Raw genomic sequence first — 57,498 nt, forward strand, 5'->3', positions numbered from 1 at the left:
GCGCCGGTGGCTGCGCGACGGGCGCTTCGACGTCGTCCACGTGCACGACCCCGCGCCGCCGTCGATCGGCCTGCTGGTCTGCATGATCGCCAAGGGGCCGATCGTGGCCACCTTCCACGCCGCCACCGTCCGGTCGAAGTGGCTGGCCGCCTGGGGGCCGGTGGTGCGACCGTGGCTGGAGCGGATCAGCGGCCGGATCGCCGTCTCCGACTTCGCCCGCCGGCTGCAGGTCGAGCACCTCGGCGGCGACGCGGTGATCATCCCCAACGGCGTGCACGTGGCCGCCTTCGCCGAGGGGCCGCCCCTGCCCGGCACCGCCCGCGGCGTCGACGGCCCCACCATCGGCTTCCTCGGCCGCTACGACGAGCCGCGCAAGGGCCTGCCGGTGCTGCTCGAGGCGATGCGCGCCGTCGTCCGCGAGCACCCCGGCGCGCGGCTGCTCATCGCCGGCCGCGGCGACCCCGACGCCCTGCGCGACGCGGTGGGGGAGGACCTGCGCCCGTCGGTGGCGCTGCTCGGCGAGCTGTCGGAGGCCGACAAGGGCGCGTTCCTGCGCTCGGTCGACGTCTACTGCGCGCCCAACCTGCTCGGCGAGAGCTTCGGCGTCGTGCTCATCGAGGCGATGGCCGCCGGCGCACCGATCGTGGCCAGCGACCTCGACGCGTTCGCGCGGGTCCTCGAGGACGGCGCGGCCGGCGTGCTGGTCCGCCGCGGGGACGTCGCCGCGCTGGCCCGGGCGCTGTCGGACCTGCTCGCCGACCCGGCCCGCCGTGCGGCGCTGTCGGCGGCCGGGCGGGAGGCGGCGGCCGGCTACGACTGGCAGGCGGTGGCCCGCCGGGTGCTCGCCGTCTACGAGACCGTGGCGCTGCCCGGCGCCGGCGGGGTGACCGCCGCCGACGACGACGAGCTCGCCGCGGCCGACGGGGTGTTCCCGTCCCTGCGCAGGCGCGTCCGCCGCTAGCGTGGGCCAGCATGACGCCCGACGCCTGGCTGCTCCTCGCCGTCGGCGTCGTCGCGCTCCTGCTGGCCTGGACGGCCTGGACGCTCACCCGGCTGCGGCGCCTGGAGACCCGGGTGGCGCGCGCGTGGACGGTCCTCGACGGTCGGCTGCGGCAGCGCGCGGCGCTCGCCGCCGACCTGGCCTCCGACCACTCCGCCGCGCTGGGTGAGGACCGCGCCACCCGCCTGAAGGCGGCCGCGCACGACGCCCACGACCCGCTGGCGGGCGACCGCGAGCTGGCCGAGAACGCCCTCGGCCGCGAGCTGCGCGCTCTGCCCCGCGAGGTCCCCGGCATCCCGACGGCGTGCCTGGCCGCGGTCGCCGAGGCCGACGCCCGCATGGCCCTGGCCCGCCGGTTCTACAACGACGCCGTCCGCGACACCCACCTGCTGCGGCTGCGCCGGCTGCCCCGGCTGCTGCGGCTGCACGCCGACCGCCCGCTGCCGCGCTTCTTCGACGTCGAGGACGGCCTCGACGCCGTCCCGGCCGCCGCCGGCACGCCGCGCGGCTGAGCGCGCGGCGAGGCGTCGACCCGGTGACGGCACGGCAGGACGAGGTCGGCGGCACCCGCGCGCCCGCCGTCCCCCGGGTGGTGTCCGGGGGGCGGCTGCGCGGCGTCGACCTCGCCCGCGGGATCGCCGTCCTGGGGATGTTCGCCGCGCACCTGGGCGACACCGGGGAGCTCGGCTGGGACCCGGCCACCTGGCGGGCGGTGGTCGACGGCCGCTCGTCGATCCTGTTCGCCACGCTGGCCGGGGTCTCTCTCGCGCTGCTGTCCGGCGGGCGCACCCCGTCGACCGGGGCGGACCTGGCCCGGGCCCGCACGCGCGTCCTCGTCCGCGCCGCGTGGGTGTTCGCCATCGGCGGCGTCCTGGAGCTGCTCGACACGTTCGTCGCGATCATCCTCGGCGTCTACGCGGTACTGTTCGTGCTGGCCCTGCCGTTCCTGCGCTGGTCGCCGGCGCGGCTGCTGTCGGCCGCCGCCGTCGTCGCCGTGGTCGGCCCGCCGCTGGCGCTCGCGGTCGGGCGGTACGCCACCGACCGAGGCGAGGAGGGCAACGCCTTCGCCTTCCTGCTGGTCACCGGCTACTACCCGGCGGCGGTCTGGCTGGCCTTCGTGCTGGTCGGGCTCGCGGTCGGCCGGCTCGACCTGCGCGCCGCCCGGGTGCGGGCCGGCCTGGTCGCCGGCGGGACGGCCGCGGCGGTCCTGGGCTACGCCGGCGGCCTGCTGAGCACCCGGGCGTTCGCGCCCGGACAGCGGCTGGCCGGGATCGAGGACGGCTTCGGCGTCCCGGGGGAGTGGGACCCCGCGTGGCTCAGCGGTGCCCAGCCGCACAGCGCCACGACGTTCGAGGTGGTCGGCTCCGGCGGGGTCGCGGTGGCCGTCGTCGGGCTGTGCCTGGTCCTCGCCGACCTGCTGCCGCGGCTGACCTGGCCGCTGGCGTCGGTGGGCGCGCTGGCGCTGTCGGTCTACACCGCCCAGATCGTGGCCATCGCGGTGCTCGACGTCGGCTACGGCGAGAGCTGGGGGCAGTGGGCGCGCTTCAGCCTGAGCGCCGTGCTGCTGGCATCGGTGTGGCGCTGGCAGCTGGGCCGCGGCCCGCTGGAACGGCTGCTGACCTGGAGCTCGCGGCGGGCGGCCGGACCCTGAGGGCGGACGGGGGCCACGGCCGGCGCCGGTAGGATCGACGGGTGCGCCCGGGTGCCGGTGCCGGGCGCCCGGACGAGGAGGACAGCCGTGAGCGGCCATTCCAAGTGGGCGACCACCAAGCACAAGAAGGCCGCGATCGACGCCAAGCGCGGCAAGCTGTTCGCCAAGCTGATCAAGAACATCGAGGTCGCGGCCCGGACCGGCGGCGGTGACCCCGCGGGCAACCCGACGCTCTACGACGCCATCCAGAAGGCGAAGAAGTCCTCGGTCCCCAACGACAACATCGACCGCGCGGTCAAGCGCGGCTCGGGCGCCGAGGCCGGCGGTGTCGAGTACCAGTCGATCACCTACGAGGGCTATGCGGCCGGCGGCGTCGCGGTCCTCGTCGAGTGCCTCACCGACAACCGCAACCGGTCGGCGTCCGAGGTGCGCACCGCGATGACCCGCAACGGCGGTTCCATGGCCGACCCGGGCTCGGTGTCCTACCTGTTCAGCCGCAAGGGCGTGGTCGTCGTCCCCAAGTCCGACGGCGTCGACGAGGACAGCGTGCTGCTGGCCGTCCTCGACGCCGGCGCCGAGGAGGTCCGCGACCTCGGCGACACCCTCGAGGTGGTCAGCGAGCCCACCGACCTGGTGGCCGTGCGCACCGCCCTGCAGGACGCCGGCATCGACTACGACTCCGCCGAGGCCGGCTTCGTCCCCAGCGTCACCGTCGAGCTCGACGAGGAGGGCGCCGGCAAGGTGTTCCGGCTCATCGACGCCCTCGAGGACTGCGACGACGTGCAGAACGTGTACGCGAACTACGACGTCTCCGACGAGGTGCTCGAGAAGGTGGGCTGAACCGGCCGCGTGTCGCGCCCGCTCGTCGCAGCGGGCGGTTAGCCTCGGTCGAACACCAGTTCGGTGATCGGGAGGCGCAGGTGCGGGTGCTCGGCATCGACCCGGGGCTGACCCGGTGCGGGTGGGGCGTGGTCGACGGCCGCCCCGGCGCCCGCCCGCAGGCCGTCGGGGTGGGCGTGATCCGCAGCTCCGCCGACCTCGACCTGGAGCTGCGGCTGCTGGAGCTGCACACCCAGGTGACCGCGCTGCTGCGCGAGCACCGGCCCGACGTCGTCGCCATCGAGCGGGTCTTCACCCAGAACAACAAGGGCACCGCCACCGGCACCGCCCAGGCGGCCGGGGTCGCGGCGCTGGCCGCGGCGCAGGCCGACCGGCCGGTCGCCTGGCACACGCCCAGCGAGGTCAAGGCGGCCATCTCCGGCAACGGCCGCGCGGACAAGGAGCAGGTCACCCTCATGGTCACCCGGGTGCTGGGCCTCTCGGCCGCCCCCAAGCCGGCCGACGCCGCCGACGCGCTGGCCCTGGCCGTCTGCCACGTGTGGCGCGGCCCGGCGCAGCAGCGGCTGCGCAGCGCCGCCATCGCCGGTGGCATCGGCGCGCCGGTGGTGCAGCGCACGCTGCCGCGCTGGCAGGGGGTGTCGCGGTGATCGCGAGTGTGAACGGCCGGGTGGCCGCGGTGGGGCCCGACGGCGCGGTGGTCGAGGTCGGCGGGGTCGGCCTGGCGGTGCAGTGCACCCCGGGCACCATCGCCCGGCTCGTGGTGGGGGAGCAGGCCCGGCTGGCCACCAGTCTCGTCGTCCGCGAGGACTCCCTCACCCTCTACGGCTTCGCCGACGACGACGAGCGCCAGCTGTTCGAGCTGCTGCAGACCGCCAACGGCGTCGGCCCGCGGCTGGCCCAGGCGGTGCTGGCCATCCACCCGCCGCGGGAGGTGCGCCGCGCGGTGTCGATGGCCGACGTCAAGGCGCTCACCCAGGTGCCGGGCATCGGCAAGAAGGGCGCCGAGCGGCTGATCCTCGAGCTGCGCGACCGGCTGGGCTCCACCACCACCGACACCCAGCTCGACGGCCCGGCGCCGGCCGGCGGGGGCGTCCCGGTCGCCCCGGTGGCGCCGTGGCGCGACCAGCTCACCGCCGCCCTGGTCGGTCTGGGCTGGTCCGGCCGCGAGGCCGACACCGCGGTCACCGCGCTCGCGCCGGTCGCCGACGAGCAGCTCACCGGCACCGGCCGGGTCGACGTCGCGCTGCTGCTGCGCCAGGCGCTGCAGCTGCTGGGCCGATCGTGAGCGGACAGGGGCGTGAGCATCGCAGCGAGCGCCGGCGAGCGAGGAGCGGAGCGTCCCGCGGGAGCGAACAGGAGGCATCGTGAGCGCGCCGTTCGACCGGTCGCTGACCGGCGAGGTGGAGTCGGGCATCGGCCGCGACTTCGGGGTCTCGCCGCAGGCCGGTGACGAGGAGCGGGTGGTCGAGTCGGCGCTGCGGCCGCACTCGCTGCCCGACTTCATCGGCCAGCCCAAGGTCGCCCGCCAGCTCGCGCTCGTCCTCGAGGGCGCCAAGCGCCGCGGCCGGCCGCCGGACCACGTGCTGCTGTCGGGCCCGCCCGGCCTCGGCAAGACCAGCCTCGCGCTGATCATCGGCTCCGAGCTCGGCACCTCGGTGAAGATCACCAGCGGCCCGGCGATCGAGCGCTCCGGCGACCTCGCCGCGATGCTGTCCAACCTCGGCCCCGGCGACGTGCTGTTCATCGACGAGATCCACCGCATCGCCCGGCCGGCCGAGGAACTGCTGTACATGGCGATGGAGGACTTCCGGGTCGACGTCGTCGTCGGCAAGGGGCCCGGCGCCACGGCCATCCCGCTGGAGATCAGCCCGTTCACCCTGGTGGGGGCGACCACGCGGGCCGGCCTGCTCACCGGCCCGCTGCGCGACCGGTTCGGCTTCGTCGGGCAGATGGAGTTCTACGAGCCCGCCGAGCTGCAGCAGGTGCTGGCCCGCAGCGCCGACCTGCTCGGCGTCGAGCTCACCGCCGACGGCTCGGCCGAGATCGCCCGCCGGTCCCGCGGCACGCCGCGCATCGCCAACCGGCTGCTGCGCCGGGTGCGCGACTACGCCGAGGTCGAGGCCGACGGGCGGGTGACCCGCGCGGTCGCCCGGGCCGCGCTCGCGCTCTACGACGTCGACGAGCTCGGCCTCGACCGGCTCGACCGCGAGGTGCTCGACGCGCTGGTCTCCCGGTTCTCCGGCGGGCCCGTGGGCGTGAGCACCCTCGCCGTCGCGGTGGGGGAGGAGCCGCACACCGTCGAGGAGGTGTGCGAGCCGTTCCTGGTGCGCGCCGGGCTGCTGGCCCGCACGCCCCGCGGGCGGGTCGCCACCGAGGCGGCCTGGCGGCACCTCGGCCGCCCGCTGCCGCGTGGCGGGATCCCCCTCGGAGGGAGCACGGGCGCCGCGCGTGACCCGGGTTCGTCGTCGGAACCGCTCTTCGACGCCTAGACTGATCGGCGCTGGCGCGCAAGTCGGCCCCTCGCCGGGCCGTTCGGGTCCCGGCTCCGCGACCCGGTGTCGGCGGGGGCCGGCCCCGTGCGCCTCGACCGACGTACCCGAGCGGTCCCGACCCGGGCCGCACCGACCGCGTGCACCCGACGCGGTAGAGAGGCACCACCGTCGTGGAACTGTTCCCCCTGCTCCTGCTCGTGCTGGCCTTCGTCGCCCTGGTGGTGCTGCCGGCGCGCGCCCGCAAGCGCCAGCAGACCCAGACGCAGTCGGCGCTGGCGATCGGCGTCCCGGTGGTCATGGCCGGGGGTGTCCACGGCACCGTGGCCGGCCTCGGCGACCCGGAGACCGTCCAGGTCGAGATCGCCCCGGGCGTCGTCGTCACCTACGCGCGCCAGGCGGTCCTGCAGGTGCGCCCGCCGGCCGGCGGGATCGCCGGCCCGGTCGCCACCGGGGAGACGGTCGTGGACCCGGCGGTCGACCCGGTGGCCGACCCCACGGTGGACGAGACCGCGCGGGACGACCGGCGCGGTGACGGCTCCACCGGCAAGACCCTCTGACGGGGCGTCCGGTGGCCAACCGCGCCCTGCCCGCGAGCCGGTACTTCGGCGCGTTCATCCTGATCGTCGCCGTCATGTACGGCCTGATCTTCCTCACCGGCACCGACCGCACGCCGCAGCTCGGGCTCGACCTGCGCGGCGGCACGACGGTGACGCTGACCGCCCGCACCCCCGACGGTCAGGCCCCCGCGCCCGAGGACCTCGAGCTCGCCCGCCAGATCATCGAGCAGCGGGTCAACGGCCTCGGCGTGGCCGAGGCCGAGGTGGTCACCGAGGGCGAGTCCAACATCGTCATCTCGGTCCCCGGTGACGACGGCGAGCAGGCGCGCGAGCTGGGCCAGACCGCGCAGCTGCGGTTCCGGCCGGTGATCACCGGCCCGGAGCCGGCGGTCCTCGCCGAGACCACCGACCCCGCGGCGCCCACCGACGGCGCCACCCCGAGCGACGCCGCCACCCCGAGCGACGCCGCCGCGCCGAGCGACGCCGCCGCGCCGACCGACTCCGCCGCGCCCACCGACTCCGCGGCCGCGGAGTCCAGCTCGTCCGACGGCGCCGTCAGCGACCCGGCGCTCGACCCCGACCGGCCGGCCGTGACGCAGGAGGAGGCGGCGGCGGAGTACGCCACGCTGACCTGCTCGCCCGACGACGTGACCAGCGAGGTCGCCCGTCCCGACGACCACGTCGCCGCCTGCAGCGAGGACGGCACGCAGAAGTACCTCCTCGGCCCGACGATCATCGAGGGCACCGAGATCGCCGACGCCTCGGCCGGCACGCAGCCGACCACCGGCGAGTGGGTCGTGCTGCTGGACTTCAACAGCGAGGGCCGGGCCACCTGGGCGGAGTACACCGCCGCCAACGTCGGCACGAACGTCGCGTTCACCCTCGACGGCCGCGTGGTCTCGGCGCCCACCATCCAGGGCGCCATCAACGGGCAGACCACGATCACCGGCTCCTTCGACCAGGAGAGCGCCGAGGAGCTGGCCAACCAGCTGCGCTACGGCGCGCTGCCGCTGACCTTCACCCAGGCCACCGCGCAGTCGATCTCCACCGAGCTGGGTGCCGAGCAGCTGCGGGCCGGCCTGATCGCCGGGGCGATCGGCATCGCCCTGGTGTTCGTCTACGCGCTGCTCTACTACCGGCTGCTGGGCCTGGTGATGATCGCGAGCCTGGTGCTGTCGGCGGTCGTCGTCTACGCCAGCCTGGTGCTGCTGGGCCGCGAGATCGGCTTCACCCTCAGCCTCGCCGGCATCGCCGGGTTCATCGTGGCGATCGGCATCACCGCCGACTCCTTCGTCGTCTACTTCGAACGGCTCAAGGACGAGATCCGGGAGGGCCGCAGCCTGCGCTCGGCGGTGCCGCGGGCCTGGGTGCGCGCCCGCCGCACCATCCTCTCGGCCGACGCCGTCAGCTTCCTCGCCGCGGCGATCCTCTACTGGCTGGCCATCGGCGACGTGAAGGGCTTCGCGTTCACCCTGGGCCTGTCCACGGTGCTCGACCTGGTCGTCGTCTTCCTCTTCACCCACCCGCTGATGGCGGTGCTGGCCCGCTTCCCGGGCTTCGGCCGGAGCCGCTTCTCCGGCCTCGGCCGGGTCGACCGCTCGCGCCGCTCGGCCGCGCCCGTCGTCGCCGCCGACCGCGAGCTGGTCGGCGCCGGCAGCGGTGCCCGCGCGCCCCAGGACAGGAGCCAGGCATGAGCCGCCCGCAGGACCGCGACCCCCGCGGGGACACCACCCGCGACGACGAGGTGCCGGTCGGCACCGAGGCCGACGAGGCCCGCGGTGCCGGTGCCGACGCCGTCGAGGACGCCGCCGCGGCCGCCGACGACGAGGCGCTCGCCGAGGCCGGGCTGCCCGCCGAGGGCGACGGGCGTACCGTCCGCCCGCCGCACCGCGCGTCGCTGGCGCACCGGCTCTACAACGGCGAGGCCGGCCTCGACGTCGTCGGCCACAGCCGGCTGATCTACAAGGTCACCGCCGTCGTCGTGCTGGTCTGCATCGCCTCGATGCTGTTCCGCGGCTTCAACTTCGGCATCGACTTCGCCGGCGGCAACAGCTTCCGGCTGCCCGGCGGCACCGAGCAGCTCGCCGACGTCCGCGAGGCGGCCACCGACGCCGGCGCCGACGTCGCCTCGGCGCAGGTGGTCGGCGGCAACACGGTTCTGCTGCGCACCGGTGGCCTCGACAACGACGGCGAGCGCGCGGTCGTCGACGCGGTCGCCGACGCCGCGGGGATCGCGCCGGACGAGGTCAGCCCCGAGTCGGTGAGCGCCGAGTGGGGCCAGGACATCACCGACCAGGCGCTGCTGGCGCTGGCGGTCTTCCTGGTCGCGGTCATCGCGTTCCTCGCCATCCGGTTCCAGCCGAAGATGGCGGTGGGCGCGATCGTCGCCCTGCTGCACGACCTCGTCGTCACCGCCGGCGTCTACTCGCTGATCGGGTTCGAGGTCACGCCGTCGACGGTCATCGGCCTGCTGACCATCCTCGGGTTCTCCCTCTACGACACCGTCGTCGTCTTCGACAAGGTCGACGAGAACACCCGCGACCTCGAGCGCTCCGCCCGCATGACCTGGGGCGAGGCGGCGAACCTGGCGGTCAACCAGACGCTCATGCGCTCGATCAACACCTCGGTGATCGCGCTGCTGCCGGTCGCCGGCCTGCTGTTCGTCGGCGCGGGGCTGCTCGGCGTCGGGACCCTCAAGGACCTCGCGCTGGTGCTGTTCGTCGGCCTCGCCGCCGGCGCCTACTCGTCGATCTTCCTCGCCACCCCGATCGTCGCCGACCTCAAGGACCGCGAGCCCGGGGTGCAGGCGCTGCGCCGCCGGGTGCTCGCCCGCCGGTCGGCCGCCGCCCGGTCCGGCGGCCGCGCCGCCGCCGGCCCGGTGGCCAGCGCCCGGCGCAACCGCCGGGCCGCGCCGCGGGGCGGGGTGGCGCTCGCCGAGCGTGACGTCGACACGCTCGGTCCCGCGCGGGCCGACGTGGTGGTGGAGTCCCCGGCGTCGGTGGGTCCGGAGGCCCCCCGCCGGCCGCACGGGGCGACGGCGGCCCCGCGCCCGGGTCAGCGCCCGCAGCGCCCGGGCACCAAGAAGCGGCGGTGACCGGTACCGAGCCGCTCGACGAGCTCATCGCCGGGCTGTCCGTCGACGTCCCGGACTTCCCGGCGCCGGGGGTCCTGTTCCGGGACCTGACGCCGGTCTTCGCCGACGGCCCGGCCTTCCGCCGGGTGGTGGAGGGTCTGGCCGCGCCGGCGCTGGAGGACCCGCGGGCGGCCGCGGTGGCGCACGCCGACGACGGTGTCCCGGGCGACCCCGGCTTCGACGTCGTGGTCGGCGTCGAGGCCCGCGGCTTCCTGCTCGCCGCGGCGGTGGCGCTGCGCGCCGGCGTCGGCGTGGTGCCCGTGCGCAAGGCCGGCAAGCTGCCGCGCGAGTGCGTCCGGGCCGACTACGCGCTGGAGTACGGCACCGCCACCGTCGAGATGCACACCGACTCCCTGCGGCGCGGGCAGCGGGTGCTGCTGGTCGACGACGTGCTGGCCACCGGCGGCACGCTCGCGGCGTCGGTCGCGCTGGTCGAGGAGCTCGGCGGCGTCGTCACCGCGGTGTCGGTGGTCGTCGAGCTGACCGCCCTCGGGGGCCGCGAGCGGCTGGTGCCGCACGCCGTGCACGCGCTGTGGACCGCCTAGGGGGGAGGTCCGGCCCTGCGGAGGCCGTTCCGTGACCTCTCCCGGTTAGCATGGGAGAGGTCCTCCCTCGTCTGCCGGCAGGAGTCCCGTGGCCCCCGACGCGCCCGCCACCCGCGTGGCTGGCGCGCGGCCCGACCAGCCCGGCGGCCCGGTACCGCCCGGGCAGGTGGCCCCCGCCGCGCAGGACACCCCGGCCCCGACGGTCCAGGACCCGGAGCAGACCGCCCCCCTGCCGGGCCGGCCGCTGGTCCGCCGCCCCGACGACGTCGGCAGCGAGCCGCCGGAGGAGGGCGGGACCGGGGCCCCGCGACCACGGCGCGTCCGCGACCGGCTGGCCCGCCGGATCGTCGCCGGGCAGCGCAGCGGCGTCGTCCGCCCGGTCCTCGAGCCGCTGGCCGCCCTGCACCGGCAGAGCCACCCCAAGGCCGACCTCGCGCTGCTGCAGCGCGCCTACGACGTCGCCGAGGCCGCGCACGCCAGCCAGAAGCGCAAGAGCGGCGACCCCTACATCACCCACCCGCTGGCCGTGGCCACCGTCCTGGCCGGCCTGGGCATGGACACCACCACGCTGGTGGCCGCGCTGCTGCACGACACGGTCGAGGACACCGGCAAGACGCTCGAGGCGATCAGCGCCGACTTCGGCCCGGAGGTCGCCCACCTCGTCGACGGCGTCACCAAGATCGACAAGGTGAAGCTCGGCGACGCCGCCCAGGCCGAGACGATCCGCAAGATGATCGTCGCGATGGCCCGCGACCCGCGGGTGCTGGTCATCAAGCTCGCCGACCGGCTGCACAACATGCGCACGCTGCGCTTCCTCCCGCCGGAGAAGCAGGAGAAGAAGGCGCGCGAGACGCTGGAGATCCTCGCCCCGCTGGCCCACCGGCTGGGCATGAACACCATCAAGTGGGAGCTCGAGGACCTCGCGTTCGCCACGCTCTACCCCAAGCGCTACGACGAGATCGTCCGGCTGGTGGCCGAGCGGGCCCCCTCGCGCGACACCTACCTCGCCGAGGTCACCACCGCGGTCACCGAGCAGCTCAAGGCGGCCCGGATCGAGGCGGTCGTCACCGGCCGGCCCAAGCACTACTACTCGATCTACCAGAAGATGATCGTCCGCGGCCGGGACTTCACCGACATCTGGGACCTGGTCGGCATCCGGATCCTGGTCGACACCGTCCGCGACTGCTACGCGGCGCTGGGGATCATGCACGCGCACTGGCAGCCGGTGCCCGGGCGGTTCAAGGACTTCGTCGCGATGCCGAAGTTCAACATGTACCAGTCGCTGCACACGACGGTGATCGGCCCGCACGGCAAGCCCGTCGAGCTGCAGATCCGCACGCACGACATGCACCGCACCGCCGAGTACGGCATCGCCGCGCACTGGAAGTACAAGGAGAAGGCCCGCACCGGCGGGCGGCCGGGCCCGGGCGAGTTCGGCGCCAGCAAGGTCGGCACCCCCGACGACATGCTGTGGCTGCGCCAGCTGCTCGACTGGCAGCGCGAGGCCCAGGAGCCCGGCGAGTTCCTCGAGACCCTGCGCTACGACCTCGGGCCGCAGGAGGTCTTCGTCTTCACGCCCAAGGGCGACGTCGTCAGCCTGCCCGGCGGGGCCACGCCGGTCGACTTCGCCTACGCGGTGCACACCGAGGTCGGCCACCGCTGCATCGGCGCCCGGGTCAACGGGGCGCTGGTCAGCCTGGACAGCAAGCTGTCCAACGGCGACGTCGTGGAGATCTTCACCTCCCGCTCGCCCACGGCCGGCCCGTCGAAGGACTGGCTGGGGTTCGTCGGCTCCTCCCGGGCGCGCACCAAGATCCGGCAGTGGTTCACCAAGGAGCGGCGCGACGACGCCGTCGAGGCCGGCAAGGAGGCGCTGACCCGGGCCATGCGCAAGGCCGGGCTGCCGCTGCAGCGGCTGCTCGGCGGGGACGCGCTGGCCACGCTGGCCAAGGACCTGCGCTACGCCGACGTCACATCGCTCTACGCCGCGGTGGGGGAGAGCCAGATCTCGGCGGCGTCGGTCGTCGACAAGCTGATGACCGCCCTGGGCGGCGCCGAGGGCGCGGTCGAGGACATCGCCGAGACCGCGATCCCCACCCGCCGGGCGGTGCACCGGCGCACCGGCAGCGGCGACCCGGGCGTCGTCGTGCACGGGATGAGCGACGTCTGGGCCAAGCTCGCCCGGTGCTGCACCCCGGTGCCCGGCGACGACATCCTGGGCTTCGTCACCCGCGGCGGCGGGGTCAGCGTGCACCGCACCGACTGCACCAACGCCGCCGACCTGCGCCGCAAGAGCGAGCGGCTGGTCGAGGTCGAGTGGGCCAGCCACCCCGGGTCGGTGTTCCTCGTGGCGATCCAGGTCGAGGCGCTCGACCGGCACCGGCTGCTCTCCGACGTCACCAAGGCGCTGGCCGACGAGCGGGTGAACATCCTGTCGGCGTCGGTGCAGACCAGCCGCGACCGGGTGGCGGTCAGCCGGTTCACCTTCGAGCTGGCCGACCCCGCGCACCTCGGAGCGGTGCTGCAGGCGGTGCGCAACGTCGACGGCGTCTTCGACGTCGAGCGCGTCACCGCCTGACGCGGGCAACCCCTCCGCCACGATCAGGTGACCTGATCCCCGGGCGTCCTCCCGCACGGTGGGACGTGCGGGAGGACGCCCGGGGACCAGGTCACCTGATCATCGCGGGACCCGCCTAGAGGATCGGGTTGCCGCCGGTCACCGCGACCCGCGCGCCCGACACGTAGGACGCCTCGTCGCTGGCCAGCAGCACGTACACCGGCGCGAGCTCGGCCGGCTGCGCGGCGCGACCCAGCGGCACCTGCTGGCCGAAGCTGGCCACCTTCTCCTCGGGCATGGTCGCCGGGATCAGCGGCGTCCACACCGGGCCCGGCGCGACGCTGTTGGCCCGGATGCCCTTCTCGGCGTACATCTGCGCGAGGCTGGCGGTGAAGTTGGCGATGGCGGCCTTGGTCATCGCGTAGGGCGCCAGGCTCGGGCTGGGCATGTCGGAGTTCACCGACGACGAGTTGATGATCGACCCGCCCGAGGGCATGTGCGGGACCGCGTCCTTGCAGAGCACGAACATCGCCGTGAGGTTGGTGGCGAGGGTGTGGTCCCACTCCTCGTCGGGGACCTCCTCCAGCGTCTCGTGGGTCATCTGGAAGGCGGCGTTGTTCACCAGGACGTCGACCTTGCCGAACTCCTCGACGGCCTTCGGGACGATCGTCTTCGCGTGCGCCCGGTCGGAGATGTCGCCGGGCACCAGCACGCACCTGCGGCCGGCCTCCTCGACGTACTTCTTCGTGTCCTCGGCGTCCTCGTGCTCGTCCAGGTAGGAGATGAGGACGTCGGCGCCCTCGCGGGCGAAGGCGATGGCGACCGCGCGGCCGATGCCGCTGTCGCCACCGGTGATGACGGCGGCCTTGCCGGTCAGCTTCCCCGACCCGCGGTAGCTCTCCTCGCCGTGGTCGGGCTTGGGGTCCATCTCGCCCAGCGTGCCGGGCGTGCTCTGGGACTGCTCGGGCTGGGACTCGGGGCGGGGTGACGACACGGGTTCTCCTCGGTGCACGGACAGGCGGACGGCGACACGGCGGGTGGTCTCCCCGCGCGGCGTCGCCGTCCGCCTACCCGTGCACCCGGCTGCGGAACCCGACCGGACGTCAGGCGCTGCGGCCCGGCCGCATGGTCTCGGCCGGCGCGCCCAGCGCGGCGGCGTCCCAGCGCATCTCCAGGTGCCGGTGGCCGTGCCGGTCCACCACGGGCACCCACCGGATCAGCGGTCGTTCCTCTACACGCATCGTCGCATCCACCTCCCGTTAACCCATTGTTCACCTTGTCTCCCGAGTTCGGCCACCGCACACGCCGGCTGGACCGGTCGTTGCCGTTCCGTGACCTGCCGGTGCCCCGCCGGGAAGGTCGCGGCCGTCGGGAACGCTGTCCCCCACGATGACGACCTCCACGACGGCGGGGACGGCTCCCCTCCCTCTCCTCGACGACCCCGGCGACCTCGCCGCCCTGCAGGCGCGCGGTGACGACGCCGACGAGCTGTTCACCGCCTTCGCCGCCTGGGCGGAGGCGGGCGGCACGCCGCTGTACCCGCACCAGGAGGAGGCGCTGATCGAGCTGGTCAGCGGTGCCAACGTCGTCCTGGCGACGCCGACCGGATCGGGCAAGTCGCTGGTGGCCACCGGCGCGCAGTACGCGGCGCTCGCCGCCGGCCGGCGCAGCTGGTACACCGCGCCGATCAAAGCCCTGGTCAGCGAGAAGTTCTTCGCGCTGTGCGGCGTCTTCGGCGCGGCCAACGTCGGCATGCTCACCGGTGACGCGAGCGTCAACCGGGACGCGCCGATCATCGCCTGCACCGCCGAGGTGCTGGCCAACACCGCGCTGCGCGAGGGCACAGACGCCGACATCGGCCTCGTCGTCATGGACGAGTTCCACTTCTACGGCGACCCCGACCGCGGCTGGGCCTGGCAGGTGCCGCTGCTGGAGCTGCCCCGCGCGCAGTTCCTGCTGATGAGCGCGACGCTGGGCGACACCACCCGGCTGCGCGAGGACCTCACCCGCCGCACGGGCCGGCCGACGGCGCTGGTCGCCTCCGCCGAGCGGCCGGTGCCGCTGCACCACTGGTACGCCACGACGCCGGCGCACGAGACGATCCAGGAGCTGCTCGACACCCGGCAGGCGCCGGTCTACGTCGTCCACTTCACCCAGGCGCAGGCCCTGGAGCGGGCGCAGGCGCTGATGAGCGTCAACGTCTGCTCCAAGGAGGAGAAGGCGGCCATCGCCGAGGCCATCGGCGGCTTCCGGTTCACCTCCGCGTTCGGGCAGACGCTGTCGCGGCTGGTGCGTCACGGCATCGGCGTCCACCACGCCGGGATGCTGCCCCGCTACCGGCGGCTGGTGGAGACCCTCGCCCAGGCCGGCCTGCTCAAGGTCATCTGCGGCACCGACACCCTCGGCGTGGGCATCAACGTGCCCATCCGCACCGTCGTGTTCTCCGCGCTGAGCAAGTACGACGGCACCCGCACCCGGCTGCTCAACGCCCGCGAGTTCCACCAGATCGCCGGGCGCGCCGGCCGCGCCGGGTACGACACCGCGGGCACCGTCGTCGTCCAGGCGCCCGAGCACGAGGTGGAGAACCTGCGCCAGTTCGCCAAGGTCGCCGACGACGCGAAGAAGCGCCGCAAGCTGGTGCGGAAGAAGGCGCCCGAGGGGATGGTGCCGTGGTCGAAGGCGACCATGGAGCGCCTGGTCGCCGCCGAGCCCGAGCCCCTGTCGAGCTCCTTCCGCGTGACCACCGCGATGCTGCTCGACGTCGTCGACCGGCCCGGCGACCCGTTCCGGGCCATGCGACGGCTGCTCACCGACAACCACGAGCCGCGCAAGCGGCAGCTGCGGCACGTCCGCGAGGCGATCGGCATCGCCCGCTCGCTGCTGCAGGCCGGCGTGCTCGAGCGGCTGCCCGAGCCGGAGCCCGACGGCCGCCGCTACCGGCTGACGGTCGACCTGCCGCCGGACTTCGCGCTCAACCAGCCGCTGTCGACGTTCGCGCTGGCCGCCGTCGACCTGCTCGACCCCGACTCGGACACCTTCGCCCTCGACGTCGTCAGCGTCCTGGAGGCCACCCTCGACGACCCGCGGCAGGTGCTCGCCGCCCAGGCCAACAAGGCGCGCGGCGAGGCGGTCGCGCAGATGAAGGCCGAGGGCATCGAGTACGAGGAGCGCATCGAGCTGCTCGAGGACGTCACCTACCCGAAGCCGCTGGAGGAGCTGCTCGAGCACGCCTTCGACGTCTACGTCCGCAGCAACCCGTGGGCCCGCGACGCGCACCCCTCGCCGAAGGCGGTGGTCCGCGAGATGTGGGAGCGGGCGATGACGTTCCGCGAGTTCGTCTCCGCCTACGGCCTGACCCGTTCCGAGGGCGCGGTGCTGCGCTACCTGTCCGACGCGGTGAAGGCGCTGCGCTCCGGCGTCCCGGCCGCGGCGCGCACCGAGGAGGTCACCGACGTCGTCGAGTGGCTCGGCGAGCTCGTCCGGCAGGTCGACTCGAGCCTGCTCGACGAGTGGGAGCAGCTGACCAGCCCGGACCAGCCGCTCGACGAGCCGGTCGCCGTCCCGGCCCGGGCGCGCCCGCTGACCGGTAACGAGCGGGCGTTCACCGCGATGGTCCGGAACGCCCTGTTCTCCCGCGTGCAGCTGTGGGCGCGGCGGCGCTGGTACGACCTCGGCGAGCTCGACGCCGGCTCCGGCTGGGACGCCGAGCGCTGGGGCGAGGTGGTGCGGGCCTACTTCGCCGAGCACGACGAGGTGGGAACCGGCGCCGACGCGCGCGGCCCCGGCCTGCTGGTGTGGGACCGCTCGGCCCCCGGCGTGTGGCGGGTCCGGCAGATCGTCGACGACCCGGCCGGCGACCACGACTGGGGCATCGACGCCGAGGTCGACCTCGCCGCCTCCGACGAGGCCGGCGAGCTCGTGCTGCGGGTGGTCGGTGCCGGCCGCCGGGACGACGCGTGGTCGTGAGGAGCGGGGACCTGACCTCGGTGACGACGGCGCGGCTGCGGCTGGACGCCGTCGCCTCGGCCGACGCCGACGAGCACCTCGCCCTGCTGAGCGACCCCGGTACGTGGGCGCACCTGCCCTCGGGCCGGGTGACCTCGCCCGAGGAGGTGGCCACCCGGATCGGGCACTCGCTCGAGGACTGGGGGCACGCGGGGCTGGGCTACTGGACCGCCCGCCTGCGGGAGGACGCCGACGTCCCGGGACTGCGGCCGGGGCAGGTGGTGGGCACCGGCGGCTGCGCCTGCCCGCCCGGGCGGTCGTGGTGGAACCTCTACTACCGCTTCACCCCGCCGGCGTGGGGCCACGGCCTGGCCGCCGAGCTGGTGACCGCCGCCCTGGACGCCGCGCACGCCGTCGCGCCGGACCGCCCGGTCGTCGCCTCCCTGCTCGAGCACAACGAGCGCTCCCGCGGCCGGGCCGAGCGGGCCGGGTTGTCGCTGGTCTGGCGCGGCCCGGACGCCGGCAACCCCGACCCGGACGCCGTCCGGCTGGTCTACGCCGACCGGCCGCTCGACGACGCCCTGCTCGCCGCGGTCACCGGCCCGGCGTGAGGGCCCGGCGGTGACCGGGTGACGCCGCTCGAGGCGGTCGCGGTCGCCGCGGCGGGACTGGCCGCGGGCGCGGTCAACGCCGTCGTCGGGTCCGGGACGCTGGTCACCTTCCCGGTGCTGCTGGCCACCGGGCTGCCGCCGGTGACGGCGAGCGTGTCCAACAGCCTCGGCCTGGTCCCCGGCAGCGTCGGCGGCGCGGTGGGCTACCGGCGGGAGCTGGCCGGCCAGCGCGGGCTGCTGCTGCGGCTGGTGCCCGCCTCGGCGCTGGGCGCGCTCACCGGCGCCGTGCTGCTGCTGACCCTGCCGGCCTCGGCGTTCGAGGCGGTGGTGCCCGCACTCGTCGGGCTGGCCGTCGTGCTGGTCGCGGTCCAGCCGCTGCTGACCCGCCGGCTCGCCGCCCGGCGCACCGACCCGGGCACCGTCCCGCGCGGGCCGCGGCTGGCCGGGCTGGTCGCCGCCGCCTACGCCACCGGCAGCTACGGCGGGTACTTCGCCGCCAGCCAGGGCGTGCTGCAGGTCGGCCTGTTCGGCCTGCTGCTCGCCGAGCCGCTGCAGCGCCTCAACGCGCTGAAGAACGTGCTCAGCTCGACGGTCAACGCGGTCGCGGCGCTGACCTACGTCCTGGTCGCCACCGACCGGGTGGACTGGGCCGCCGCGGCGCTGGTCGCCGCCGGGTCGGCGGCCGGCGGCCCGCTGGGCGCCCGGTACGGCCGGCGGCTGCCGCAGGCGGCGCTGCGGACGGCGATCGTCGTCCTCGGCGCGGTCGCGGTCGTCGTGCTGCTCGCCCGGTGAGCCGCGCGGGCCGGGGGCCGTGACAGGCTCGTCCCGATGCGCGCCCTCCGGCCCCGGTGCCCGTGACCGTCCTCGAGTGGGCCCTGCTGGTGCTGGCCGGGCTGGGCGCGGGCCTGTCGGGCAGCATCGCGGGCCTGGCCTCGCTGGTGAGCTACCCGGCGCTGCTGGCCACCGGGTTGCCACCGGTGACGGCCAACGTCACCAACACCGTCGCCCTGGTGCTCACCAGCGTCGGGTCGGTGAGCGCCTCGCGGCCGGAGCTGGCCGGGCAGGGCCGCCGGCTGCTGCCGCTGGTGGCCGCCGGGGTGCTCGGCGGCGCGGCCGGTGCCGGGCTGCTGCTGCTCACCCCGGCCGAGGCGTTCGAGCGGCTGGTGCCGCTGCTCATCGGCGGGGCGGCGCTGGCCATCGTGCTGCAGCGCCCGCCCGGGGAGCTGGCCGCCGAGGGGATGCGCCGGCACGGGCGGCGCGACCCGTGGTGGCTGGCCGCCGGGACGGCGCTGGTCGCGGTGTACGGCGGGTACTTCGGTGCCGCGGCCGGGGTGCTGCTGCTCGCGCTGTTCCTGCTGGGCACCGGCGAGGGGCTGCCGCGCAGCAACGCGTTCAAGAACGTGGTCCTGGGCGTGGCCAACGCGGTGGCCGCCGTCGGCTTCGTGGTGCTCGCCCCCGTGGCGTGGAGCGCGGTGCTGCCGCTGGCCCTCGGCTGCCTGGCCGGCGGCCGGCTGGGGCCGCGGGTGGTGCGCCGGGCGCCGCAGGCCCTGCTGCGCCGGCTGATCGGCCTCGCCGGGCTGGGTCTGGCGGTGGTGCTGGCGCTGGACGCCTACGGCTGAGGCCACCCGGTGTGGTGCCCGGAGGGGCGGGGCACCATGGTGGGCGGTGGACAGGGAGGACGACAGACGGTGACGACCAACGACGCGGCAGGACGGTTCCTCGAGGCGCTGCAGGAGCCGGCGACGGGGAGCGAGGACGGGCCGGAGATGGTGCCCTCGCGGCTGGCCCGGGCGTTCGCGCAGGCGGTGGGCGTGGACGGCGCGGCGCTGAGCATCCACGAGGGCGCGGGGCTGCGGACGCCGATCGGCGCCAGTGACCGGACCACCTCGCACGCCGAGCAGCTGCAGTTCACCGCCGGTGACGGGCCGTGCCTGCGCGCCCACGACACCGGCCGGGCGATCGTCTTCGACATCGAGGACATCAACCGCAACTGGCCCGAGCTGCACAGCGCGCTGCTGGGCGAGACGCCCTACCGGGCGGTGTTCTCCCTGCCGCTGGCCCCGCCGCTGGGGCCGACGGTGATCGTCGACCTCTACGCCCGCGAGCTGGACACGCTCACGTCCGTGCCGCGCGACGACGTCGAGGCCGCGTTGCTGGTGCTCACCGAGGAGCTGGTGCGCTCCTCGGGCGCCGCCCCGGTCGACGAGGGCGCCCGCTGGTGGGACTCCCCCGACGCCCGCCGCCGCAGCCGCGTCTGGCAGGCCACCGGCGTGGCCACCGTGGCGCTGGGCCTCGACGTCGTCGACACGCTGACCGTGCTGCGCGCGCACGCCTTCGCCACCGGCCGGGTGGTCGACGACGTCGCCGACGACATCGTCGAGGGCCGGCTGGACCCGGCCACCCTGCGCGACCCCGACACCGTCTCCTGAGCGGCCCGCCTCAGCGGCCGGTGTAGGCGGCCAGGAACAGCACGAACGCCGCGGCGGCCAGCAGCAGCCGCGCCGGTGTCAGCCCGTTGACCAGCCCCGCGGTGGCCTCCACCCAGGACGGGCGGACGCCGGCGTCGCGCGTGCCCCGGCGGACCAGCCGCACCTCGTCGGCCAGCAGCACGCCGGAGGCGCCGAGCAGCGTCAGCCCGACGACCAGCAGCACCAGCGACAGCTCCTCGGCGAACGCCTCGGCGCGGCCGGCCAGCAGCAGCGCCGCGACCAGCCCGGCGACCAGCCCCAGCGCGGCGCCCGCGACCGGCGCCCACGGGCCCATCCGCGTCATCGGCCCGGTGCGCCGGCGGTGCGCGGGCGCCGGCGGTGCCGGTGGGCGTCCGGAGACCGGGCCGGTGGCCAGCTGACCGGCCGGCAGCGGCTCACCGGCAGCGGCGGGGGGCACGGCCGGGCCGGCGGTCTGCACGGCGGGGCCGGCGGGTTGCCCGGTCGGCTGGACGGCCGGGTGGACGGTGGGCTGGACGGCGGTGGCGCCGGCGGGCGGGACGGGCGGCTGCGGGGGGACGGTCGGCTCGGTCATCGCACGTCAGGCTAGGGGGCCCGTCCGACCGGACCCGGGCTGGCCTGCGCTGCCCCGGGCCGTCACGGCAGGCGGCGGCTGTCCGCGGCGACCACCCGCAGCCAGCGGTACCCGTAGCCGTCGAGGGCCAGCTCCACCGCGCCGCCCTCGCCCAGCGGCGTCGTCCCCTCCTGCAGCAGGTCCTCCAGCACGGCGGAGGGGTCGCACCCGTCGAGGGTCAGCGGCACGGTGACCGGCTCCGCGCCGAGGTTGTGCACCGCGAGCATCACGCCGTCGTCCCACTCGCAGACGTGCGCCAGCACCGCCGCGTGCGGCTGCTCCAGCACCCGGAACGACCCCCAGCCCAGCTCCGGCGACTCGCGGTAGCGGCGGATCAGCAGCTTCACGAACGACAGCAGGGAGCCGGGGTCGCGGCGCTGGTCGGCGACGTTGACGAACTCCGGCGCGAACCCGCCGCTGACCACCGGGCCGGGCAGCCGGTCGGGGTCGGCGGTGGAGAAGCCGCCGTTGGGACCCGACGTCCACTGCATCGGCGTGCGGACGGCGAGGCGGCCCTCGGCGTCGAGGTCCTCCCCCATCCCGATCTCCTCGCCGTAGAACAGCACCGGCGTGCCGGGCAGGCTGAACAGCAGGCTGTAGACCATCCGCACCCGGCGCGGGTCGCCGTCGAGCATGGGCGGCAGCCGGCGGCGCAGCCCGCGGCCGTAGACCTGCATCCGCTCCTCGGGGCCGAACGCGGCGAACACCTCGGCCCGCTCGTCGTCGGAGAGCTTGTCGAGGGTCAGCTCGTCGTGGTTGCGGACGAAGGTCGCCCACTGGCTGTCGGGGTCGACGAACGGGCGCGCAGTCAGCGCCTGCACCAGCGGGCCGGCGTCGGCGCGGGCCAGCGACAGGTACGTCGCCTGCATGCCGACGAAGTCGAACAGCATGGTCAGCTCGTCGCCGTCGTCCCCGCCGAAGAAGTCCCGCTGCTGCTCGTGCGGCAGGTTCACCTCGCCGAGCAGCACGCCGCTGCCGGTGCGGCGGCCGAGGAAGGACCGCAGGTCGCGCAGGTACTCGTGCGGGTCGGGGAAGTCTGGGTCCTCGCCCTGCGTCTCGAGGAAGAACGGGACGGCGTCGACGCGGAAGCCCGACAGCCCCAGCTGCAGCCAGAAGCCCATGATCTTGGCGACCTCGTCGCGCACGCGCGGGTTGGTGACGTCGAGGTCGGGCTGCTCCTTGTAGAAGCGGTGCAGGTACCACTCCCCCGTCGGCTCGTTGAACGTCCAGGTGGACTCCTCCTGGTCGGGGAAGACGACCTGGTCGGAGGTGTCCGGCGGCTCGTCGTCGCGCCAGACGTAGAAGTCGTGGAACGGCGCGTCGCGGGCCTGCCGGCCCTGCTCGAACCACGGGTGGCGGATGGAGGTGTGGTTGACGACGAGGTCGGCGATCACGCGCATGCCGCGGTCGTTGGCGGTGCGGATGACCTCGACCAGGTCACCGTGGCTGCCCAGCCGCGGGTCGACGCCGTAGAAGTCGGTGATGTCGTAGCCGTCGTCGCGCTCGGCGGTCGGGTAGAAGGGCATCAGCCACAGGCAGGTGACGCCGAGGTCGGCCAGGTGGTCGATGCGCTGCGCCAGCCCCTCGAAGTCGCCGACGCCGTCGCCGTTCCAGTCCATGTAGGTCTCGACGTCGAGGCAGTACACGACCGCCGTCTTCCACCACAGGTCGGCGGTGTCGGTGATCCTCATGCGGGCTCCCTCGGCTCGGGCGGGCAGGACGTCGAGTGGTCAGTTGCTGCCGGTGACACGCGCGGACACGCCGACGCGAGCGGCCGCAGGTGCGCGTTCGGCGGGGTCAGCCGCCGGGGCGGCCCTCGGGCAGCACGAACGACGGGCCGGGCTCGGGCTCCTGCCGCGGCCGGCGCGGGCCCCCCGGCCCGTCCAGCGCCACGGCGGGCTGCGGCCGGGTGACCCCGAGCTGCGGCAGCACGTGCTCGCCGAACGCGTCGAGGAAGGGCCGCTGCTCCTTGCCGACGTGGTGCAGGTAGATCTCGTCGAAGCCGAGGTCGACGTACTCGGCCAGCCACGCCGCGTGCTGGCCGAGGTCGGAGCTGACCCGCACCGCGCCCTCGACCGCCTCCTGCGGGGTGTAGGCGCTGGCCTGCTCGAACGCCTCGGGGCCGTCGAGGTCCCAGCACAGCGGCGGCGGGAACGTGTTCGTGTACCACTGCTCGTAGGCGATCGCCTTCGCCCGCTCCGGGTCGGGGTCCCAGCACAGGTGCACCTGCAGCACGAGCCGCCCCCGGCCGCCGGCGTCGCGGTAGGCGCCGGTGAGCTCGCGCAGCGTGTCGTGCGGCTGGTTGATCGTGATCATCCCGTCGGCCCAGTCGGCGTGCCGCCGCGCCGTGGGCACGCTCATCACCGGCCCGACGAGTGCCGGCTGCTGCTCCGGCAGCGACCAGATCCGGGCCCGCTCGACGTCGACCAGCCCGCGGTGGGTGACCTCCTCGCCGGCCAGCAGGGCGCGGATGACGTCGACGCACTCGCGCAGGCGCGCGTCGCGGACCCGCTTGGGCGGCCACGGCGTACCGGTGATCCGCTCGTTCATCACCTGCCCGCTGCCCAGCGCCATCCAGAAGCGGCCCGGGAACATGGCCGCCAGCGTCGCCGCGCCCTGGGCGATGATCGCGGGGTGGTAGCGCTGCCCGGGGGCGTTGACCACGCCGCAGGGCAGGCCGGTGGTGGCCAGCGCCGCCCCGAGCCAGGACCAGGCGAAGCCCGAGTGCCCCTGGGCGGAGTTCCAGGGGGCGAAGTGGTCGGAGCACATGGCCGCGGTGAAGCCGACCTCCTCGGCGTGGCGGACGGCGGTCAGCAGGTCGGCCGGGTGCACCTGCTCGTGGGAGTTGTGGAAGCCGATCACGGTCACCGGTCGTGCCTACCGCAGCCCGGCGGGCCGCGCCCGCCGGACGGCGGCGTTCCGCCTGCTCGGGGCTGCGGGGGCCCGGGGAGCCGACGAGACCGGCACCACGTCGCCGCTGCGCTGCGCGCGGAGCGGCCCACCGTGAGGATCGGGGGGTGACACGCACCCCCAGCACCGACCGGTGGGGCATCGACGCCACCTGGCTCGACGCCCTCGACGAGGAACACGAGGTCGCCCAGGCCACGATCGACCGCCTCCGGGAGGTGATCGGCGAGCCGCCGGAGGACCTCGAGGACCGGGCGCCGATCGTGGCCCGCCCCGGCGACGTCCTCGAGGTCGACGAGGCCGAGGTGACCCTCGAGGACGGCTCGACCCGGCACGTCGACGGCGAGCTGCCCGAGGACTTCCCGCTGGGCTACCACCGGCTGCGCCCCGCGGGCGGCCCCGAGCGGCGGCTGATCGTCTCGCCGGGCCGCTGCTGGCTGCCCACCGACCGCGCGTGGGGCTGGGCGGTGCAGCTCTACGCCACCCGGGGCCGGGGAAGCTGGGGCATCGGGGACCTCGCCGACCTGCGCACCGTGCGCGAGACGGCCGCCGGTCAGGGCGCCGGGTTCGTGCTGATCAACCCGCTGCACGCCGTCGCCCCCACCCCGCAGCAGGAGGCCAGCCCCTACCTGCCGGCCACCCGCCGCTTCCGCAACCCGGTGTACCTGCGCGTCGAGGAGGTTCCCGGTGCCGACCGGGTCGACGTCGACGGCGACGCCGGCCGGGCGCTGTCCGACGGCGACCTGATCGACCGCGACGCGATCTGGGCGCGCAAGCGGGAGGTGCTGCGCCGGGTCTTCGACGCCACCGGCCGCGACGACCCCGCCTTCCCCGACTGGTGGTGGCACCAGGGGCAGAAGCTGCAGGACTGGGCCACCTGGTGCGCGCTGGCCGACGCCCACGGCCCGGACTGGCACACCTGGCCCGAGGAGCTGCGCGACCCGCGCAGCGAGGCGGTCGGCCGGTTCGTCGCCGAGCACGAGCGCGACGTCGCCTTCCACGCCTGGCTGCAGTGGTGCCTGTCGCTGCAGCTGGAGCGGGCCACCGAGGGCATGACCGTCATCCAGGACCTGCCGATCGGCGTGGCCGGCGGCGGCGCCGACGCGTGGACCTGGCAGGGCGTGCTGGCGCAGGGCGCGTCGGTGGGCGCACCCCCCGACGCGTTCAACTCCCAGGGCCAGGACTGGGGCTCCCCGCCGCTGGTCCCCTGGCGGCTGCGCGCGGCGGACTACGAGCCGTTCGTCGAGTCGATCCGCGCCACGATGGCCGGTGCCGGCGGGCTGCGCATCGACCACGTCATGGGCCTGTTCCGGCTGTGGTGGGTGCCCGCCGAGGGCGGCGCCGCGGACGGCGCCTACGTCCGCTACCCGGCCGAGGACCTGCTGGACATCGTCGCGCTGGAGAGCCACCGGGCGCAGGCGGTCGTCGTCGGCGAGGACCTCGGCACGGTCGAGGACGGCGTGCGCGAGGCCCTCGCCGACCACGGGGTCCTCAGCTACCGGCTGCTGTGGTTCGAGGAGGACGACCCCGCCGGGTGGCCGGAGGCGGCGATGGCCGCCGTCACCACCCACGACCTGCCCACCGTGGCGGGCCTGTGGAGCGGCGAGGACGTCGAGGAGCAGCGCGAGTACGGCACCGGCACCGACGAGGAGCTCGAGCGCGGCCGGGCGTCGCTGCTGGAGAAGCTGCCCGGGCTGCGGCGGAACGCCAGGGCGGAGACGGCGGTGAAGCGGGCCCACGAGCTGCTGGCGCGGGCGCCGTCGCTGCTGCTGTCGGCCACCCTCGACGACGCCCTCGGCGTGCGGCGCCGCCCCAACGTGCCCGGCACCACCGACCGGCCCAACTGGTCGCTGCCGCTGCCGGTGCCGGTGGAGGAGCTGGCCGGCCAGCCGCTGCTGCGCGACGTCGCCCGCGTGCTGGCCGACGGCGTGCGGCGCACGGCCGACTGAACTCCTCCGGACACGCGACCGGCGCGGCCCCCGAGGGGACCGCGCCGGTCGCGTGTCCAGCGGACGCCTAGGACTCCGCGCCCTCCGGCTCGCTGCTCCCGGTGCCGCGGCCCTGGGTCAGGACGTCGCCCTCCCCCGGACCGCCGACCAGCGTGTCGTCGCCGTTGCCGCCCTCGAGGGTGTCGGCGCCGAAGCCGCCGAGCAGCCGGTCGTCGCCGTTCTCCCCGGACAGCCGGTCGTCCCCGGCGCCGCCGCAGATCACGTCGTCGGCGTTGCCGCCGGTGATCGTGTCGTTGCCGCCGAGACCCATGATCACGTCGACGCCGGTGGTGCCGCGCAGCGTGTCGTCCCCGTCGGTGCCGCGGATGGTCGGGGCCAGCCCGTTGCAGCGCTCGTCCAGGTCGATCCCGAGGACCAGCGGGTCGTGGTCGCTGGACCGGTAGGGGTCGGCCTCGTAGAGCGCCGGGTCGCCGTCGTACTGGTAGGCCGACGACTCGACGGCGTTGATGTTCCAGTGCGCCAGCCCGGTGACCTTCTCCTCCAGCGCCGCGGTGGCCAGCGCGTGGTCGAGCGAGCCGGACAGCCCGTCGAACACGTAGCTGTAGCGGCCCGGGTCGAACTCCTCGCCCAGGTCGGCGTAGCCGGCGTCGCGGAGGGCGACGATCGGGTCCTCCTGGCTGTAGGCGTTGAAGTCACCGAGCAGGACGACGTCCTCGTCCCCGGTCTCGGCGCGCAACCGGTCGGCGAACGCGGCGAGCGAGGCGGCCTGCCGCGTGCGGTCGCCGTTGTAGGCACCCTGGCCGTCGCCGGCGTCGACGTTGTCGCCGGTCGCCCCGCCCGCGCCCTTGGACTTGAAGTGGTTGGCGACGACGGTGAACGCGTCGCCGTCCTTGACGAAGGTCTGCGCCTGCGGCTCGCGGGCGTTGTCCCAGACCTCCTCGTCGACCAGGCCCACCGGGTCGCCGACCGGCTGCACGACGTCGTCCTGGTAGATGATCGCGCTGCGGATCACGTCGCGGTCGACGGCGTAAAGCTCCTCGGGCAGCGGCACGTAGGCCCACTTGTCGTACCCGGCGGCGGTGTTCAGCCGGCCGACCAGGTCGGCGAGGGCGCCGTCGGCGTCGCCCGGGCTGGCACCGGTGGAGTCGGTGTCCTCGATCTCCATGAGGGTGACGACGTCGGCCCCGAGCGCCTCGATGGCGCTGACGATCTTGGCCGCCTGCTCCTCGAACTCCGCCGGGCTGCTCGCGCCGCGGGCGTCGGGCCCGGTGAGGGTGGTGAAGTAGTTGAGCACGTTGAACGCGCCCACCTGCACGTCACCGCCCACCGGGTCCGGCGCCTCCGGGCGCTCGCCGAGCGTGCCGATCGTGCCCTCGGGGGTGCCGTCGGCCGGCTGCAGCCGCCAGTTGTTGAACCCGTAGCCCAGCACCGTCGGGGCGGTGAACACGACGGTCTCGCCGACCCGGATCGGGTCGGCCGCCGTCAGGTAGGGGTGGTTGGTGACGCCGGTGCGTGCGGTGGAGGCGTCGTCGAGGACGATCCGGCGGCGGGCGTTGTCGGAGGCGACGGCGGTGGCCTCCGGGGTGCCCGGCCGGGCCACCTCGGTGGGCTGCAGGAGCACGCCGTCGGCCGCGAGCAGCAGCTCGCCGAAGCCGCCCTGGGCGCCGCCCACGAGCTGGAAGACGTCGCTGACGACGAGGTCCTCGTCGGGGGCCACGAGCATGCCCTCGAGCCGCTCCCGCTCGGCGTCGGTGGCCGGGAGCGCCAGCGCCACGGCGGCCGGCAGGTCGCCCTCGTCGCCGTCGGCGCACACCGCGACGTCGGTCTGGGAGGTGATCTGCGTCTGGCCGCCGAACTCGTTGGCCCGCCCGGTCACCGCCACGGTGTCGCCGAGGTCCACCGCCACGGGGCTGAACACGAACACGCCGTCGGAGGTGGCGGGGTCGCCGTCGCCGTCGGGGTCCTGCAGGTAGAAGCCGGACAGTCCGGGCACGTCGCCGACGACGACGCCGCGGACGGTGACCGTCGTCCCGTTCACCGGCGTGGTGGCCCCGGTCCCCTGCACGGCGCCGATCTCGGAGGTCGGGGTGGTGTCGCAGACGCCGGCCGGCGGGGGCGGGGGCTCGGGGGTGAACGTGGGGTTCACCGAACCCCTGGTGCTCGCCGCCGGGCCGAACCACCGCAGCGCCTGCGTGTCGGTGTCGTACCGACGGGACAGCGACTGCCCCTCGGGAACACCCTCCTCGGACACCCCGATGTCGGTGCTGACCATCCCGTCCGCCGGTCCACCGACGGCCGTGAAGACGCCCTCGTAGGAGAGGAACTCCGCGACCGTGCCGTCGGGACCCACGAGCGCGAGGCCGTCGGGCGAGCCGTTCTGGACACCGGCGGAGGCCGGGTAGTCGACCACGGCCACGGCGGGACCGGTCACCGACGGGAGCGTCTGCCGGGAGACGGCGTCGTAGACCACGCCACCGTTGCCGTTGTAGAGGAAGAGCTTCCAGCCAGCCGACGAGGTCCCGGCAGGGAACTCGACCTCGACGAACTCGCCGGTGTCCGTACCGGCGTCGTCGTAGTGGATCTCGGAGATGAACGGCGTGCTGGGCGCGGCCGAGGCGATCGCGGGGAGGCCCACGACGGCCAGGGAGGCGGCGGCGGTGCCGAGGGCGGCGCGGCGCGCGAGCACGCGCCGGGATCCAGGGGATGAGCGCACGGAGAACCCTTCGAGAGGCGCCGGGGACGTCCACATGGTGGGCACACGAGGTGCCCGGGCCGACAACGGGGTGTGACGGTCGGATGACTGCGGCGTGCAGTGTGACCCCGATCCCACCGGTACCGGCGTGTCGCGGTTCCGACACGCGGTCGTCCGGCGCCGTCGTCGACCGAACGCGTGTTCGACCGGCGTGCCAGACTGCGCAGGTGGCAGGCGGGATGCACCGGGGGTCGTCACGGCCGTCGCTCGGCGAGCGCGCCGCCGACTCCGGCGTCCGCCCGGCCGGCCCGCCCCCGGCGGCCGGCGCCCTCCCGCCCCCGCGCCGGGACGACACCGGCCGGCACTGCTGGGTGCACGACCCGCCGGGCGCCTCCGGCCGGCTCCCCGGCCTGCTCGTCGAGTGGCGGCAGCGGCCCGGGGGCTGGCAGGGCCGGGTGGCCTACGCCGTCCCCGGTCCGCACGGGCCGGTGCTGGTCGAGGCGTGGCTGCCCGCCGCCGCCCTGCAGCAGCGGTGAGGCGTTTCCCCGGCGACGGGACGGCTATGGCCTCCCGGAGAGAACCGACCACGGAGGTACCGCGATGACCACGCCACCCGACCGCCCGACCCTCGACGACGTCATGGACACCGAGGAGTCCGCGCCCCGGGACCGCCAGCAGCACGGCAAGGCCGACCCCCGGCCCGACGACGACGAACTCCAGCACCGCACCGAGCAGGAGCGGCAGGCCGTGGGCTCCGACGACGCCGACCCGGCCGGGGCGGACTTCCACGCCGCGACCGACTGAACGGCGACCCCGGGGTGCGTCCCGCGCGGACGCCGGTGACCCGGCTCGGGCCCGACGGCGTCGGCTGCTGGGTGGTCAAGACCGCCCGGCCGCCGGACGCCGTCGTCCCCGGCTGGCGCCCCGGGCAGACGCACGAGGTGACCCGCTGCCTGCGGCCGTCCTACCGGCTGGGCCTCGTGCGGCCCGGGCAGCCGGTGCTGCTGTGGCTCAGCGGCCGCGACCGCCCCGGGGTGCACGCCACCGGCGTGCTGGCCGCCGAGGTGGCGACCGGTGACGACGGCCCGGTCGTGGTCGTCCGGCTCACCCTGCTGCCCGACCCGATCCCCCGCGCCGACCTGCTGGCCGACCCGGCCGCGCGGGACGCCGAGGTGCTGCGCGCGCCGGCCGGCAGCAACCCCTCCTACCTGACCCCGGCGCAGTACGCCGCCGTCCTCGCCCACCTCCCGTGACACCGCAGCCGGCCGCGACGCGGCTGGGACCATGGGACGCGTGTCGAGGAAGCGGATCACCTGGGGCGCGCTCGCCTGGCTGCTGACCCTGCAGTTCTTCGTCGTCGAGACGATCGCGCAGCTGAGCTCGGAGGTGCCCTACTCGCGCTCGGCGGAGGTCATCAGCGCGCTGGGCGACCCCACCCGGCCCGGCTCCACCCTGATGAACGCCTCGTTCGTCGTGCAGGCCGCGCTCATCGGCGCCGGCGCGGTGGCGCTGCTGCCGGCGCTGCGCGGGCGCGCCGCCCGCCCGGCGGTGGCGCTGCTCGGCGCCGCCGCGCTCGGCGTGCTGCTGGTCGGGGTCTTCCCCCGCCTGACCGACCCGTCGCTGCACACCACCGGCGCGGTGCTGTACCTGGTCGGCGGCGGGCTGGGCCTCATGGCGCTGGCCTACGCCGTGCGGCCGTGGTCGGAGGCGCTGGGGACCACGGTGGTCCTGCTCGGCCTGTTCGGCACCGCGATGACGGTCTTCTACGCCGCCGGGGTGGTCGGGCTGCTCGGCGAGGGCGGCACCGAGCGGGCCGCGGCCTACGTGCTGCCGATCGGCCTGGCGCTGGCCGGCCCGGCCCTGTGGTGGCTCACCCGCACCCGCGACGAGCCGGGGCCCGGCGGCCGCCGGTCGCGCGCCGAGGCGCGGGAGCAGGAGCGGCTGGCCCGCGCCCGCAGCGCCGCCGAGCGCGACGACGCCCTCGAGGCCGCCGCCCGCCGGGCCGCGGCGGCGCAGCGGCGCGGCACCACCGGCACCGGTCCGCAGGCCGGCTCCCCCGACGACGGCCCCTCCGACGACCACGACGACGACCTCGACCCCGACGACCCCTGGGCCGGCCCGCGGCGCCGCTGAACCGGTCGCGGCCGCCCCCGCCCGCCGCCACGATGGGCAGGTGAGCTCCGAGACCACGCTGCAGGAGATCCCCGTCGACGAGTGCTACCGGCTGCTCGCCTCGCACGAGATCGGCCGGCTGGCCGTCAACGCCGAGCACCACCCGTTGGTCTTCCCGGTCAACTACGCCATGGACGGCACCACCGTGGTCATCCGCACGGCCCCCGGCACCAAGCTGACCGCCGCCGACCACGCCAACGTGACCTTCGAGGTCGACGAGATCGACCGGCGCACCCGCAGCGGATGGAGCGTCCTCGTGCGCGGCCTCGCCGAGGAGGTCGGGCCCGGGCACCGCGCCGACCTCGTGGCCCGCACCTCCGCCACCGGCCTGCAGCCCTGGGCGCCCGGGGAGCACGGGCACTGGCTCCGGCTGATCCCGACCGCGGTCACCGGCCGGCGGATCGTGCCCGGCGAGCTGCCGCCGGCGGTCGACCCGCGCGCCTACCTCTAGGCCGGACCTCCGGTCAGGCCGGCTGCCGGGCCGGCGCCGGGGCGCGCACCGGCCCGCGCCGGCGCGAGAGCGCCACGCCGGCCAGGCACACCACGCCACCGACCACCGCCAGCGGAGCCGGGACCTCGTCGAGCAGCAGCCAGGACAGCAGCACCACCAGCGGCGGCACCAGGTAGGTGGTCACGCCCAGCCGGCCGGCCTCGGTGCGCGCCAGGGCGTAGGCCCAGGTGCTGAACGCCAGCGCCGTGGGCACCACCCCGAGGTAGACCGTGCCCAGCACCGACGACGCCGGCGCGGTGGCCAGCTCGGTCACCAGCGCGCCGGCCCACGGCAGGCAGCACACCGCCCCGATGGCGCAGGCGGTGGCGGTGACCTGCAGCGGCGGCAGCCGGCGCAGCACCGGCTTCTGCGCCACCACGCCGACGGCGTAGGTCACCGCGGCCACCAGGCACAGCAGCACGCCGAGCAGGTCACCGCCGCCCTGCCGGCCGGCGACGCCGATGAGCAGCACCCCGGCGAAGGCGACGGCGAGACCGGCCACCAGCCAGCGCGGGAAGCCCTCCTGCAGCCAGACGCCGGCCAGGACCGCGATGAGGATCGGCCCGACGTTGACCAGCATCGCCGTCGTCCCGGCGTCGAGGTGCCGCTCGGCGGCGTTGAGCGCCACGTTGTAGACGGCGAACCAGCCGACCCCGCAGACGGCCAGCAGCCGCCACTCGCGCGGCGTCGGTGCCACCCACCCGCGGCCCACCGACAGCAGCGCCAGCACCGCCGCGCCGACCAGCAGCCGCCCCAGCGCCAGGGCCCCGGGCGAGAGGTCGGCGCCCACCGCGCGGATGCCGACGAAGGCCGACGCCCACGCCAGCACGGTGACGGTGACGGCGGTGAGGACGGGCAGGGAGACCGGGCGGGCTGGGGGCACGTCCCCGAACCTAGGGACCGGCACCGACGCCGCGCTGGCGACTTCCGGACACCGCACCGGGACGGCAGGCCCGGCGCGGAGTCCGGCAGGATCGCCGCGGTTCAGGCGCCCCGCAGGTGCTCGGCGTAGGTGCGGCGCCCCCGCGCGGCCCCCGGGCCGGGCAGCACGCCGCCCTCGCGGAAGGCCGCCGAGAGCCGTCCCGGCAGCGGCGTGGCCACCACCCGGACCCCGGGCTCGCGGGCGGCCGCCCAGGCGCGGGCGAGCTCGGCGGCCGACAGCGCCTCCGGCCCGCCGAACTCGACGACGTCGCCGGTCGCCGCACCGGAGGCGACCTCGGCCACGAAGGCGGCCGCCTCCCCGACGTCGACCGGTGCGGCCTGCCAGCCCATCGGCACCGGCAGCACCGGGCCGCGGCGGGCGGTGGCCAGCATCTCGTCGACGAAGTGGTGGAACTGGGTGATCCGCAACAGCGTCACCGGCAGGCCGGAGGCCAGCAGCACCTGCTCGGCGGCGAACTTGGCCCGGTAGTAGTTCCAGGGCACCCGGTCGACGCCGACGATCGAGACGTAGACCAGGTGCTGCACGCGCGCGCGGTCGAGGGCCTGCACCAGGCGGCGGGTGCCGGCGACGTCGACCTGCCACGGGTCCCCCCGCGGGTCGCTGGCCGCGTGCACGACGACGTCGACGCCGCGGACGGCCGCCGGCAGGTCGCGGCCGGTGGCCAGGTCGGCGCGCACCCCGCCGGGCCCCGCGCCGCGCCGCGACATCTGCCGGACCGCGTGGCCGGCCTGCTGCAGGACGGGCACCACCCTCCGGCCGAGCTGACCGCTTCCCCCGGTGACCAGGACGTCCATGGGCACAGTCTGCCGCTCCGGGCGGACCGGTCCTCCCCGGCGCGCCTCGCCGGTGCATCTCACGTACGAGATACCGTGGCCTCCCGTGACCGCGACCGAGTTCCCGGCCGAGACGACGGCCCCCTCGTCCGCCCTGCCCCCCGCCAGCGGCGCCGCCGTGCGGATCGGCGCGCTGGTGCGCGACGCCCGCCGGCACCGCGGCCTGACCCAGCAGCAGCTCGCCGAGCGCCTCGGCACCAGCCAGAGCGCCGTCGCCCGCATCGAGCAGGGCGGCCAGAACCTCACCCTGGACCTGCTCGGCCGGCTGTCCGAGGCGCTGGAGAGCGCGCTGATCAGCGTGGGCCCGGCCGGCCCCACGCACCTGCGGGTCACCGGCGGCACCCCGCTGCGCGGCAGCGTGACGGTGAAGTCGTCGAAGAACGCCGCGGTGGCGCTGCTGTGCGCCGCGCTGCTCAACCGCGGCCGGACGACGCTGCGCAACGTCGCCCGCATCGTCGAGGTGGACCGCATCCTCGACGTGCTGCGCTCCATCGGGGTCTCGGCCACCTGGGACGCCGCCGGCCGCGACCTGACCCTGCAGGTCCCCGACGAGCTGGACCTGGCCGGCATCGACGCCGACGCCGCCCGCCGCACTCGCAGCATCATCATGTTCCTCGGCCCGCTGCTGCACCGGGCCCGCGAGTTCCGGCTGCCCTACGCCGGTGGCTGCGACCTGGGCACCCGCACCGTGGAGCCGCACATGATCGCGCTGCGGCCCTTCGGGCTGGCGATCGAGGCGCACGCCGGCGAGTACCAGGCCACCGTCGCCCCGACGGCGACCGAGCGGCGCACCATCGTGCTGACCGAGCGCGGCGACACCGTCACCGAGAACGCGCTGCTGGCCGCCGCCCGCACCGAGGGCACCACGGTCATCCGCAACGCCAGCTCCAACTACATGGTCCAGGACCTCTGCCTGTACCTGCAGCTGCTCGGCGTCGGCGTCGAGGGCCTCGGGACGACGACGCTCACCGTGACCGGCCGAGCGGTGCTCGACGCCGACGTCGACTACACGATCAGCGAGGACCCGGTCGAGGCGATGAGCCTGCTGACCGCCGGCATCGTGACCGGCTCGGAGCTCACCGTGCGCCGCGCGCCGGTGGAGTTCCTCGAGATCGAGCTGGCGGTGCTGGCCGAGATGGGCCTGCGCCACTCCCTCTCCGAGGAGTACCTGGCCGACAACGGCCACACCCGGCTGGCCGACATCACCATCCGCCCCTCGCAGCTCAAGGCCCCGATCGACAAGATCCACCCGATGCCGTTCCCGGGCCTCAACATCGACAACCTGCCGTTCTTCGCCGTCATCGCCGCCTCGGCCACCGGCTCGACGCTCATCCACGACTGGGTCTACGACAACCGCGCCATCCACCTGTCGGACCTGACCCGCCTGGGCGCCGACGTGCGGCTCATGGACCCCCACCGGGTGCTGGTGACCGGCCCGACCCGCTGGCGCAGCGCCGAGGTGGTCTGCCCGCCGGCGCTGCGCCCGGCGGTGTGCATCCTGCTGGCGATGCTGGCCGCGCGCGGCACGTCGGTACTGCGCAACGTGGACATCATCGCCCGCGGCTACGAGCACCTCTACGAGCGGCTGGTCGAGATGGGCGCCTCGATCGAGGTCTTCTCCGACTAGTGCGGCAAAGGAAGCTATCCGCACGTCTCGGCCGTTCGGACGTGCGGATAGCTTCCAATGCCTGGGCAGGTCACCGGGGGTTGACCCTGACGCCACGTCAGGCGCTTCGCTCGCGCGCATGACCGACACCGCAGCCCCCGGCGTGGACCGGGACGTCTACCCCATGCCCGCGTTCGTCACCTTCCCGGTGAGCGACCTGGCGGCGACCACGCGCTGGTATGAGGCCCTCGGGTTCGTCGTGCTGGCCACGCTGCCCGGCCCCGGCGGGACGGACTCCCTGGTCCACCTGCGCCGGCAGCGCTACCAGGACCTGCTGCTGGTCCCCGGGCGGCCCACGCCGGGCCCGCGGGTCGGCTTCGCCGCCGGCGAGGAGGACCTCGACGAGCGGGCCGCGCGGCTGCGGCGGCACGCGGCCGGCGGCTCCGTCGAGGGACCGGTGGACACGCCCTGGTTCACCCGCGACCTGGTGGCGACCGACCCGGACGGCTACGTCGTCGTCCTCACCGCGCCGCGGCTCGCCGACGTCGCCGCGGCCCCGGAGTGGACCGACGCGGTCACCGGCTCCCTGGGCCGCCGGCCCGGCGGGGCCGGGTAGCGCGGCGGACGGGGAGCTCAGCGCTCCTGGTCGGTGGGCCGGACGAGGACCTCGTTGACCGCCACGTGCCGCGGCTGGCTGACGACGTAGACGATCGCGCGGGCGACGTCCTCGGCCTGCAGCGGCGTCATCCCGCCGACCATCTGCTGCGTGGCCGCCTTCGCCTCTGGCTGGGTGATGTGGTCGGTGAGCTCGGTGGCCACCGCCCCCGGCTCGACCAGCGAGACGCGCACCCCGCGGGTGGTCACCTCCTGGCGCAGCGACTCGCTGAACGCGTTCACCGCCCACTTGCTGGCGTTGTAGACGCCGGCGCCCCTCCGCGCGGTGCGCCCGGCCACGCTGGAGACGTTCACGACGTCGCCGGAGCCCTGCTCCAGCATGCCGTCGATCGCCGCGTGCGTCGTGTACATCAGGCCCAGCACGTTGGTCGAGACCATCCGCCGCCAGTCCTCGACGTCGGCGCCGACGATGGTGCCCAGCAGCATCACGCCGGCGTTGTTCACCAGGACGTCCAGGCCGCCGAGGTCCGCCCGGGTGCGCGTGACGGCGTCGCGGCAGGACGCCTCGTCGGTGACGTCGAGGTCGAGGGCCAGCACGCGCGCGCCCTCGCCGCGCAGCCGCTCGGCCAGCGCGGCGAGGCGGTCGGCGCGGCGGGCGCCGACCGCGACGGCGGCACCGGCCCGGGCGAGCGCGACCGCCGTCGCCTCGCCGATCCCCGACGACGCCCCGGTGACCAGGGCGACCCTCCCGGACAGTGGTCGGCCGGCGTCGGTCATGCGGTCCTCCTCCCGCGCCGCGGGTGCGGCACCGTGGACAGCCTGCGGCCGCCGGCGTGATCCGGCAGCGCGAGGACGTGCGGCTTCCCAGGGCCCCGCCACCGGGTCTAGACCGTTCCCATGACGACGAGGCGAGGGTTCCTGCTGGGGGCCGGGGCGGGCGCGGCCGGCCTGGCGGTGGGCGCGACGGGCGCCGCGCTGGTCACCACCGGCGACGACGACGCGCGGCGCCGGGCGACCGCGAGTGCCGAGAAGCGCTTCTTCGAGGCCGCCGGCGCCGCCGACGAGGGTGAGGGGGTGGCCCGGCTCGGCACCCGCCGGGTCGTCTGGAACACCACGGTGACCGAGCCGGTCGCCGCGATCACCTTCGACGACGGCCCGACGCCGGAGTACACCCCGCGCATCCTCGACGCGCTGGACGAGGCGGGGCTGACCGCGACGTTCAACGTCATGGGCTGGAACGGCGTCCACCACCCCGAGGTGCTGCGCGACGTGGTGGCCGCGGGGCACGAGATCGGCAACCACACCTGGACCCACCGCGACCTCACCACGCTCACCCAGGAGCAGACCAAGGAGGAGATGGTCCGCTGCAAGGACGAGATCGAGGCCCTGCTCGGGCAGCCGTTCACCAGCTTCCGGCCCCCGCGCGGGGAGCTCACCGGCTACGCGCTGCGCATCGCCGCCGAGCTCGGCTACGACACCTACATCTGGTCGGTCACCCGCGGCCCCGGCGACAAGAAGGAGGTCACCGAGATCGAGGACTACATGGGCCAGACGGTCCAGGCCGGCGACGTCCTGGGCCTGCACGACGGCATCGGCCGCGGCACCTTCGACCCCGAGGCGGCCTTCGCGGTGGCGCTGGCGCAGCGGCGGGAGCTGGAGGTGGCGGCGCTGCCGACGGCGCTGCGGCAGATCGCCGACCGCGGGATCACCCTGGTGAGCGCGAACCGGCTGCTCGAGCGCAGCGTGCCCGAGCCGATCGGCGGCAGCCCGCCACCCGCGCCGGACGGCGACTGAGCGGGGTCAGACCCGGACGACGATCCCGCGGCGCAGCAGCGCGGCGCACAGCGCCCACACGACCGTGATCGAGAGCACCGGGTAGAGCCAGGCGGACACGACCGCGCCGGCGACCGAGGTCACCCAGTCGTCGACCGCGGGCTGGACCGCGTGCGACAGGACCGCCCGGAACACGATCTCGGAGAACACGAACGCCACGACGGCGTTGACCCCGAGCACCTCCAGCGGCCGGAAGGGGCGGACGACGCCGCGCACGTCGACCAGCCAGTGCAGCGCGGCCAGCGCGAACAGCGCGATCCCGCCGGTGACGAGGACGAACGACGGCGACCACAGCCGCTTGTTGAGCGCGACGGGGGGCGCGAGGGCCAGGCCGGCGACGACGAGCGCGGTGCCGCCCGCGGCCAGCCGGGTGAGGGCCGCCCGCCCCGGGTCGGAGGCCAGCACCCGCCCGGCCAGCACGCCGAGGAAGACGGTGACGGCGCTGCCGAGGTAGGAGTGCGGCGCCTCGGCGGAGAAGGACACCCCGATCGCGGCGTCCACGGTCCGCCCCCACGACCGGTCCGGCCCCCCGCCGAGGGTGACCGTCAGGACGCTCAACGTGGCCAGCAGCCCCGCGGCGACGGGTACCTGCGCCGGGCGGGGCAGCCGCAGCAGCAGCCAGCACAGCAGGTAGGCGCCGGCGATGTGCCCGAGCACGCCCACCCCGGCGGTGAGCGACCAGTACTTCGCGGCGACCACCAGCCAGCCGAGGGCGGCCAGCCGCAGCACCCGGCGCAGCGCCTGCCGCGGCTGCTGGGCCCGCCGCGAGAAGGGCACCGACACGCCCACGACCAGCAGGAAGACGGGGAAGACGACGTCGGCCACGCGCAGCCCGTCCCAGGCGGCGTGCTCGAGCTGGTCGGGGATCGCCGCGTTGCCGCGGTTGTCGACGAGCAGCATCCCGACGACGGCGAGCCCGCGCAGCACGTCGACCCCGCGCAGCCGGAGCCGCGGGCGCTGCGGCGGCGCGCCGACCTCCGGAGGGGAGGCCCCCGGGCCGGTCGTCACGCTTCCACGATAGGGGGATCAGTCCTCCGGCAGGAGGACGCCGAAGCCGCGGACGGCCAGCCGCAGCAGCACCGGCCCGGACCGACGCAGGTCGGCCACCCGGGCGGCGCTGACCGCCTCGAGCTGGGCCTCCCGGCGGGCGTAGGCGTCGGCGCCCTGCAGCCGCGCTGCGTGCAGCGCCAGGGTGTTGGACCACACCTTACGCCGCGACTCCCGCAGCACCACGCGGACGGCGGTGCGGTTGGCCCCGCCCATGACGCGGTCGAGCAGGGTGCGCCGGCTGCCCTCCGCCGCCAGCGCCCGGTCCTCCTCGCCCACCCGGCCGACGAGGACCTCGTCGATGCACTCGTGGTCGCGGCGGCGGCTGTCCAGCAGCGGCGGGTCGGCGAAGTCGGCCGGGCCGATCACCCGCATCAGCGACCGGGGCAGGTCGTAGTTGATGTGCGCGTTCATGCCCAGCAGCACGTGGCCCTCGGGCCGGGTCCCCTCGCCGGTCCCGAACGCCGCCCGCCACGGCGCCGGCGCGGTCGCCGGGTCGCGGCGGTACGCCTCGAGGGCGTCGAGGTAGAGACCGGCGAAGTCGACGTCCCAGTCGGTGACCCAGTCCGGGTCCTCGAACCGCCCGGCGTCGATCGCCGCGCCGACGGCCTGCGTGGTGCGCAGGTACGTGCCGAGGAAGTGCCGCGCGGGATCGCCCTCCGCGGCCAGCCCGTCGAGCAGCCGCTGCATGCGGTCGATGAGCTCGTCCACCGGCGCCGTCACGCCCGCGATGGTGCCGCGCGACGGCCGGCTCCGCAGGCCGGCTCGCAGGCCGGCTCCCCGGTCGGCGCCCCGGTCAGAGCTCGAGCAGGCCGGGGAGCCGGTCGAGCGCGGCGGTGAGCAGCGCGGGCAGGTCGCCAGCGGCGCCGGTGAGCCAGTCGGCCTGCGCCACCTCGAAGCACCCGAGCGCCAGCTTGGCCAGCAGCAGCGCGTCGCCGGCCGGGACGCCCCGGGCGGTCAGCCCGTCGGCCAGCGCCGACTCCCACCGCCGGTGCTTGGCTGCGGCCCGGGCGGCCAGCGCCGGCACCGTGGCGACCACCTGCTCGCGGGTCAGCAGCACGTCCCGCAGCGGGGCCACCTGCTCGGCGATCCGCACCGCGGCCGTCCGCAGCGCCGCCCACGGCGGCAGCTCCGGCGGCACGTCGGCGACGGCGGCCGAGGCGGCGGCGAGCAGGTCGTCCTCGAGCCCGAAGAGCAGGTCCTCCTTGTCGGCGAAGAGCCGGAACAGGGTGCTGCGCGAGAGGTCGGCCGCCGCGGCGACCTGCTCGGTGCTGGTGGCGCCGTAGCCCTGGGCGGCGAACAGCGCGACGGCGCGGCGGGTCACCTCGGCCCGCGTGCGGCGGCGCCGGCGCTGCGCGGCGGTCTCGGTCACGCCGCCATCTTGACACGTCGTCCCGATCTGGCACAGAGTCCCACATCGGGACGCCGTCCCGGATCCTCCTCTCCCACCGCAGGAGCCGTCGTGGACAGGACCCGCACCGCACTGGTCACCGGCGCCACCTCCGGGCTGGGCCGGGTCACCGCCGGCCTGCTCGCCGCCACGCCGGGCTGGCGGGTGCTGCTCGGCGTCCGCGACGTCGCCCGGGGACGGCAGGTGGCCGCCACCCTCGGCCCGGGGACGGGCGTGGTGGAGCTGGACCTGGCCTCGCTGGCCTCCGTTCGCGCGGCCGCCGGCGAGATCACCGACCGGGGGCCGCTCGACGTCCTCGTGCTCAACGCCGGCGTCCAGGTGCGCAGCACCGGGACCGCCTCCGCCGACGGGTACGAGCTCACCTTCGCGGTCAACCACCTCGGCAACCACCTGCTCACCCGGCTGCTGCTGCCGCACCTGGCGCCGGGCGGCCGGGTCGTGGTGCTCAGCAGCGGCACCCACTTCGGCACGCTGCGGAAGTCCGGGCCCTACCCCCGGCCGCGCTGGGAGTCGCCGCGGGTGCTGGCCACCCCCCGCCCGGGGTCGGGTCAGGTGGCCTACGCGACGTCGAAGCTGGCCACCGTCTACTTCACCCGGGAGCTGGCCCGCCGCTGCCCCGACGTCGACGCCGTCGCCGTCGACCCCGGCCTGGTGCCGGCCACCGGCCTGGCCCGCGACTACCCGCTCTGGGCCCGGGCGGTGTACCGCACGCTGACCCCGCTGCTCGAGCGGCTCCCGGGGGCGCAGACGCCCGGGCAGGCCGCCGCCCAGCTCGCGGCGGTGGTCACCGGTCCGGACGGGACCAGCGGCCGTTACGTCGAGCGCGGCGTCGAGGCGCCCTCCTCTCCGGAGAGCCGCGACCCCGCCCGGGCGCGCGAGCTGTGGGACGTCAGCGACGAGTTGGTCGGGCTGGCGGCCCGCTGACCGCGACGCCCAGGGCCCGTCCTGCGGACCGGCTGAGCGTGGCGTCCTCCTACGGGTCGATGCGCTCGTAGGACAGCTGCAGGTCGTCCTCCCAGGGGCCGCCGTCGTGCGACATGGTCCCCCTCCCGTCGAGTCGGCTGCCGTCGCCGGAGACGGTGAGCACCATGCGCTGGGCGAAGCCCGCCTCGTCGCGGTGCCACGACACCTCGCCGTCGCCCACCTCGACGGTGTACCGGCGGGAGACGCCCCGCTCGTCGGCGTACATCATCGTGAGGGTGCCGGCGGCGTCGTCCGAGCCGATCACCGCCACGGCGCTGGGGACCTCCGGCTCGTCCATCTCCGAGCGCACCACCACGAAGGCGCCGCCCTCGTGCCAGGCGAAGGACGTGCGGCCGTGGAAGGTCGTCCCCGGCACGAGGGGGTGCGTCCCGGTCGTGCGCCAGTCGCCCAGGAGCGGCGCCAGCGGCTCGAGTGCCGGGTTGCGGCGCTGCGCCTCGGAGCCGATCGGGGTCGTCATCTGCAGGAGTGTCGCAGCGCAGGGTCCACTCGGGGAGCCGGGTGCACCGAGGGACGGAGGCGTTCCCGCGGGGACGCCCCACCTCCGGATCGGGCGCGTCGACGGAACTCCGTGCACCCGGGGCCGGACGGTGTGCGCCGAGGGGCGGGTCACGAGGCCGGGACGTGCGCGTCTCCGCACGTCGTCCGTCAGCAGCCCGTCCCTGGATCCGCCGCCACGGGCGGGTGCCCGGGGCGGGCGAGATCCGCAGGACAGCGCCTAGACGAGGGCGTCGAAGCCGTCGTCGGGCGGGAGCAGGCCGGCGTCGACCGGCGGCCGGTGCGGCTGGTCGAGGCCGCGCATCCGGGCCGCGTGCAGCGCCAGCAGCAGGTTCAGCCGCAGCGTCGGGTCGGTGGTGAAGGGCCCCAGCAGCCGCTCGAGCTTGCCGATGCGGTAGCGCATCGTGTTGTAGTGGAAGTGCAGCCGGCGGGCGGACTCGGCGACGTTGAGGTTGGTCTCCAGCAGCACCCGCAGCGTCTCGCGCAGGTCGGCGGAGTCGGGGTCGGCGGCGTCGGCGAGCGAGCCGAGCACCTCGTCGACGTAGCTGCGCAGCTCGGTGCTGTCGGGGATGAGCGACAGCAGCCGGAACACGCCGAGCTGGTCGAAGTGGGTGACGGTGGCCGGGCCGTGGATCTCCTGGCCGACGCCGAGCGCCCGCTGCGCCTGCTGGTAGGCCTCGCCCAGCGCCGACAGCGACCCCGCCGGGCGGCCGATGCCGGTGGCCAGCACCCGGCCCACCCGCCGGACCCGGGCGTTGACCCGGCTGGTGACCGCGGTGACCAGCGCGGTGATCTCCTCGGGCGTGCGGCCGTCGAGCGGCAGCACGGTGACGATCTCGGTGGACAGCCCCGCCACCGCGGCCCCGGAGACCTCCGACTCCAGCGCGGCCCGCCAGCCGTCGGCCAGCCGGTCGAGGACGTCGAGGGCGCGGGTGGGGTCGGCGGCGGGGTCGGCGGCGGTCTCGGTGGCCGTCACCAGCACCACGACCGGGCCGTCGAGGCGCCAGCCGAAGGACCGGGTCTGGGCCAGCGCGCGCTCGGTGTGCCGCAGCGACCCGGCGACCAGCCGGCGGACCAGGTCGCCCTGGAACCGCAGCTCCACCGAGTGCACGGCCTGCTGCCGGATGACCGACAGCGCCGAGACGACGGCGGCCCGCTCGAGGACACCCCCGGCGCCGACCACCATCTGCCCGGTGCGGTGCACCGCGACCAGCCAGCCGTGCCGCTGCTCGCCGGCCATGATCGGCGCGACGGCGTACTCCCCCACCCCGCCGGGCAGCTCGTGGTGGCCCGGGACGAGCAGGATGCCGTCGGCCGGGGACAGGTCGGCGTCGGCGAGCACGTCGGCGGGGGTGACGACGGTCTGGTCGGCGCGCACGCCCGACAGGCGGTTGGCCGGCGCCATCATCGCCAGCTCGTCCTCGGCCTCGGCGTCGAGCAGCCACAGCCAGTCGCTGATCTCGATGACGTCCTCCGGCGGCCCGGCGCTGGTGACGATCTCGCGGTCGGGGCCCAGCCCCAGCACCGCGGCGCCCTCCAGGTAGGTGGCCAGCCGGTCGGTGACCTCGGCCAGGCCGCCGCCGCTGAGCGCGACGTCGATGAACTGGTCGTGCATGCGGGCGGAGAGGGTGAGCGCCTCGCCCTGCTTGCGCACGACCGCGCCGAGCACCTCCGACACCGCCTCGTCCATGCGCACGGTCGGCGGCAGCGCGAGCACCGGCAGCCCGCGGCGCTCGGCCTCGGTGAGCACCTCGGCGGGCACGGCCGGCGGCCCCTCGGTCCGGCGGTAGGCCAGCGCCGCGGTGCCGGCCTGGTCGAGCCGGTCGACCAGCGCCCGGGCGTCGGCGGCGTCGGCCGGGGGCAGCCGGGCGCCGAGGACGACGACGACGTCGGGACCGGCGGTGGCCAGCGGGACCGCGGGGTCGTCGACCACCATGTGCCGCACCACCCGGTCCAGGCCCGAGCGGCCGGTGACGACCTCGGTCCCGGTGAGGCGGGGCAGCCGCAGGGCCTCGTCGAGCCGCAGGCCGACGCGGTCGCGCCACTCGTGCCGCGGGGTCGCCGCCCGCGCCGCCCCGGCGGACTGCCATCCGCGCGGGAACGACATCGGTGCGGTCGGGTAGGACCCGGAGGCCATCGAGACCTCACCCTGCGTCACGACTCGCCCTCCTAGTGGCCCGATGGTGTTCTCGAGTTGCTGGAACCTGGCAGGTGTGCCTGGACGGCACCCCCCATTCTTGGCCACATTCGCCATACGAGGACGTGCGACTCGCCGCTTAGCTTCGAAGCCGGCCAGTACCCGTCCGCTGGATGGTAGGCGGTCACCGATCCCGGTGCCCTCCCGCCTCCAGCGGTGGGACCGGCTCCGTGGGAGGACTCGAGCGGAGGGTCGCTCCCATTGTCCCGACGGGGAAGGACGAAGCGGATGCGCACCATCGACCACACCACCGGCGGCGCCGGCACGGAACGGGGACGCGCGGCCCGCGCCGGTGTCCCCCTGATCCCGCTCCCGCGCGCATCGGTCCAGGAGACGCTGCGGACGGCGTCGCCGGCCCGCCCCGCCTCCGCCGTCCCGTCCTCGGCCAGCACCGGGGTGGCCGACCTGCTGCGCGGTCCGGTGCGCCCGGCCCGCGTGCTGATGAGCGCCCCGGCGGCGGTCTACCTGCAGGTCCCCACCGACCGCGGCAGCGACGTCGTCGGCGTGCTGACCAGCGACGCCGCCCGGCTGCCGCTGGGCTGCGTGCTGTTCCGGCCGAGCAACGGCCGCCCGCTGGTCTCGCTGCCCAGCGGCGCCCCCGCCGAGGTGGGCGGCGGCCGCATCGTCGTCGGCGACCTGGTGGTGCGCGCCGCGGCGTGGTGGGACCCGCGGCCCCGGCTGCCCAGCCCGCGGCCGGCCCTGCTGCCCGAGGGCGTGCGCCAGCTGCGCACCACCCTCTACGGCGAGGGCGTGCCGCACAGCGCCTTCACCCTGCCCGGCCTGCCCGCCGGTCCCGGCGGGCCGCTGGCCGCGCTGCGCGGCGCGGTCCGCCGCGCCGACCTCGACGCGGCGCTGCGCACCGCGGCCCGGCTGGTGGGTCTCGGCCCCGGCCTGACCCCGGCCGGCGACGACGTCATGGCCGGCACCATGGCCGGCCTGGTGCTGCTCGGGCACCCGGCCGCCGAGCGGTTCGCCGCCGGCGTCTACTCCCTGGCCGCCGGCCGCACGACCGAGCTGTCGCGGGCGCTGCTGCGCCACGCGGCGGCCGGGCGGGTCAGCGGCGAGTACGCCGCGGTCCTGCAGGGCCTGGTCGGCGAGCGGCCGCTGGGCCCGGCGATCGAGGGCCTGCTGGCCACCGGCTCGACCAGTGGCCGGGCCATGGCGCTGGGCCTGTGCACCGCGATCGACCTGGTCGACCGCACCACGCGGGTGCGCTGACCCCACCGGCACCGACGACGGCGGCCCCCTCCCCACCCGGGGAGGGGGCCGCCGTCGCGTGCGGGCACCGGCCGCCTCAGCCGTGCCCGCCGTGGCGGCCGAGGGTCTGCTCGGGAGTCGCGCCGGGTCGGGTCCACTGCGGCACGGGGCGGCTGGTGGGACCCCAGGTGGCGTTCCCGTCGGCGTCGGAGCGCCAGTACCAGCAGATCGGCGCGCCGTGCCCGCCGACCGGTGAGCCGACCCGGGGCGGCTCGGGCCAGCCCTCGGGGACGTCCTCCCACCCCTCGCGGCGGCCGTAGGGCGTCATGTCGAGCAGGCCGAGGGTCCCGTCGGCCGGCTCGTTGCCCCGGCCGGTGGTGGAGTAGGTGAGGAAGGCCCGGTCGCCGTCGCGCAGGTAGCAGACGAGGTGCCCCTCCTCCGTGGCGATCCGCTCCTCCACGCCCCGCACCGAGTACCAGGGCTGGGTGTAGCCCATGAACTCGACGTACGGGGCCACCTCGTCCCACGCCCCCGAGGTCAGGACGGCGGAGGAGACGCCGCGGGCGTTGAGGTAGACGGCGTCCCGGAGGTGCCAGAGGTTGAAGGTGCAGCCCTCGCACTGCCCCTGGTGCGGCGTGCCGTCGTACCACATCGAGTGGTAGACGACGAGCTCGTCGCGGCCCTGGAACAGGTCGAGGAACGGGACCGGGCCGCCGGGTCCGGTGACCTCGACGGTCGCCTCGACCTCGACCATCGGCAGCCGGCGGCGGGCCGCGGCGATCGCGTCGCCCTCGCGGGTGTGGGCCTTCTCGCGGACCAGCAGCTCGTCGCGGGCGGCCTGCCAGGTGGCCCGGTCGACGACGGGCGGGCGGCCGGGCAGGTCGGTGGTCGGGTGGTCCGGGGTGGTCGTCACGGTGCCCTCCGGGGGTCTCGTGCCGGACGGCGTCCGGCGAGGGTCACCAGGAGGGACCCACCGCCCGGCCGGAACTCATCGCGGCCGGGGCGCGCTCAGTCCGGCAGCGGGTCGCCGGCGCCGACCGGACCGGGCAGCAGCGGGCCCAGGGCGTCCCACTGCGCGATCCGGCAGCCGTCGGTCCGCGACAGGTCGAGGTCGACCGGGGCGCCGCCCCAGGTGCCGGTGACGCGGGCGGTCTGCGGCCCGCCGTGGACCTCGGTGCAGGCGACGTCGTCGGGCAGCGGCGCGAACGGGTCCTCGAGGCCGGCCAGGTGCGCGCAGGCCGCCGCCGGGTCGGGGTGGTCCCCGCCGGGGGCGTCCCCGCAGGTGAGCGTGTACCGCGCGGCGGACGCCCCGTCGCCCGGGTCGACCTCGACGAGCAGCTCGTCGGCCGGCGGCCGGGTCGCCGCGCCCGGTCCGGTGGGCCCGCTCCCCCGGTCGGCGCAGCCGGCCGCGAGCAGCGCGGCCGCCAGGACCAGGGGTGCGCGGCGGCACCTCACAAGCGGCAGGCGTGGATGCTGGTGACCAGGATGGCGCGCGCGCCCAGCTCCCAGAGCTCGTCCATGACCCGGTTGGTGTCGCTCTGCCGCACCATCGCCCGCACCGCCGACCAGTCCGGGGTCTGCAGCGGGCTGACCGTCGGCCCCTCGAGGCCCGGGGTGAGCGCGGTGGCGCGCTCGAGCAGCTCGTTGGGGCAGTCGTAGTCGAGCATCACGTACTGCCGGGCGACCAGCACCCCGCGCAGCCGGCGGCGCAGCTGGGCGACGGCGGGGACCTCCTCGGCGCCCTCGCGGCCGACGAGCACCGCCTCGCTGGTCAGCAGCGGCTCGCCGATGATCCGCAGGCCCGCGGCGCGCAGCGTCGTCCCGGTCTCGACGACGTCGCAGACCGCGTCGGCCACCCCGAGCCGGCAGGCGGTCTCCACCGCGCCGTCGAGCCGGACCACGCCGGCCTTGATGCCCTGCTCCTGCAGGTGGTGCTGCAGCAGCACCGGGTAGGCGGTGGCGATGCGCCGGCCGGCGAGCTGCTCGACGGAGTCGATGCCGGACTCGACGGGGCTGGCGAACCGGAAGGAGGACCGGCCGAACCCCAGCGGCATCACCTCGACGGCGGCCGGGCCCTCGCCGTCGGCCGGGGTGGTCTCCAGCAGCATGTCGCGGCCGGTGATGCCGACGTCGAGGGTGCCGGATGCGACGTAGACGGCGATGTCGCGCGGGCGCAGGTAGAAGAACTCGGTGTCGCTGTCGGGGTCGTAGACGGCGAGGTCCTTGGTGCTGCGCCGCTGGCGGTAGCCGCTCTCGGCGAGCATCGCGGCCGCGGGCTCGCTGAGGACGCCCTTGTTGGGCACGGCGACACGCAGCACGACGGGACTCCTGGGAGGTTCGGGGGTGCGGTTACAGGTGGGTGTAGACGTCGTCGAGGGTCAGCCCGCAGGCGAGCATGAGGACCTGCACCCGGTAGAGCAGCTGGCTGATCTCCTCCGCCGTCCGCTCGGGGCCCTCGTGCTCGGCGGCCATCCAGGACTCCGCGGCCTCCTCGACCACCTTCTTCCCGGCGGCGTGCACGCCGTCGCGGACGGCGGTGACGGTGCCCGAGGCGGGGTCGCCAGCGGCGACCTTCGCCGACAGCTCGTCGAACAGCGCGTCGAACGTCTTCACGCCCGCCCCTGCCCGGCGGCCGGGGTGACCTGGAAGCCGGTGGTGTGCCGCGGCCCGCGCAGGTCGCGGAGGGTGAGCGCGGTGGCCAGCGCGGCGACCGCGGCCTCCCAGCCCTTGTCCTCGGCCGAGCCGGGCAGCCCGGCACGGTCGCGGGCCTGCTGCTCGGTGTCGCAGGTCAGCACGCCGTTGCCGACCGGCCGGCCGGCGTCGAGCGCCACCCGGGTCAGGCCCGCGGTGACCGCGTCGCAGACGTACTCGAAGTGCGGCGTGCCGCCGCGGATGACGACCCCGAGGGCGACGACGGCGTCATGCCGCTCGGCGAGTGCCTGGGCGACGACGGGCAGCTCCACGGCACCGGGCGCGCGGACGACGGTCGGCTCGGGGACCCCGCTGGCGCGGGCGGCCGCGACGGCGCGGGCGAGCAGGCTGTCGGTGATCTCGGCGTGCCAGGTGGTGGCGACGATGCCGAGGGAGAGCCCGGCGGCGTCGACCGCTCCCGCCTCGGGCCGGCCCTGACCGCTCACAGCCGCTGCTCCTGCTGCCCCAGCGGCACGTCGGTGCCCGGGACGGTGGCCGGGCTCGCGACCGGGCCCGGGGCCGGGCTGGCGACCGGGACGTCGGCCGGGCCGGACTCGGTCTCGGGCTCGATGATGTCGAGCAGGTGCCCCATCCGGTCGCGCTTGGTGCGCAGGTAGGACAGGTTCTCCGCGGTCACGTGGCTGGGCAGCGGCACCCGGCCGGTGATCTTCAGGCCGTAGCCCTCGAGGCCGGCGCGCTTGGCCGGGTTGTTGGTCAGCAGCCGCATGGTGTGCACGCCGAGGTCGACGAGGATCTGCGCGCCGGTGCCGTAGTCGCGGGCGTCGGCGGGCAGCCCCAGGTCGAGGTTGGCGTCGACGGTGTCCACGCCGGCGTCCTGCAGCTGGTAGGCCTGCAGCTTGTGCAGCAGGCCGATGCCCCGGCCCTCGTGCCCGCGGATGTAGAGCACGACCCCGCGGCCCTCCTGGGCGACGGCGGCCAGCGCCGCCTGCAACTGGGGGCCGCAGTCGCAGCGCAGCGAGCCGAAGACGTCGCCGGTGAGGCACTCGGAGTGCACCCGCACCAGCACGTCCTCGCCGTCGCCGACGTCGCCGTAGACGAAGGCGACGTGCTCGCGGTCGTCGTAGGAGCTGCGGTAGCCGACGGCGGTGAAGGTGCCCGGCGCCAGCGGCACGGTGGCCTCGGCGACCCGCTCGACGAGCTTGTCGAAGCGCTTGCGGTAGGCGATGAGGTCGGCGATGGAGATCAGGCACAGGTCGTGCTCGTCGGCGAAGACCCGCAGCTCCTCGGCGCGGGCCATGCCGGTCGGGTCCTTCTCGCTGACCAGCTCGCACAGCGTGCCCGAGGGCCGCAGCCCGGCGAGCACGGCGAGGTCGACGGCGGCCTCGGTGTGCCCGGGCCGGCGCAGCACGCCGCCGTCCTTCGCGCGCAGCGGCACGATGTGCCCGGGCCGGGCGAGGTCGGCCGAGGAGGTCTGGGCGTCGGCGAGCAGCCGGATGGTGTGCGCGCGGTCGGCGGCGGAGATGCCGGTGGTCACGCCCTCGCGGGCGTCGACGGTGACGGTGTAGGCGGTGCCGCGGCGGTCCTGGTTGACCCGGAACATCGGCGGGAGGTCGAGCCGGTCGGCGTCGGCCTCGGTCACCGAGACGCAGATGTAGCCCGAGGTGTAGCGGACCATGAACGCCACGAGCTCGGGGGTGGCGAGCTCGGAGGCGAAGATGAGGTCGCCCTCGTTCTCGCGGTCCTCGTCGTCGATGACGACGACGGGGCGGCCGTCCTTGACCGCGGCGATCGCGCTCTCGACGGTGTCCAGGCGGACCGTTCCGGTCATCGGCGTGCTCCCAGCAGGCGTTCCACGTACTTGGCGATCACGTCGACCTCCAGGTTGACCGGGTCCCCCGGGGCGCGGCCGCCCAGCGTGGTCTCGCGCAGGGTGGCGGGGATGAGGCTCACCTCGAACCACGGCTCGGGGTCGTCGGCGGCGCTGAGCGCGCTGACCGTGAGCGAGACGCCGTCGACGGTGATCGAGCCCTTCTCCACGACGTAGCGGGCCAGCTGCCGCGGCACGGCCACGCGCACGACGTCCCAGTGCTCCCCGGGCGTGCGCGAGAGCACCGTGCCGACGCCGTCGACGTGGCCCTGGACGATGTGCCCGCCCAGGCGGGTGGTGGCGCTGACCGCCCGCTCGAGGTTGACCGGGTCGCCGCCGGCCAGCCCGCCGAGGCTGCTGCGCCGCAGCGTCTCGGCCATGACGTCGGTGGACCACACGGCGGCGCCGTCGCCGTCGGGCTCGACGCCGGTGACGGTGAGGCAGACGCCGTTGACCGCGATGGAGTCGCCGAGGGAGACGTCCTCGAGCACGCGGCGGGCGCGGATGCGCAGCACCGCGGCGTCGCCCCGGGGTCCGCCGAGGTCCTCGCGCACGACGAGGGTGCCGACCTCCTCGACGATGCCTGTGAACACCTCAGTCCTCTCCGTCCGCCTGACGCCCGACACCAGTGTGCCGGGTGGGCCGCAGGCGCACCTGCACGTCCTCGCCCAGGACGGTGACGTCCCGCACGCGCAGGTCCAGCGCCGCGCCGACCGTCGTGATTCCCAGGTCCCCCACCAGCGAGGGACCGGCGCCGAGCAGCTTGGGCGCGAGGTGGACGACGGCCTCGTCGACCAGCCCGGCGCGCAGGAACGCGGCGGCCAGCGTGGGGCCGCCCTCGAGCAGCACCCGCCGGACGTCGCGGTCGAACAGCTCGGCGAGCAGCTCGGCCGGCCCGGCGGCGCGGCTGACCAGGGTCGGCGCGGCGCCGTCGAGGACCCGGGCGGTCGCCGGCAGCCGGCCGCGCCGGTCGTGCACCACGCGCAGCGGCTGCCGGGGCAGGTCGCGGCCCTCGGCGTCGCGGACGGTGAGCTGCGGGTCGTCGGCCAGGGCGGTGCCCGACCCGACGACGACGGCGTCGCAGGTGGCGCGCAGCGCGTGCACCGCGGCGCGGGCGACCGGCCCGGTGATCCAGCGGCTGGTGCCGTCGGCGGCGGCGACCCGGCCGTCGAGGGTGGCGCCGGCCTTCCAGACGACGAACGGCCGGCCCTCGCGGACGCCGGTCAGCCACGCGGCCAGCGCGCCCTCCTCCGCGGCCTGCCGCTCGACGCCGAGCTCGACGTCGACCCCGCCGGCGAGCAGCCGCTGCGCGCCGCCGACCGCGAGCTGCGTGGGCTCGGGCACCGCGACGACGACGCGGGCCACACCGGCGGCCAGCAGCGCGTCGGCGCAGGGGCCGGTGCGGCCGGTGTGCGCGCACGGCTCGAGGGTGACGACGGCGGTGCCGCCGCGGGCCCGCTCGCCGGCCTGCGCCAGCGCGCGCACCTCGGCGTGCGGCCCGCCGGGCGGGGAGGTGGCGCCCTCCCCCACCACCGCGCCGGCCGCGTCGAGGACGACGGCGCCGACGGCGGGGTTGGGGCTGGTGGTGCCGAGGACGGACGCGCCGAGCTCGCGCGCCCGGCTCATGGCGGCCGACTCGGCCGGGGTCACGCTCACCCGGCGACGGCCGCGGCCGCCTGCGCCCGGAGCCCGGCGATGGCGCGGGCGGGGTCGTCGGCGCCGTAGACGGCCGAGCCCGCGACGAAGACGTCGGCGCCCGCCTCGGCGGCCTGCTCGATGGTGTCGGCGTTGACGCCGCCGTCGACCTCGACCAGCAGCGTGAGGTGGCCGGTGTCGACCAGCTCGCGGGCGCGGCGGACCTTGGGCAGCACCTCGGCGATGAACGCCTGCCCGCCGAAGCCGGGCTCGACGGTCATGACCAGCAGCGTGTCGAACTCGCGCAGGACGTCCTCGTAGCGCTCCAGCGGGGTGCCGGGCTTGATCGCCAGGCCGGCCAGGGCGCCGGCGGCACGCAGGTCGCGGGCGACGTCGCGCGGGTCCCCGGTGCAGGCCTCGGCGTGCACGGTGACGTTGCGGGCGCCGAGCTCGGCGTAGCCGGGGGCCCAGCGCTCGGGCGCCTCGATCATCAGGTGGCAGTCCAGCGGGACGGGGCTGACCCGCGCGATGGCCTCGACCACCGGGCCGCCCAGGGTCAGGTTGGGCACGAAGTGGGCGTCCATGACGTCGACGTGCAGCCAGTCGGCGTCGGCCACGCGGGCCACCTCGTCGGCCAGCCGGGCGAAGTCCGCGGACAGCAGGCTGGGGGCGATCATCGGGGTCCGGGCCACGCCGTCCGAGTCTAGGTGCGGGCCGATCACCGGCCCGCCGGGCCCGGTCGGACCCCGTCAACGGACCGCGCCGTCTCGTTTGTCACGGCTTGGTCACGGTCTGTCGACATGTCTCCCTCCGCTACCTAGCGTCAGCCCGGGCTGCCCGAGCGTGACCCTCGGTGGTTCCCCACCGGCGGTCGGCGGCCCTCGTCCGACAAGGGAGACGGTTTGACGAAGAGAGCTCTGCCCCTGGTCGTGGGTGCCGCGCTGGTCGTGGCCCTGCCCGCGACCGCGAGCGCGGCACCACCCCCGGAGGACCCCGGCGCGGCCCCCGCCCGGGCGCACGACCTGCCCCACCCGCTCGGCGACAAGCAGCGCGAGCTGCGCGAGCAGGCCCTCGAGGAGGTCCTCTCCGGCGAGGCCACGCCGTCCGGGGACAACAGGGTGGTCGAGGTCGCGCGCGGCCAGTACGTCGAGCTGGCCCAGGAGGACAGCGACGCGATCTGGACCGTGCTCGGCGAGTTCGGCGACCTGTCGCACAACGCGATCCCGCAGCCGGACCGCAGCGTGGACAACACCACCATCTGGGCGCAGGACTTCTCGCAGGCCCACTACGACGAGATGCTCTACTCGTCGGCCGCCGGCGTGAACTCCGTCGCGAACTACTACGAGGAGCTGTCCTCGGGCCGCTACACCGTGACCGGCGAGGTCGAGGACTGGGTCACCGTCGACGACCACCCGGCGTCCTACTACGGCGAGGGCGGCGACGGCCGGCGTCCGTGGGAGTTCGTCAACGAGTCGGTGAACACCTGGTACGCCGACCAGCTGGCGGCGGGCCGGACGGCCGAGGAGATCGACGGGTACCTCGCGCAGTTCGACGTCTGGGACCGCTACGACCACGACGCCGACGGCGACTTCGACGAGCCCGACGGCTACATCGACCACTTCCAGGCCGTGCACGCGGGCATGGGCGAGGAGGTCGGCGGCGGCGCCCTCGGTGCCGACGCCATCTGGAGCCACCGCTGGTACAACCAGACCACCCGCGTCGGGGCCGGCGGCCCGACCGTCGACGGCGAGGTGAACCCGCTCGGCGGCACCCGGGTCGGCGGGTCGCGGTTCTGGATCGGGGACTACACGATCGAGCCGGAGAACGGCGGCGTCGGCGTCTTCGCCCACGAGTTCGGCCACGACCTCGGCCTGCCCGACCTCTACGACACCTCCGGCAACAGCGGCGGCGCGGAGAACAGCACCGCGTTCTGGACGCTGATGTCCTCGGGCTCCTACGGCAACAGCGGCGAGCCCGCCGACGGCATCGGCACCCGGCCCACCCACATGGGCGCGTGGGAGAAGATCCAGCTGGGCTGGCTGGACCCCCAGGTGGTGCGGTCGGGGACCACGGCCAACGTGAAGCTCGGCCCGGCCACGGCGACCACCAAGCAGGCGCAGGCGCTGGTCGTCGTGCTGCCCGACCGCGAGGTCACCACGACCATCGGCACGCCGTTCGAGGGCCCGGACTTCTGGTACTCGGGCGCCGGTGACGACCTCGACAACACGATGCTGACCGCGCTGCCCGCCGGTGCCGCGACGCTCACCGCGAAGGTGGAGTACCAGATCGAGCAGGACTGGGACTACGCCTACGCCGTCTACACCACCGACGGCGGGAAGACGTTCACCTCGCTGCCGACGAACCGGTCGACGACCACCGACCCCAACGGCCAGAACGCCGGTCAGGGCATCACCGGCAGCACCGGCGGCCAGTGGGTCGACCTGTCCGCCTCGCTGGCCGGCGTCCCGGCCGGTGCCCAGGTGGGCTTCCGCTACTGGACCGACGGCGCGGCCACCGAGCCGGGCCTGCAGGTGGACGCGGTCGCGGTCGACGGCACCGCGGTGACCGACTGGGCCCTCGACGGGTTCACCGTCTCCACCGGCACGGCGACGCAGTCGTTCTTCAACGCCTACATCGCCGAGAACCGGGCCTACACCGGCTACGACGCCGGCCTGCGCACCGGGCCGTACAACTTCGGCGACCCGGAGCACCCGGACTGGGCCGAGCGGCTGCCGTACCAGGACGGCCTGCTGATCAGCTACTGGAACACCCAGTACGCGGACAACAACGTCGGCGCCCACCCGGGTGCCGGGCTGATCCTGCCGGTGGACGCCCACCCGGGGCTGCTGTACGAGCCGACCGACGACGAGGCCGACGCCGCCGCCGGTGAGAGCTGGCGGCCGCGGATCCAGTCGCACGACGCCACCTTCGGGCGGCAGGCGACCGACCGGATCACGCTGCACGACCCGGACTCCGGGGTGGCCGGCAGCTACGGCGGGCTGCCCGCCGTGCCGACCTTCGACGACACGCAGGACTGGTACGTGGCCCCGGGTGAGCAGCCCGACGCCAACGGCTGGAGCGGCGTGGACGTGCCGAGGACCGGCACCCGGATCACCGTGGTGAGCACCAGCGCGCACGACGGGTTCATGCAGGTGCGGGTGAACTGACCCGCAGCAGGACGGACGGCCCCCCGGCGCACGCCGGGGGGCCGTTCCGCACTCAGGCGGGGGCCCGGTCCCGGTCGGGCAGCGCCACCCACTCCGCCCAGGTGAGGTCCCGGCCGACGTACCGGGGTGCCCGCAGCGGCCAGTCGGCGGCCAGCCAGCGCGGCACGAACGCGTCCAGCGCCGCCTCGACCTCGCTGCCGACCAGCCGGTCGACGACCCACCAGGAGACCTCGGCGTCGGCGTCGCCGGCCTTGGTCGGCGGGTCGATGTACAGGCAGCCGAGCAGCTCGGCCTCGTCCTCCTCGAACAGGCCGTAGAGGAAGCTCTCGTGCGCCTCGATCTCGCGCTCGTGGTGGGCCAGGTCCTCGCGGTCCTGCTCGGGGGTCATGTGCGCCGGCGGCCAGCCCCACGCCTCGCCGTAGATCCCCCACAGCCGCTCGCGCGAGCCCATGACGGCCGGGAAGTCGATCTCGGTGTCGGCCGGGCCCATCGGCCGCAGGTGCTGGCCGGTGGGCAGGTCGGCCCGGAGGGGGTGGGCGAAGTCGTCGGGGAGCCAGGTGCTGGAGGGTGCGGACACGGCGGGGCACGCTAGGCGACGACGGCGGCGCGCGACACCCCCGCCGGCGCGGTCAGCGGGTGCGGCGGAGCAGGGCCAGGAACATCGCGTCGGTGCCGTGCCGGTGCGGCCACAGCTGCCCGTACCGGCCGCGCTCGACCCCGGGCACCCCGGGGAACAGCGGCGCCACCGGGAGCACCTCGACGTCGTCGCGCGCGGCCGCGGCGTCGGCGACCGCGACGGTCTCGGCGGCGTGCGGCGAGCAGGTCACGTAGGCGACCACCCCGCCGGGCCGCACGGAGGCCAGCGCCGCGTCCAGCAGCGCCGTCTGCAGGTCGACCAGCGGGCCGACGTCGCCGGGCGTGCGCCGCCAGCGCACCTCCGGGCGGCGGCGCAGTGCGCCCAGCCCGGTGCACGGCGCGTCGAGCAGCACCCGGTCGAAGGAGCCCGGCGCCCACGGCGGCTCCCGCCCGTCGGCCACGAGCACCTCGACGTCGTCCTCGCCGGCCAGGGCGCCGCGGACCAGCTCGGCGCGGTGCGGCGCGCGGTCGGCGGCGGTGAGGTGCACCCCGGCCGGGCGGACGGCGGCCAGCAGCCCCGCCTTGCCGCCGGGGCCGGCGCACACGTCCAGCCAGCGCGCGTCGGGACCCTCCAGCGGGGCGCGGGCGAGCAGCAGCGCGGCGAGCTGGCTGCCCTCGTCCTGCACCGCGGCCGTGCCGGCGCGCACCGACGGCAGCCGCCCGGGGTCGCCCCCGCCGAGGCGCACCGCGTACGGCGACCACGGGCCCGGCGTTCCCCCGGACTCCGCCGCGAGCGCGTCCCGGGCCACGTGGCGGGCGACCAGGTGCACCTCGGGGGCGGCGTCGTCGGCGAGCAGGGCGTCCTCGAGCTCGGCGTCCCCGGCCTCGTCACTGCCGCCGAGGGCCTCGCGCCAGGCGGCCACGATCCACTGCGGGTGGTCGGTGGCCAGGCCCAGGCGCCGGTCGCCGTCGGCGTCCAGCCGCGCCAGCCACGCGGCCCGGTCGCCGCCGGCGGCCACCTTGCGCAGGACGGCGTTGGCCAGCCCGGACGCGCCGGACCCGACGATCGCGCGGACGAGGTCGACGGTGGTGGCGACGGCGGCGTGCGCGGGCACCCGCAGGTCGAGCAGCTGGTAGGCGCCCAGGCGCAGCAGGTCGAGCAGCCGGCGGTCGAGCGCGTCGAGCGGGCGGTCGACCAGCCCGGCGAGGACGGCGTCGAGGGTGCCCTGCGCGCGCAGCGCGCCGTAGGCGAGCTGGGTGGCGAAGGCGGCGTCGCGGGGCTCGAGGTCGCGCTCGCGCAGCAGCTGGGGCAGCAGCAGGTTGGCGTAGGCCTCCCGCGCGGAGACGCCGTCGAGGACGTCGTAGGCGGTGAGCCGGGCGCCGTCGAGGGGTGCCCGGCGGGGCGGGCGGCGGTCGCGCCGGCCGCCGCGGGGACCGGCCGGGCGCCGGGGCGGGCCGCTCACGTCCCGAACCGCTCCCCCGGCCGCGGGCGGGCGCCGCGCGCCCAGTCGGCGGCCGGCTGCACCCGCTTGCCGGCCGGCTGCACCTCGCCGAGCCGCACGGCGCCGCGGCCGGTGCCGACGACGACGCCGCCCCGGTCCACCGCCACCTCACCCGGCGCCGGTGCGGGCGCGTCCGGCAGCGGCTCCACCGGACCGAGCCGGAGCCGGTCGCCGCGCCAGGTGGTCCAGGCGCCCGGCGCCGGGGTCACCCCGCGCACCCGCCGGTCGACGACGTGCGCCGGCAGGCCCCAGTCGACCTCGGCGTCGGCGGTCTCGATCCGCGGGGCCAGGCTGACGCCGTCGGCCGGCTGCGGGCGCGGCTGCAGGGTGCCGGCCTCGATGCCGTCGAGGGTGGCCACCAGCAGCCGGGCGCCGCTGACGGCGAGCCGGCCGAGCAGGTCACCGGCGGTGTCGCGCGGGCCGATCGGCTCGGTGACCACGCCGAACACCGGCCCGGTGTCGAGGCCCTGCTCGAGGCGGAAGGTGCAGGCGCCGGTGACCTCGTCCCCGGCCATGACCGCGTGCTGCACGGGCGCGGCGCCCCGCCAGGCCGGCAGCAGCGAGAAGTGCAGGTTGACCCACCCGTGCCGGGGCAGGTCGAGGGCGGCCGGCGGCACCAGCGCGCCGTAGGCGACCACCGGCGCGCAGTCGACGGCGAGGTCGGCCAGCTGCGCGAGGAACTCCGGCTCGCGCGGCGAGCGGGGCTGCAGCACCGGCACGCCGGCGGCGTCGGCGCGCGCGGCGACCGGGGAGCGGCTCAGCGTCCGGCCGCGGCCCGAGCGGGCGTCGGGCCGGGTGAGGACGGCGGCGACCTCGTGGCCGGAGGCGAGCAGCGCGTCGAGGGAGGGGACGGCCGCCTCGGGCGTCCCGGCGAAGAGCAGCCTCAGTGGGGGCTCACCTCCACCCGCGGGACCCAGGCGGCCATGTCCCTCCACTCGGCCTCGGCCAGCGCGGCGAGGGCGACGGCGCGGGCCCCGGGGTCGAGCCGGTCGACGAACACGACGCCGTCGAGGTGGTCGACCTCGTGCTGCACCGCGCGGGCGAGCAGGTCCGAGCCCTCGACGCGGACCGGGTCGCCGTGCTGGTTCCAGCCGGTGGCGACCACGTGCAGGTGGCGGCGGCAGTCGAAGCGGTACCCGGGGATGGACAGGCAGCCCTCGGGCGCCTCCTCCGTCTCGTCGCCGACCAGGTCGAGCGAGGGGTTGACCAGGTGGCCGACCTCGCCGTCGACGTACCAGGTGAACACCCGCAGGCCGACGCCGATCTGCGGCGCGGCCAGGCCCGCTCCCCCGGCGGCGTGCATGGTCTCGGTCAGGTCGGTGACCAGCCGCCGCAGCTCGGCGTCGAAGTCGACGACGGGCGCCGCGGGCCGGTGCAGGACCGGGTCGCCGAGCAGCCGGATGGGGGTGACGCTCACCGGTCCAGCGTAGGTGGCGCCCTCCGCGCACTTCCGCGGAAGTGCCCGGGCGGTCGCTCGGACCGCCCGGCGCGCGACGATCAGGTGAGCTCAGCGCACCGCGTCCTGGCTCAGCTCCGGCGGTGAGCCAGGACACCGCACGATCAGGTCACCTGATCGTGCGTCCGCCGTCAGACGAGCTCGAGCGGGTCGAGCTGCACGCGCACGTGCTCGCGCGCCTTGCGGGCACTGCGCACCCCCTGCACCGCGGCCAGCGCGGCGGCCAGCGCGGCACCCTCCCCCCGCGGCACCCGCACCAGGTACCGCGCCCGCTCGCCCTCCTGCCCCGGCCGCGGTGGCTCCGGGACCGGCCCGAGCAGGTCGGCGCCGTCGGGCAGCCGGGCGGCGTCGAGGAACTCCGCCAGGGCCGCCGGCGACCCCGAGACGGCGGCCATCCGGGTGGCCGGGGGGAAGCCGAGGGCGCGGCGGTCGGCGAGCTCGCGCGCGGCGAGCCAGCCCGGGTCCCAGCGCACCAGCGCCTGGACGACGGGGTGCGCGGCGTCGGCGGCGACGACGACCGAGCCGTGCGGGCGCACCAGCGTGGCGGCGTTCATCCAGCGGCGCAGCGTCTCCTCCCCCGCCCGCAGGTCCGCGCGCCCGAGCAGCGCCCACGAGTCGAGCAGCAGCGCGGCGCCGTAGCCACCCTCGGCCACCGGCTCGGCGCCCGGCGTGGCCACGACCAGGGCCGGACCGGACGGCACCGACGGCACCACCCCCGACGAGCGCCCCGACACCCGCACGGGCGCGCCGGGGAACGCGCGGCCGAGCTCCTCGGCGGTCCGGGCGGCGCCGACGACGGAGGCGCGCAGCTTGCTGCCGTGGCAGTGCGGGCAGTCGAAGGTGGCCGCCGGGCGGGCGCACCAGCGGCAGGCCGGCACCCG

Annotated in this window: 56 protein-coding genes (2 of these 56 cut by a window edge); 29 read left to right on the plus strand and 27 right to left on the minus strand. The window is 75.9% G+C overall.

From position 1 onward, the window contains the following. The 12 genes from ACI780_RS13410 to ACI780_RS13465 form a co-directional block, all read left to right on the plus strand. Positions 1-961, plus strand: the 3' portion of a protein-coding gene (locus ACI780_RS13410; RefSeq protein ID WP_456871444.1) for a glycosyltransferase family 4 protein. 239 nt of this gene lie to the left of the window's left edge; only the last 961 of its 1,200 coding nucleotides appear in the window; its start codon lies beyond the left edge, outside the window; the stop codon is at positions 959-961. Between the two features lie 11 nt (positions 962-972). Continuing rightward, positions 973-1,512, plus strand: a complete 540-nt coding sequence (locus tag ACI780_RS13415) for a hypothetical protein (protein ID WP_456871445.1) — start codon at positions 973-975, stop codon at positions 1,510-1,512. A 23-nt stretch (positions 1,513-1,535) separates the two neighbouring features. Further along, positions 1,536-2,651, plus strand: coding sequence for a heparan-alpha-glucosaminide N-acetyltransferase domain-containing protein (locus tag ACI780_RS13420; RefSeq protein WP_456871446.1), 1,116 nt, complete (start codon positions 1,536-1,538; stop codon positions 2,649-2,651). A gap of 87 nt (positions 2,652-2,738) precedes the next feature. Beyond that, positions 2,739-3,491, plus strand: a complete 753-nt coding sequence (locus tag ACI780_RS13425; RefSeq protein ID WP_456871447.1) for a YebC/PmpR family DNA-binding transcriptional regulator — start codon at positions 2,739-2,741, stop codon at positions 3,489-3,491. 80 nt (positions 3,492-3,571) lie between these two features. Beyond that, on the plus strand, positions 3,572-4,138 hold the full coding sequence (ruvC, locus tag ACI780_RS13430) for a crossover junction endodeoxyribonuclease RuvC (RefSeq protein WP_089404894.1): 567 nt from the start codon (positions 3,572-3,574) through the stop codon (positions 4,136-4,138). Continuing rightward, entirely contained in the window at positions 4,135-4,776 is a 642-nt protein-coding gene (gene ruvA, locus ACI780_RS13435; protein WP_456871449.1) for a Holliday junction branch migration protein RuvA, read from the plus strand. Before ruvC ends, ruvA begins: the two co-directional genes overlap by 4 nt. Before the next feature lie 79 nt (positions 4,777-4,855). Then, positions 4,856-5,980 (plus strand): Holliday junction branch migration DNA helicase RuvB, encoded by a 1,125-nt coding sequence (ruvB, locus tag ACI780_RS13440; RefSeq protein WP_457003431.1) that lies wholly within the window; start codon positions 4,856-4,858, stop codon positions 5,978-5,980. 173 nt (positions 5,981-6,153) lie between these two features. Further along, positions 6,154-6,540, plus strand: a complete 387-nt coding sequence (locus ACI780_RS13445; RefSeq protein ID WP_456871451.1) for a preprotein translocase subunit YajC — start codon at positions 6,154-6,156, stop codon at positions 6,538-6,540. 11 nt (positions 6,541-6,551) lie between these two features. Next, a complete protein-coding gene (gene secD / locus ACI780_RS13450; RefSeq protein WP_457003433.1) occupies positions 6,552-8,234 on the plus strand; it encodes a protein translocase subunit SecD in 1,683 nt (560 codons plus the stop codon). Continuing rightward, the gene (gene secF, locus ACI780_RS13455; RefSeq protein ID WP_457003435.1) at positions 8,231-9,634 is read left to right on the plus strand and encodes a protein translocase subunit SecF; all 1,404 of its coding nucleotides are present in this window, start codon (positions 8,231-8,233) and stop codon (positions 9,632-9,634) included. The genes secD and secF overlap by 4 nt, the downstream gene beginning before the upstream one ends. Then, positions 9,631-10,218, plus strand: coding sequence for an adenine phosphoribosyltransferase (locus ACI780_RS13460; RefSeq protein ID WP_456871454.1), 588 nt, complete (start codon positions 9,631-9,633; stop codon positions 10,216-10,218). Before secF ends, ACI780_RS13460 begins: the two co-directional genes overlap by 4 nt. Positions 10,219-10,306: 88 nt before the next feature. Further along, on the plus strand, positions 10,307-12,796 hold the full coding sequence (locus ACI780_RS13465; protein WP_457003438.1) for a RelA/SpoT family protein: 2,490 nt from the start codon (positions 10,307-10,309) through the stop codon (positions 12,794-12,796). A 115-nt stretch (positions 12,797-12,911) separates the two neighbouring features. On the opposite strand, the gene ACI780_RS13470 is transcribed toward ACI780_RS13465, so the two are convergent. After that, positions 12,912-13,769 (minus strand): SDR family oxidoreductase, encoded by an 858-nt coding sequence (locus ACI780_RS13470; RefSeq protein WP_457003440.1) that lies wholly within the window; start codon positions 13,767-13,769, stop codon positions 12,912-12,914. A gap of 395 nt (positions 13,770-14,164) precedes the next feature. Here ACI780_RS13470 and ACI780_RS13475 point away from each other — a divergent pair, with 395 nt between their 5' ends. The 5 genes from ACI780_RS13475 to ACI780_RS13495 all read left to right on the plus strand — a co-directional run bounded on the left by ACI780_RS13475 (position 14,165) and on the right by ACI780_RS13495 (position 19,760). Further along, complete coding sequence (locus ACI780_RS13475; protein ID WP_457003442.1) at positions 14,165-16,741, plus strand: DEAD/DEAH box helicase; 2,577 nt, start codon at positions 14,165-14,167, stop codon at positions 16,739-16,741. Next, the gene (locus ACI780_RS13480; protein WP_457003444.1) at positions 16,738-17,331 is read left to right on the plus strand and encodes a GNAT family N-acetyltransferase; all 594 of its coding nucleotides are present in this window, start codon (positions 16,738-16,740) and stop codon (positions 17,329-17,331) included. Before ACI780_RS13475 ends, ACI780_RS13480 begins: the two co-directional genes overlap by 4 nt. Before the next feature lie 18 nt (positions 17,332-17,349). Continuing rightward, positions 17,350-18,123, plus strand: a complete 774-nt coding sequence (locus ACI780_RS13485; protein WP_457003446.1) for a sulfite exporter TauE/SafE family protein — start codon at positions 17,350-17,352, stop codon at positions 18,121-18,123. 56 nt (positions 18,124-18,179) lie between these two features. Then, positions 18,180-18,950 (plus strand): sulfite exporter TauE/SafE family protein, encoded by a 771-nt coding sequence (locus ACI780_RS13490; protein WP_457003448.1) that lies wholly within the window; start codon positions 18,180-18,182, stop codon positions 18,948-18,950. 69 nt (positions 18,951-19,019) lie between these two features. Then, entirely contained in the window at positions 19,020-19,760 is a 741-nt protein-coding gene (locus tag ACI780_RS13495) for a hypothetical protein (RefSeq protein WP_457003450.1), read from the plus strand. A gap of 10 nt (positions 19,761-19,770) precedes the next feature. Here ACI780_RS13495 and ACI780_RS13500 read toward each other — a convergent pair whose 3' ends face one another. From ACI780_RS13500 to ACI780_RS13510, 3 genes are all read right to left on the minus strand, one after another. Next, positions 19,771-20,352, minus strand: coding sequence for a hypothetical protein (locus ACI780_RS13500; protein ID WP_457003452.1), 582 nt, complete (start codon positions 20,350-20,352; stop codon positions 19,771-19,773). 62 nt (positions 20,353-20,414) lie between these two features. Next, positions 20,415-22,082 carry an alpha-amylase family protein gene (locus ACI780_RS13505; protein WP_457003454.1) on the minus strand — a complete coding sequence of 556 codons (1,668 nt, stop codon included), beginning with the start codon at positions 22,080-22,082 and terminating at the stop codon, positions 20,415-20,417. Positions 22,083-22,188: 106 nt separating this feature from the next. Beyond that, positions 22,189-23,259, minus strand: a complete 1,071-nt coding sequence (locus ACI780_RS13510; RefSeq protein WP_457003456.1) for a TIGR03885 family FMN-dependent LLM class oxidoreductase — start codon at positions 23,257-23,259, stop codon at positions 22,189-22,191. 149 nt (positions 23,260-23,408) lie between these two features. Here ACI780_RS13510 and malQ point away from each other — a divergent pair, with 149 nt between their 5' ends. Then, positions 23,409-25,247, plus strand: a complete 1,839-nt coding sequence (gene malQ / locus ACI780_RS13515) for a 4-alpha-glucanotransferase (RefSeq protein ID WP_457003458.1) — start codon at positions 23,409-23,411, stop codon at positions 25,245-25,247. Between the two features lie 67 nt (positions 25,248-25,314). Here malQ and ACI780_RS13520 read toward each other — a convergent pair whose 3' ends face one another. Further along, positions 25,315-27,933, minus strand: a complete 2,619-nt coding sequence (locus ACI780_RS13520) for an ExeM/NucH family extracellular endonuclease (RefSeq protein ID WP_457003460.1) — start codon at positions 27,931-27,933, stop codon at positions 25,315-25,317. A 233-nt stretch (positions 27,934-28,166) separates the two neighbouring features. On the opposite strand from ACI780_RS13520, the gene ACI780_RS13525 reads away from it, so the two are divergent. The 5 genes from ACI780_RS13525 (at position 28,167) to ACI780_RS13545 (ending at position 30,562) form a co-directional block, all read left to right on the plus strand. After that, a complete protein-coding gene (locus ACI780_RS13525; RefSeq protein ID WP_456872279.1) occupies positions 28,167-28,475 on the plus strand; it encodes a hypothetical protein in 309 nt (102 codons plus the stop codon). 64 nt (positions 28,476-28,539) lie between these two features. Then, positions 28,540-28,743, plus strand: a complete 204-nt coding sequence (locus ACI780_RS13530; RefSeq protein ID WP_456872278.1) for a hypothetical protein — start codon at positions 28,540-28,542, stop codon at positions 28,741-28,743. A 35-nt stretch (positions 28,744-28,778) separates the two neighbouring features. Next, positions 28,779-29,192: a hypothetical protein gene (locus ACI780_RS13535; protein ID WP_456872277.1), complete on the plus strand. Its 414-nt coding sequence runs from the start codon at positions 28,779-28,781 to the stop codon at positions 29,190-29,192. Positions 29,193-29,223: 31 nt separating this feature from the next. Next, entirely contained in the window at positions 29,224-30,072 is an 849-nt protein-coding gene (locus ACI780_RS13540; protein WP_457003463.1) for a DUF998 domain-containing protein, read from the plus strand. Positions 30,073-30,112: 40 nt separating this feature from the next. Further along, the gene (locus tag ACI780_RS13545) at positions 30,113-30,562 is read left to right on the plus strand and encodes a pyridoxamine 5'-phosphate oxidase family protein (protein WP_457003465.1); all 450 of its coding nucleotides are present in this window, start codon (positions 30,113-30,115) and stop codon (positions 30,560-30,562) included. Between the two features lie 13 nt (positions 30,563-30,575). Here the strand turns inward: ACI780_RS13545 and ACI780_RS13550 are convergent, their stop codons facing one another. Beyond that, complete coding sequence (locus tag ACI780_RS13550) at positions 30,576-31,484, minus strand: DMT family transporter (RefSeq protein WP_457003467.1); 909 nt, start codon at positions 31,482-31,484, stop codon at positions 30,576-30,578. 101 nt (positions 31,485-31,585) lie between these two features. After that, positions 31,586-32,338 (minus strand): SDR family oxidoreductase, encoded by a 753-nt coding sequence (locus tag ACI780_RS13555; RefSeq protein ID WP_457003469.1) that lies wholly within the window; start codon positions 32,336-32,338, stop codon positions 31,586-31,588. An 85-nt stretch (positions 32,339-32,423) separates the two neighbouring features. Here ACI780_RS13555 and ACI780_RS13560 point away from each other — a divergent pair, with 85 nt between their 5' ends. Beyond that, positions 32,424-34,004: a helix-turn-helix domain-containing protein gene (locus tag ACI780_RS13560; protein ID WP_456872273.1), complete on the plus strand. Its 1,581-nt coding sequence runs from the start codon at positions 32,424-32,426 to the stop codon at positions 34,002-34,004. A gap of 118 nt (positions 34,005-34,122) precedes the next feature. Beyond that, positions 34,123-34,599 carry a VOC family protein gene (locus ACI780_RS13565; RefSeq protein ID WP_457003472.1) on the plus strand — a complete coding sequence of 159 codons (477 nt, stop codon included), beginning with the start codon at positions 34,123-34,125 and terminating at the stop codon, positions 34,597-34,599. Positions 34,600-34,616: 17 nt separating this feature from the next. Here the strand turns inward: ACI780_RS13565 and ACI780_RS13570 are convergent, their stop codons facing one another. Next, positions 34,617-35,375, minus strand: coding sequence for an SDR family NAD(P)-dependent oxidoreductase (locus ACI780_RS13570; protein WP_456872271.1), 759 nt, complete (start codon positions 35,373-35,375; stop codon positions 34,617-34,619). Between the two features lie 120 nt (positions 35,376-35,495). Here ACI780_RS13570 and ACI780_RS13575 point away from each other — a divergent pair, with 120 nt between their 5' ends. After that, positions 35,496-36,392: a polysaccharide deacetylase family protein gene (locus ACI780_RS13575; RefSeq protein ID WP_456872270.1), complete on the plus strand. Its 897-nt coding sequence runs from the start codon at positions 35,496-35,498 to the stop codon at positions 36,390-36,392. Between the two features lie 6 nt (positions 36,393-36,398). Here the strand turns inward: ACI780_RS13575 and ACI780_RS13580 are convergent, their stop codons facing one another. The 3 genes from ACI780_RS13580 to ACI780_RS13590 all read right to left on the minus strand — a co-directional run bounded on the left by ACI780_RS13580 (position 36,399) and on the right by ACI780_RS13590 (position 38,850). Next, positions 36,399-37,439, minus strand: coding sequence for a heparan-alpha-glucosaminide N-acetyltransferase domain-containing protein (locus tag ACI780_RS13580; RefSeq protein WP_457003474.1), 1,041 nt, complete (start codon positions 37,437-37,439; stop codon positions 36,399-36,401). An 18-nt stretch (positions 37,440-37,457) separates the two neighbouring features. After that, positions 37,458-38,201: a DUF5995 family protein gene (locus ACI780_RS13585; protein ID WP_457003476.1), complete on the minus strand. Its 744-nt coding sequence runs from the start codon at positions 38,199-38,201 to the stop codon at positions 37,458-37,460. A 73-nt stretch (positions 38,202-38,274) separates the two neighbouring features. Then, entirely contained in the window at positions 38,275-38,850 is a 576-nt protein-coding gene (locus ACI780_RS13590; protein WP_456872267.1) for a TetR/AcrR family transcriptional regulator, read from the minus strand. A gap of 90 nt (positions 38,851-38,940) precedes the next feature. Here ACI780_RS13590 and ACI780_RS13595 point away from each other — a divergent pair, with 90 nt between their 5' ends. Further along, positions 38,941-39,813, plus strand: coding sequence for an SDR family NAD(P)-dependent oxidoreductase (locus ACI780_RS13595; protein WP_456872266.1), 873 nt, complete (start codon positions 38,941-38,943; stop codon positions 39,811-39,813). Positions 39,814-39,862: 49 nt separating this feature from the next. Here ACI780_RS13595 and ACI780_RS13600 read toward each other — a convergent pair whose 3' ends face one another. Both ACI780_RS13600 and ACI780_RS13605 read right to left on the minus strand, forming a co-directional pair. Beyond that, entirely contained in the window at positions 39,863-40,330 is a 468-nt protein-coding gene (locus ACI780_RS13600; protein WP_457003479.1) for a hypothetical protein, read from the minus strand. A 258-nt stretch (positions 40,331-40,588) separates the two neighbouring features. Then, positions 40,589-42,526: a PucR family transcriptional regulator gene (locus ACI780_RS13605; protein ID WP_457003481.1), complete on the minus strand. Its 1,938-nt coding sequence runs from the start codon at positions 42,524-42,526 to the stop codon at positions 40,589-40,591. 267 nt (positions 42,527-42,793) lie between these two features. Here ACI780_RS13605 and ACI780_RS13610 point away from each other — a divergent pair, with 267 nt between their 5' ends. Continuing rightward, positions 42,794-43,783: a DUF2877 domain-containing protein gene (locus ACI780_RS13610; RefSeq protein ID WP_456872263.1), complete on the plus strand. Its 990-nt coding sequence runs from the start codon at positions 42,794-42,796 to the stop codon at positions 43,781-43,783. 76 nt (positions 43,784-43,859) lie between these two features. Here ACI780_RS13610 and ACI780_RS13615 read toward each other — a convergent pair whose 3' ends face one another. The 9 genes from ACI780_RS13615 to rpe form a co-directional block, all read right to left on the minus strand. Continuing rightward, on the minus strand, positions 43,860-44,675 hold the full coding sequence (locus tag ACI780_RS13615) for a DUF899 family protein (RefSeq protein ID WP_457003483.1): 816 nt from the start codon (positions 44,673-44,675) through the stop codon (positions 43,860-43,862). Between the two features lie 95 nt (positions 44,676-44,770). Then, positions 44,771-45,217: an SSI family serine proteinase inhibitor gene (locus ACI780_RS13620; RefSeq protein ID WP_457003485.1), complete on the minus strand. Its 447-nt coding sequence runs from the start codon at positions 45,215-45,217 to the stop codon at positions 44,771-44,773. Next, positions 45,214-46,080 (minus strand): ATP phosphoribosyltransferase, encoded by an 867-nt coding sequence (hisG, locus tag ACI780_RS13625; RefSeq protein ID WP_456872260.1) that lies wholly within the window; start codon positions 46,078-46,080, stop codon positions 45,214-45,216. Before hisG ends, ACI780_RS13620 begins: the two co-directional genes overlap by 4 nt. Positions 46,081-46,111: 31 nt before the next feature. Then, positions 46,112-46,375, minus strand: coding sequence for a phosphoribosyl-ATP diphosphatase (locus tag ACI780_RS13630; protein WP_457003487.1), 264 nt, complete (start codon positions 46,373-46,375; stop codon positions 46,112-46,114). Then, positions 46,372-46,899 carry a 6,7-dimethyl-8-ribityllumazine synthase gene (gene ribH, locus ACI780_RS13635; protein WP_456872258.1) on the minus strand — a complete coding sequence of 176 codons (528 nt, stop codon included), beginning with the start codon at positions 46,897-46,899 and terminating at the stop codon, positions 46,372-46,374. The genes ACI780_RS13630 and ribH overlap by 4 nt, the downstream gene beginning before the upstream one ends. Then, the gene (locus ACI780_RS13640; RefSeq protein WP_457003489.1) at positions 46,896-48,242 is read right to left on the minus strand and encodes a bifunctional 3,4-dihydroxy-2-butanone-4-phosphate synthase/GTP cyclohydrolase II; all 1,347 of its coding nucleotides are present in this window, start codon (positions 48,240-48,242) and stop codon (positions 46,896-46,898) included. Before ACI780_RS13640 ends, ribH begins: the two co-directional genes overlap by 4 nt. After that, positions 48,239-48,874 carry a riboflavin synthase gene (locus ACI780_RS13645; protein ID WP_456872256.1) on the minus strand — a complete coding sequence of 212 codons (636 nt, stop codon included), beginning with the start codon at positions 48,872-48,874 and terminating at the stop codon, positions 48,239-48,241. The genes ACI780_RS13640 and ACI780_RS13645 overlap by 4 nt, the downstream gene beginning before the upstream one ends. A 1-nt stretch (position 48,875) precedes the next feature. Continuing rightward, complete coding sequence (gene ribD / locus ACI780_RS13650; protein WP_457003491.1) at positions 48,876-49,937, minus strand: bifunctional diaminohydroxyphosphoribosylaminopyrimidine deaminase/5-amino-6-(5-phosphoribosylamino)uracil reductase RibD; 1,062 nt, start codon at positions 49,935-49,937, stop codon at positions 48,876-48,878. Then, complete coding sequence (gene rpe / locus ACI780_RS13655) at positions 49,934-50,608, minus strand: ribulose-phosphate 3-epimerase (protein ID WP_456872254.1); 675 nt, start codon at positions 50,606-50,608, stop codon at positions 49,934-49,936. Before rpe ends, ribD begins: the two co-directional genes overlap by 4 nt. 210 nt (positions 50,609-50,818) lie before the next feature. Between rpe and ACI780_RS13660 the strand changes: the two genes are divergently transcribed. Then, positions 50,819-53,083: an immune inhibitor A domain-containing protein gene (locus ACI780_RS13660; RefSeq protein WP_457003494.1), complete on the plus strand. Its 2,265-nt coding sequence runs from the start codon at positions 50,819-50,821 to the stop codon at positions 53,081-53,083. A gap of 52 nt (positions 53,084-53,135) precedes the next feature. On the opposite strand, the gene ACI780_RS13665 is transcribed toward ACI780_RS13660, so the two are convergent. From ACI780_RS13665 to ACI780_RS13685, 5 genes are all read right to left on the minus strand, one after another. Further along, entirely contained in the window at positions 53,136-53,660 is a 525-nt protein-coding gene (locus ACI780_RS13665) for a hypothetical protein (RefSeq protein WP_456872252.1), read from the minus strand. A 52-nt stretch (positions 53,661-53,712) separates the two neighbouring features. Beyond that, on the minus strand, positions 53,713-55,122 hold the full coding sequence (locus tag ACI780_RS13670; protein ID WP_457003496.1) for an RsmB/NOP family class I SAM-dependent RNA methyltransferase: 1,410 nt from the start codon (positions 55,120-55,122) through the stop codon (positions 53,713-53,715). Then, positions 55,119-56,096 carry a methionyl-tRNA formyltransferase gene (gene fmt, locus ACI780_RS13675; protein WP_457003498.1) on the minus strand — a complete coding sequence of 326 codons (978 nt, stop codon included), beginning with the start codon at positions 56,094-56,096 and terminating at the stop codon, positions 55,119-55,121. Before fmt ends, ACI780_RS13670 begins: the two co-directional genes overlap by 4 nt. Then, on the minus strand, positions 56,045-56,578 hold the full coding sequence (gene def / locus ACI780_RS13680; protein WP_457003500.1) for a peptide deformylase: 534 nt from the start codon (positions 56,576-56,578) through the stop codon (positions 56,045-56,047). Before def ends, fmt begins: the two co-directional genes overlap by 52 nt. Before the next feature lie 170 nt (positions 56,579-56,748). Continuing rightward, a protein-coding gene (locus tag ACI780_RS13685) for a primosomal protein N' (RefSeq protein WP_457003502.1) crosses the window boundary here: on the minus strand, positions 56,749-57,498 show its final stretch. The gene runs 1,197 nt beyond the window's last position; only the last 750 of its 1,947 coding nucleotides appear in the window; the start codon falls outside the window, past its right edge; its stop codon occupies positions 56,749-56,751.

Source organism: Geodermatophilus sp. SYSU D00814 (assembly GCF_054050055.1).

Excerpts from the sequence above, each read along its gene's own strand:
- ACI780_RS13415 (WP_456871445.1), top strand. The coding sequence starts at position 973 with ATGACGCCCGACGCCTGGCTGCTCCTCGCCGTCGGCGTCGTCGCGCTC.
- secF (WP_457003435.1), top strand. The coding sequence starts at position 8,231 with ATGAGCCGCCCGCAGGACCGCGACCCCCGCGGGGACACCACCCGCGAC.
- ACI780_RS13475 (WP_457003442.1), top strand. The coding sequence starts at position 14,165 with ATGACGACCTCCACGACGGCGGGGACGGCTCCCCTCCCTCTCCTCGAC.
- ACI780_RS13500 (WP_457003452.1), bottom strand. The coding sequence starts at position 20,352 with ATGACCGAGCCGACCGTCCCCCCGCAGCCGCCCGTCCCGCCCGCCGGC.
- ACI780_RS13505 (WP_457003454.1), bottom strand. The coding sequence starts at position 22,082 with ATGAGGATCACCGACACCGCCGACCTGTGGTGGAAGACGGCGGTCGTG.
- ACI780_RS13530 (WP_456872278.1), top strand. The coding sequence starts at position 28,540 with ATGACCACGCCACCCGACCGCCCGACCCTCGACGACGTCATGGACACC.
- ACI780_RS13540 (WP_457003463.1), top strand. The coding sequence starts at position 29,224 with ATGGGACGCGTGTCGAGGAAGCGGATCACCTGGGGCGCGCTCGCCTGG.
- ACI780_RS13555 (WP_457003469.1), bottom strand. The coding sequence starts at position 32,338 with ATGGACGTCCTGGTCACCGGGGGAAGCGGTCAGCTCGGCCGGAGGGTG.
- ACI780_RS13565 (WP_457003472.1), top strand. The coding sequence starts at position 34,123 with ATGACCGACACCGCAGCCCCCGGCGTGGACCGGGACGTCTACCCCATG.
- ACI780_RS13570 (WP_456872271.1), bottom strand. The coding sequence starts at position 35,375 with ATGACCGACGCCGGCCGACCACTGTCCGGGAGGGTCGCCCTGGTCACC.
- ACI780_RS13575 (WP_456872270.1), top strand. The coding sequence starts at position 35,496 with ATGACGACGAGGCGAGGGTTCCTGCTGGGGGCCGGGGCGGGCGCGGCC.
- ACI780_RS13600 (WP_457003479.1), bottom strand. The coding sequence starts at position 40,330 with ATGACGACCCCGATCGGCTCCGAGGCGCAGCGCCGCAACCCGGCACTC.
- ACI780_RS13610 (WP_456872263.1), top strand. The coding sequence starts at position 42,794 with ATGCGCACCATCGACCACACCACCGGCGGCGCCGGCACGGAACGGGGA.
- ACI780_RS13640 (WP_457003489.1), bottom strand. The coding sequence starts at position 48,242 with ATGACCGGAACGGTCCGCCTGGACACCGTCGAGAGCGCGATCGCCGCG.